The 57,671-nt window shown below is 73.6% G+C and carries 52 protein-coding genes and 4 tRNA genes (1 of these 56 running past the window's edge); 41 read left to right on the top strand and 15 right to left on the bottom strand.

Features of this window, described 5'->3' with window-relative positions; genetic code table 11:
- The 4 genes from ACWFNE_RS11530 to ACWFNE_RS11515 all read right to left on the bottom strand — a co-directional run.
- Positions 1-242: the 5' portion of a cation diffusion facilitator family transporter gene (locus ACWFNE_RS11530; RefSeq protein WP_452122552.1), read on the bottom strand. 643 nt of this gene lie to the left of the window's left edge; only the first 242 of its 885 coding nucleotides appear in the window; the start codon lies at positions 240-242; the stop codon falls past the left edge of the window.
- A 29-nt stretch (positions 243-271) separates the two neighbouring features.
- Entirely contained in the window at positions 272-694 is a 423-nt protein-coding gene (locus ACWFNE_RS11525; protein ID WP_452122551.1) for an ArsR/SmtB family transcription factor, read from the bottom strand.
- Between the two features lie 93 nt (positions 695-787).
- Complete coding sequence (locus ACWFNE_RS11520) at positions 788-1,270, bottom strand: DUF1269 domain-containing protein (protein ID WP_452122550.1); 483 nt, start codon at positions 1,268-1,270, stop codon at positions 788-790.
- 36 nt (positions 1,271-1,306) lie between these two features.
- Positions 1,307-1,720: a DUF7144 family membrane protein gene (locus ACWFNE_RS11515; RefSeq protein WP_452122549.1), complete on the bottom strand. Its 414-nt coding sequence runs from the start codon at positions 1,718-1,720 to the stop codon at positions 1,307-1,309.
- A gap of 249 nt (positions 1,721-1,969) precedes the next feature.
- On the opposite strand from ACWFNE_RS11515, the gene ACWFNE_RS11510 reads away from it, so the two are divergent.
- The 6 genes from ACWFNE_RS11510 to ACWFNE_RS11485 all read left to right on the top strand — a co-directional run bounded on the left by ACWFNE_RS11510 (position 1,970) and on the right by ACWFNE_RS11485 (position 8,462).
- Positions 1,970-2,245 carry a hypothetical protein gene (locus tag ACWFNE_RS11510; RefSeq protein WP_452122548.1) on the top strand — a complete coding sequence of 92 codons (276 nt, stop codon included), beginning with the start codon at positions 1,970-1,972 and terminating at the stop codon, positions 2,243-2,245.
- Between the two features lie 464 nt (positions 2,246-2,709).
- Positions 2,710-3,615, top strand: a complete 906-nt coding sequence (locus ACWFNE_RS11505; protein ID WP_452122749.1) for a formylglycine-generating enzyme family protein — start codon at positions 2,710-2,712, stop codon at positions 3,613-3,615.
- Between the two features lie 25 nt (positions 3,616-3,640).
- Entirely contained in the window at positions 3,641-4,567 is a 927-nt protein-coding gene (locus ACWFNE_RS11500; RefSeq protein ID WP_452122547.1) for an HAD family hydrolase, read from the top strand.
- Positions 4,568-4,682: 115 nt separating this feature from the next.
- The gene (locus ACWFNE_RS11495) at positions 4,683-5,372 is read left to right on the top strand and encodes a hypothetical protein (protein ID WP_452122546.1); all 690 of its coding nucleotides are present in this window, start codon (positions 4,683-4,685) and stop codon (positions 5,370-5,372) included.
- 68 nt (positions 5,373-5,440) lie between these two features.
- Positions 5,441-6,826: a glutamate decarboxylase gene (locus tag ACWFNE_RS11490; RefSeq protein WP_452122545.1), complete on the top strand. Its 1,386-nt coding sequence runs from the start codon at positions 5,441-5,443 to the stop codon at positions 6,824-6,826.
- 133 nt (positions 6,827-6,959) lie between these two features.
- On the top strand, positions 6,960-8,462 hold the full coding sequence (locus ACWFNE_RS11485; protein WP_452122544.1) for an arylsulfatase: 1,503 nt from the start codon (positions 6,960-6,962) through the stop codon (positions 8,460-8,462).
- A gap of 34 nt (positions 8,463-8,496) precedes the next feature.
- Here ACWFNE_RS11485 and ACWFNE_RS11480 read toward each other — a convergent pair whose 3' ends face one another.
- From ACWFNE_RS11480 to ACWFNE_RS11455, 6 genes are all read right to left on the bottom strand, one after another.
- Positions 8,497-9,795 (bottom strand): cation:proton antiporter domain-containing protein, encoded by a 1,299-nt coding sequence (locus tag ACWFNE_RS11480; protein WP_452122543.1) that lies wholly within the window; start codon positions 9,793-9,795, stop codon positions 8,497-8,499.
- Between the two features lie 105 nt (positions 9,796-9,900).
- Complete coding sequence (locus ACWFNE_RS11475; protein WP_452122542.1) at positions 9,901-11,085, bottom strand: hypothetical protein; 1,185 nt, start codon at positions 11,083-11,085, stop codon at positions 9,901-9,903.
- Between the two features lie 280 nt (positions 11,086-11,365).
- Positions 11,366-12,076, bottom strand: a complete 711-nt coding sequence (locus tag ACWFNE_RS11470) for a hypothetical protein (protein WP_452122541.1) — start codon at positions 12,074-12,076, stop codon at positions 11,366-11,368.
- A gap of 329 nt (positions 12,077-12,405) precedes the next feature.
- Positions 12,406-12,480: transfer RNA gene (locus ACWFNE_RS11465), tRNA-Val, on the bottom strand.
- Positions 12,481-12,494: 14 nt separating this feature from the next.
- A tRNA-Cys gene (locus ACWFNE_RS11460) sits at positions 12,495-12,565 on the bottom strand.
- A 55-nt stretch (positions 12,566-12,620) separates the two neighbouring features.
- Positions 12,621-12,692, bottom strand: a tRNA-Gly gene (locus ACWFNE_RS11455).
- A 124-nt stretch (positions 12,693-12,816) separates the two neighbouring features.
- Here ACWFNE_RS11455 and ACWFNE_RS11450 point away from each other — a divergent pair.
- Both ACWFNE_RS11450 and ACWFNE_RS11445 read left to right on the top strand, forming a co-directional pair.
- On the top strand, positions 12,817-14,034 hold the full coding sequence (locus ACWFNE_RS11450; protein ID WP_452122540.1) for a chorismate-binding protein: 1,218 nt from the start codon (positions 12,817-12,819) through the stop codon (positions 14,032-14,034).
- Positions 14,031-14,894, top strand: a complete 864-nt coding sequence (locus ACWFNE_RS11445) for an aminotransferase class IV (RefSeq protein ID WP_452122539.1) — start codon at positions 14,031-14,033, stop codon at positions 14,892-14,894. The genes ACWFNE_RS11450 and ACWFNE_RS11445 overlap by 4 nt, the downstream gene beginning before the upstream one ends.
- A gap of 86 nt (positions 14,895-14,980) precedes the next feature.
- On the opposite strand, the gene ACWFNE_RS11440 is transcribed toward ACWFNE_RS11445, so the two are convergent.
- Positions 14,981-15,409 carry an SsgA family sporulation/cell division regulator gene (locus ACWFNE_RS11440; protein ID WP_141372596.1) on the bottom strand — a complete coding sequence of 143 codons (429 nt, stop codon included), beginning with the start codon at positions 15,407-15,409 and terminating at the stop codon, positions 14,981-14,983.
- Positions 15,410-15,762: 353 nt separating this feature from the next.
- Between ACWFNE_RS11440 and ACWFNE_RS11435 the strand changes: the two genes are divergently transcribed.
- From ACWFNE_RS11435 to ACWFNE_RS11345, 19 genes are all read left to right on the top strand, one after another.
- Positions 15,763-15,837, top strand: a tRNA-Val gene (locus ACWFNE_RS11435).
- A 136-nt stretch (positions 15,838-15,973) separates the two neighbouring features.
- On the top strand, positions 15,974-17,977 hold the full coding sequence (thrS, locus tag ACWFNE_RS11430) for a threonine--tRNA ligase (RefSeq protein WP_452122748.1): 2,004 nt from the start codon (positions 15,974-15,976) through the stop codon (positions 17,975-17,977).
- A 5-nt stretch (positions 17,978-17,982) separates the two neighbouring features.
- On the top strand, positions 17,983-18,573 hold the full coding sequence (locus tag ACWFNE_RS11425) for an HIT family protein (protein ID WP_452122538.1): 591 nt from the start codon (positions 17,983-17,985) through the stop codon (positions 18,571-18,573).
- A 7-nt stretch (positions 18,574-18,580) separates the two neighbouring features.
- Positions 18,581-19,192 (top strand): phosphatidylinositol phosphate synthase, encoded by a 612-nt coding sequence (pgsA, locus tag ACWFNE_RS11420; RefSeq protein ID WP_452122537.1) that lies wholly within the window; start codon positions 18,581-18,583, stop codon positions 19,190-19,192.
- Positions 19,189-20,166, top strand: coding sequence for a phosphatidylinositol mannoside acyltransferase (locus tag ACWFNE_RS11415; RefSeq protein WP_452122536.1), 978 nt, complete (start codon positions 19,189-19,191; stop codon positions 20,164-20,166). The genes pgsA and ACWFNE_RS11415 overlap by 4 nt, the downstream gene beginning before the upstream one ends.
- Before the next feature lie 29 nt (positions 20,167-20,195).
- On the top strand, positions 20,196-21,392 hold the full coding sequence (locus tag ACWFNE_RS11410) for a glycosyltransferase family 4 protein (protein WP_452122747.1): 1,197 nt from the start codon (positions 20,196-20,198) through the stop codon (positions 21,390-21,392).
- Entirely contained in the window at positions 21,389-22,063 is a 675-nt protein-coding gene (locus ACWFNE_RS11405; RefSeq protein ID WP_452122535.1) for a hypothetical protein, read from the top strand. Before ACWFNE_RS11410 ends, ACWFNE_RS11405 begins: the two co-directional genes overlap by 4 nt.
- Before the next feature lie 86 nt (positions 22,064-22,149).
- Complete coding sequence (gene pdxS / locus ACWFNE_RS11400) at positions 22,150-23,079, top strand: pyridoxal 5'-phosphate synthase lyase subunit PdxS (protein WP_452122534.1); 930 nt, start codon at positions 22,150-22,152, stop codon at positions 23,077-23,079.
- On the top strand, positions 23,076-23,660 hold the full coding sequence (locus tag ACWFNE_RS11395) for an NUDIX hydrolase (protein ID WP_452122533.1): 585 nt from the start codon (positions 23,076-23,078) through the stop codon (positions 23,658-23,660). Before pdxS ends, ACWFNE_RS11395 begins: the two co-directional genes overlap by 4 nt.
- 78 nt (positions 23,661-23,738) lie before the next feature.
- Positions 23,739-24,350, top strand: a complete 612-nt coding sequence (gene pdxT, locus ACWFNE_RS11390) for a pyridoxal 5'-phosphate synthase glutaminase subunit PdxT (RefSeq protein WP_412867731.1) — start codon at positions 23,739-23,741, stop codon at positions 24,348-24,350.
- Positions 24,351-24,425: 75 nt separating this feature from the next.
- Positions 24,426-25,187: a YebC/PmpR family DNA-binding transcriptional regulator gene (locus ACWFNE_RS11385; protein ID WP_452122532.1), complete on the top strand. Its 762-nt coding sequence runs from the start codon at positions 24,426-24,428 to the stop codon at positions 25,185-25,187.
- A gap of 169 nt (positions 25,188-25,356) precedes the next feature.
- Positions 25,357-25,926, top strand: a complete 570-nt coding sequence (ruvC, locus tag ACWFNE_RS11380; protein ID WP_452122531.1) for a crossover junction endodeoxyribonuclease RuvC — start codon at positions 25,357-25,359, stop codon at positions 25,924-25,926.
- A 118-nt stretch (positions 25,927-26,044) separates the two neighbouring features.
- Positions 26,045-26,659, top strand: coding sequence for a Holliday junction branch migration protein RuvA (gene ruvA, locus ACWFNE_RS11375; RefSeq protein WP_452122530.1), 615 nt, complete (start codon positions 26,045-26,047; stop codon positions 26,657-26,659).
- Positions 26,660-26,702: 43 nt separating this feature from the next.
- Positions 26,703-27,740: a Holliday junction branch migration DNA helicase RuvB gene (gene ruvB / locus ACWFNE_RS11370; RefSeq protein ID WP_452122746.1), complete on the top strand. Its 1,038-nt coding sequence runs from the start codon at positions 26,703-26,705 to the stop codon at positions 27,738-27,740.
- Between the two features lie 130 nt (positions 27,741-27,870).
- Positions 27,871-28,305 (top strand): preprotein translocase subunit YajC, encoded by a 435-nt coding sequence (gene yajC, locus ACWFNE_RS11365; RefSeq protein ID WP_452122529.1) that lies wholly within the window; start codon positions 27,871-27,873, stop codon positions 28,303-28,305.
- A 90-nt stretch (positions 28,306-28,395) separates the two neighbouring features.
- Positions 28,396-30,324: a protein translocase subunit SecD gene (secD, locus tag ACWFNE_RS11360; RefSeq protein ID WP_452122528.1), complete on the top strand. Its 1,929-nt coding sequence runs from the start codon at positions 28,396-28,398 to the stop codon at positions 30,322-30,324.
- The gene (gene secF, locus ACWFNE_RS11355; protein WP_452122527.1) at positions 30,324-31,418 is read left to right on the top strand and encodes a protein translocase subunit SecF; all 1,095 of its coding nucleotides are present in this window, start codon (positions 30,324-30,326) and stop codon (positions 31,416-31,418) included. Before secD ends, secF begins: the two co-directional genes overlap by 1 nt.
- 8 nt (positions 31,419-31,426) lie before the next feature.
- Positions 31,427-31,975 carry an adenine phosphoribosyltransferase gene (locus tag ACWFNE_RS11350; RefSeq protein ID WP_452122526.1) on the top strand — a complete coding sequence of 183 codons (549 nt, stop codon included), beginning with the start codon at positions 31,427-31,429 and terminating at the stop codon, positions 31,973-31,975.
- A 114-nt stretch (positions 31,976-32,089) separates the two neighbouring features.
- The gene (locus ACWFNE_RS11345) at positions 32,090-34,405 is read left to right on the top strand and encodes a RelA/SpoT family protein (RefSeq protein ID WP_452122525.1); all 2,316 of its coding nucleotides are present in this window, start codon (positions 32,090-32,092) and stop codon (positions 34,403-34,405) included.
- Here the strand turns inward: ACWFNE_RS11345 and ACWFNE_RS11340 are convergent.
- From ACWFNE_RS11340 to ACWFNE_RS11330, 3 genes are all read right to left on the bottom strand, one after another.
- The gene (locus ACWFNE_RS11340; RefSeq protein ID WP_452122524.1) at positions 34,354-35,043 is read right to left on the bottom strand and encodes a hypothetical protein; all 690 of its coding nucleotides are present in this window, start codon (positions 35,041-35,043) and stop codon (positions 34,354-34,356) included. The two genes, ACWFNE_RS11345 and ACWFNE_RS11340, sit on opposite strands and share 52 nt — an antisense overlap.
- A 246-nt stretch (positions 35,044-35,289) precedes the next feature.
- Positions 35,290-37,335: a DUF349 domain-containing protein gene (locus ACWFNE_RS11335; RefSeq protein WP_452122523.1), complete on the bottom strand. Its 2,046-nt coding sequence runs from the start codon at positions 37,333-37,335 to the stop codon at positions 35,290-35,292.
- A complete protein-coding gene (locus tag ACWFNE_RS11330) occupies positions 37,332-38,114 on the bottom strand; it encodes a peptidylprolyl isomerase (protein ID WP_452122522.1) in 783 nt (260 codons plus the stop codon). The genes ACWFNE_RS11335 and ACWFNE_RS11330 overlap by 4 nt, the downstream gene beginning before the upstream one ends.
- A 168-nt stretch (positions 38,115-38,282) precedes the next feature.
- Here ACWFNE_RS11330 and ACWFNE_RS11325 point away from each other — a divergent pair, with 168 nt between their 5' ends.
- Both ACWFNE_RS11325 and aspS read left to right on the top strand, forming a co-directional pair.
- Positions 38,283-39,086, top strand: coding sequence for an MBL fold metallo-hydrolase (locus ACWFNE_RS11325; protein WP_452122521.1), 804 nt, complete (start codon positions 38,283-38,285; stop codon positions 39,084-39,086).
- A 326-nt stretch (positions 39,087-39,412) separates the two neighbouring features.
- Positions 39,413-41,185 carry an aspartate--tRNA ligase gene (aspS, locus tag ACWFNE_RS11320; protein WP_452122520.1) on the top strand — a complete coding sequence of 591 codons (1,773 nt, stop codon included), beginning with the start codon at positions 39,413-39,415 and terminating at the stop codon, positions 41,183-41,185.
- Positions 41,186-41,284: 99 nt separating this feature from the next.
- Here aspS and ACWFNE_RS11315 read toward each other — a convergent pair whose 3' ends face one another.
- Complete coding sequence (locus ACWFNE_RS11315) at positions 41,285-43,519, bottom strand: MMPL family transporter (protein WP_452122519.1); 2,235 nt, start codon at positions 43,517-43,519, stop codon at positions 41,285-41,287.
- A 124-nt stretch (positions 43,520-43,643) separates the two neighbouring features.
- Here ACWFNE_RS11315 and ACWFNE_RS11310 point away from each other — a divergent pair, with 124 nt between their 5' ends.
- The 12 genes from ACWFNE_RS11310 (at position 43,644) to ACWFNE_RS11255 (ending at position 57,542) form a co-directional block, all read left to right on the top strand.
- A complete protein-coding gene (locus ACWFNE_RS11310; protein ID WP_452122518.1) occupies positions 43,644-45,122 on the top strand; it encodes a replication-associated recombination protein A in 1,479 nt (492 codons plus the stop codon).
- Positions 45,123-45,348: 226 nt separating this feature from the next.
- Positions 45,349-45,975 carry a 30S ribosomal protein S4 gene (gene rpsD / locus ACWFNE_RS11305; RefSeq protein WP_452122517.1) on the top strand — a complete coding sequence of 209 codons (627 nt, stop codon included), beginning with the start codon at positions 45,349-45,351 and terminating at the stop codon, positions 45,973-45,975.
- Between the two features lie 131 nt (positions 45,976-46,106).
- Complete coding sequence (locus tag ACWFNE_RS11300) at positions 46,107-46,481, top strand: DUF948 domain-containing protein (protein ID WP_452122516.1); 375 nt, start codon at positions 46,107-46,109, stop codon at positions 46,479-46,481.
- A complete protein-coding gene (locus ACWFNE_RS11295) occupies positions 46,481-46,849 on the top strand; it encodes a hypothetical protein (protein WP_452122515.1) in 369 nt (122 codons plus the stop codon). The genes ACWFNE_RS11300 and ACWFNE_RS11295 overlap by 1 nt, the downstream gene beginning before the upstream one ends.
- A 110-nt stretch (positions 46,850-46,959) precedes the next feature.
- Positions 46,960-49,668, top strand: a complete 2,709-nt coding sequence (gene alaS, locus ACWFNE_RS11290) for an alanine--tRNA ligase (RefSeq protein ID WP_452122514.1) — start codon at positions 46,960-46,962, stop codon at positions 49,666-49,668.
- 1 nt (position 49,669) lies between these two features.
- Entirely contained in the window at positions 49,670-50,296 is a 627-nt protein-coding gene (ruvX, locus tag ACWFNE_RS11285; RefSeq protein ID WP_452122513.1) for a Holliday junction resolvase RuvX, read from the top strand.
- Positions 50,289-51,440: an endolytic transglycosylase MltG gene (gene mltG, locus ACWFNE_RS11280; RefSeq protein WP_452122512.1), complete on the top strand. Its 1,152-nt coding sequence runs from the start codon at positions 50,289-50,291 to the stop codon at positions 51,438-51,440. The genes ruvX and mltG overlap by 8 nt, the downstream gene beginning before the upstream one ends.
- Positions 51,437-52,339 carry a shikimate dehydrogenase gene (locus ACWFNE_RS11275; protein ID WP_452122511.1) on the top strand — a complete coding sequence of 301 codons (903 nt, stop codon included), beginning with the start codon at positions 51,437-51,439 and terminating at the stop codon, positions 52,337-52,339. Before mltG ends, ACWFNE_RS11275 begins: the two co-directional genes overlap by 4 nt.
- Before the next feature lie 120 nt (positions 52,340-52,459).
- Positions 52,460-54,133: a GspE/PulE family protein gene (locus tag ACWFNE_RS11270; protein WP_452122510.1), complete on the top strand. Its 1,674-nt coding sequence runs from the start codon at positions 52,460-52,462 to the stop codon at positions 54,131-54,133.
- A gap of 464 nt (positions 54,134-54,597) precedes the next feature.
- Positions 54,598-55,764 carry a type IV pilus twitching motility protein PilT gene (locus ACWFNE_RS11265; RefSeq protein ID WP_452122509.1) on the top strand — a complete coding sequence of 389 codons (1,167 nt, stop codon included), beginning with the start codon at positions 54,598-54,600 and terminating at the stop codon, positions 55,762-55,764.
- A complete protein-coding gene (locus ACWFNE_RS11260; RefSeq protein WP_452122508.1) occupies positions 55,764-56,987 on the top strand; it encodes a type II secretion system F family protein in 1,224 nt (407 codons plus the stop codon). Before ACWFNE_RS11265 ends, ACWFNE_RS11260 begins: the two co-directional genes overlap by 1 nt.
- Positions 56,988-57,137: 150 nt before the next feature.
- On the top strand, positions 57,138-57,542 hold the full coding sequence (locus tag ACWFNE_RS11255) for a prepilin-type N-terminal cleavage/methylation domain-containing protein (RefSeq protein WP_452122507.1): 405 nt from the start codon (positions 57,138-57,140) through the stop codon (positions 57,540-57,542).
- Positions 57,543-57,671 lie beyond the last annotated feature (129 nt).

Below are 57,671 nucleotides of genomic sequence, written 5' to 3'. Positions count from 1 at the left end.
GCCAGCGCCGCCAGGATCTCGGCGCGGAGCAGGCCGAAGGTGCGGGCGTTCGTGGCCGGGCGGGCCGCCAGGGTGCTCGCGATGAGTGCGACGGCGACCCCGGTCGCGTCGGTGAGCATGTGCCCGGCGTCCGCGAGCAGCGCCAGCGACCCCGACAGCAGCCCGCCCACGACCTGGACCCCGACCACGGCCAGCGTGAGGACCAGCACGACGGTCAGGCGCGTGCGGTGCTGCCCGGTCACGGTCCCGTGGTGGTGACCGTGCCCGGCGCTCACGTGAGCCCGTCCGCGGGGCGGCCCGGCGCGCGGCCGGTCCCTGCCGGCGCGGTGGGTGCCGCGCCGGCCGTCGGGCAGAGCGTGACGGCGTCCCCGGTCAGCGCGAGCAGCCGCTCCGCCGACGCGAGCAGGTCCGTCAGCGCCGCGGGGTGCGTCAGCCGGAACACCGACGCCCGCCCGTGCGGTCGCGACGTCACAAGCCCGCAGTCCCGCAGGCACGCGAGGTGCTTCGAGACGGTCGACTGCGCCAGCCCGAGGTGCTCCGTGAGGTCGACGACCCGGTGCTCCCCGAGCGCGAGGTGGCGCAGGATCGTCAGGCGCGAGGGGTCGCTGAAGCCGTGGAACAGGCAGGCCGCCGCGGCGAGCGCGTGAGCCTCGTCGACCTCGCCCGGATCGCTGAGCACCTCTGGCATCGCCATGTGACGATGCTAGCGGCCCCGTCGCCGTCGCGCTCCGTCCTGGAGCGCGGGATCGGACGCGTCGGCGGGCCAGCGCGCCCGGACCGGCCCGGCTCAGCCGAACGTCTCGTGCAGGGTCGAGCGCTCCGCCTCGGTGAGGTTGGTCGCGATCAGCGTCTGGTGCAGGCCGTGGAAGCGTTCGCCGAGCCGGTCGAGGTCGGCGGCGTCGGTCACGGCGAACAGCGCGGACGTCCCGGGGACGACGCTCGCGCGGATCCGTTCGATCTGCTCGTCGTCGATGCCGACGTTCGCGAAGTGCTTGGCCATGGCTCCCGTCGCCGCTCCCGCCGCGGCCCCGAGCAGCGGGACGAAGAAGAGGGCGCCGAGCAGCAGGCCCCACAGGGCGCCCCACCCCGTCCCGCGCTTCTCGTCCTCGTGCTCGTGGTGCACCGTGGGCTTGTCGGCGCCGTCCGGCCAGCTGACGACGGCGTGGTCGACGATGCGCACCAGGCTGTCGCGCTCCGCGTTCCTGAGGATGTCGGCCGCCTGCTGCGCCGCACCGGGGGTGTCGAACTGCCACACCGTGAACGTGGTCATCGGGACTCCTTGGAGAGTGGTGATCGGGAACAGGGGTCAGGCCGCGTCGTGGAGCTCGTCGCCGTTCACGACGAGCGCCCACAGCACGACGCTGCAGAGCGCGATGGCGGCGAGGGGCCAGCCCGGGGTGATCGGCAGCGCAGTGAAGCGCAGCAGCAGCACCAGGGCGATCACGACGCTCGCGACGGCTCGCGCCCAGCCGGCCCCGTCCGACGTCCGGGAGACGCCGACCACGAGCACCGGCGCGGAGGCCGCCAGGAGCCCCCAGCCCCACGTCGAGACGTCCACCGCGGGGAGGCTGGTGTCCGTCCACGCCAGGACCGTCCGTGGTGAGAACGCCGCGACGAGGCCCGCGGTCGTGCCCCAGAGGCCGGTCATCACCACCAGCGGGGCCGCGAACCAGGTCCAGCCCGCCCGCCGGCCGGCCCCGCCAGCCCCTCGTCGCGCCATCGGTCCTCCTCGTGCGCCGTCGGCTGCCTCCACCCTCGCGACGCGGGTGCGGCCGGGCATCCCCTGATGTGGGTGACCGGGGCGGCGAGGGAGCGTGGCTCTCCGTCGCGTCGACGCGGCACGCCGCGGGAGCGGCGTCGACGCGGCACGCCGCGGGTGCGGCGTCGCCCGGCTGAGGTTTCGCCCGGTCGACCGGACGCCACGGCCGTCCCGCCCGCCTAGACTCGAACACGTGTTCGAGGAGGTGTCATGCGCGGAGGTGCAGACCGCGAGGTGGTGAACGCGGACCGGCCGGGGCGCGTGCCCGTCAAGCCGATGGGCAGCATCGAGGTGATCGTGCACGTGGTGTGGTCCGACGGCACCGAGGAGTGGCGCCCGGCACGGGCCATCCGCTGGACGTCGACGCACGTGATGGTCGGGTGGCGGCACGACCGGAGGGGCCGGGTGGACGAGGAGTGGGTGTGGCTGCGGGCGCAGGACGTCATGCGCTCGGTCACCTGGCTGGTTCCCCCCAGGCGCGCATAGCCCACCGCTCGGGCGCCGCGGCGTCGGCCCCGGTCGACGACGACATGGCGAGCGGGGGAGCCGGCGGCACCGGCACTACCGATCGCCCGGCGACGCTCACGACGCCCGGCCGGAGGTCCGCCCCCGTCGGGGGGACGATCGTCGGCCGAGCCCGCGCGCACGCCGGGTCGGCGCGGCTCACCCGATGCGGACGATGCCGTGCGTCCGCGCGGTCGCGACGATCGTGTGCGGCCCCCGGAGCACGGGGGGTCGCGAGCGCGCGACGCTTTGTCGCCGCGGTGCGACGGCGCGTCGGGCGCCCGCAGAGGGGTGGGGCGCATGGACACCGACGAGCCGACCGCCGGGGCCGCCGCTCCGGCGCGCGCCCTCAGGCCGAGGTCCTAGCCGTGGCACAGCGCACGACGGGCGCCACGCGCGTCGACCTCACCCCGTCCCCGCCCTCGACCCGGGCTCCCCGTGCGGGCATGGTCGAGATCCCCGCGGGCACGTTCACCATGGGGTCGGACGACCACTACCCGGAGGAGGCGCCGGCGCACCGGGTCGCGGTCCACGGCTTCTGGATGGACCGGCACGCCGTGACGAACGCGGAGTTCGCCCGGTTCGTGGCGCGCACCGGGTACGTGACGTCCGCCGAGCGGGCGCCCGACCCGGCCGACTACCCGGGAGCGGCCCCGGAGCTGCTCGTCGCGGCGTCGGTCGTGTTCCGTCAGCCGGCCCACCGCGTGTCCCTGGACGACCCCCTGAACTGGTGGGCGTACGTCCCCGGGGCCAGCTGGCGGCGACCGCAGGGTCCGGGAAGCACCGCGAAGAGGATGCCGGACCACCCCGTGGTCCACGTCGCGTGGGAGGACGTGGCCGCCTACGCCGAGTGGGCCGGCAAGAAGCTGCCCACCGAGGCGGAGTGGGAGTACGCCGCGCGCGGCGGTCTCGACGGCGCGCCGTACGCCTGGGGCGACGAGCTCACGCCGGGCGGCCGGTGGATGGCGAACACGTGGCAGGGGGAGTTCCCGCTGCACGACACCGGTGCGGACGGCCACACGGGCACCGCACCCGTCGGCTCCTACCCGCCGAACGGCTACGGCCTCCTGGACATGATCGGCAACGTCTGGGAGTGGACGTCCGACTGGTACGGCGCCCACGCTGCGGCGGCGCACGCGTGCTGCAGCATCCCGGACCCCCGCGGCGGCGACCGGGACGCGAGCCGCGACCCGGCGCTGCCCGGCGTCCGGATCCCGCGCAAGGTCATGAAGGGCGGGTCCCACCTGTGCTCTCCGAACTACTGCCGGCGGTACCGGCCCGCGGCCCGCATGCCGCAACCCGTCGACACCTCGACGTCCCACCTCGGCTTCCGGTGCGTCAGCCGGGCCTGAGAACCACCGGCGAAGGAGTCGTCGCATGACCGATCCGCTGTCCATCTGGAACGACGGCGCGGCCAAGGACGCGGTGCTCGACTTCCTCTCCCGGACCGGTGCGGCCGGCGCCCCCGGAAGCGTGCCGGTCGAGGAGCGCGTCGCCGTCTTCGACAACGACGGCACGCTGTGGTGCGAGAAGCCGATGCCGATCCAGCTCGACTTCATCCTGCGGCGCCTGGCTGCGATGGCCGAGGCGGATCCCGCGCTCCGCGACCGGCAACCGTGGCGAGCCGCCCACGAACGGGACCACGCCTGGCTGGCGCACGCGCTCGCGGCGCACTACGCGGGTGACAGCACGGACGTGCGGACGCTCGCCACCGGCATCGTCGCGGCGTTCGGGAACATCACGGTCGACGAGTTCGAGGCGGACGCCGACGCGTTCCTGCGCGGCACCGCGCACCCGTCGCTGGCCCGCGGCTACCTCGAGTGCGGGTACGCGCCGATGGTGCAGCTCCTGGCCCACCTGCGGGAGCAGGGGTTCACGAGCTACATCGCGTCCGGCGGCGGCCGGGACTTCATGCGGCCCGTGAGCGCCGAGATGTACGGCATCCCGCGGGAGGGCGTGATCGGCAGCGCTGTCGCCCACGCGTACGTGCCCGGCGACGGGGGCGGCTCGATCACCCGCACCCTGGCCGCGGACTACCTGGACGACGGCCCGGAGAAGCCCGTGCGCATCTGGACGCGGACCGGGCGGCGCCCGGTGCTCGCCGCAGGCAACTCGAACGGCGACATCGAGATGCTCGACTACTCCCAGCACTCCGACCGGCCGTTCCTGCGGCTCCTGGTCCTCCACGACGATCCGGACCGCGAGTTCGCCTACGTCGCGGGCGCCGAGCGTGCGCTCGAGCGCGCGGCGCACAGCGGCTGGACCGTGGTGAGCATGAAGGACGACTGGGCGACGGTGTTCTGAGCGGACGCCCCGGTCGGCGCGCGCTCGCGGTCGGCGGACGCTCCGGCCGGCGCGGTCCCGCGTCATCCGCAGCGCATGACGTCCCGCGACCGCCGGGCCGCCTAGCGTGCGCTTCGTGACGTCGCAGGAGCTGTCGAGCCGCACGTCGCGCGAGCGCCTCATGGCAGGGGCGTTCGCGCTCGGCTCCGCGTGCTTCCTGCTCGGCCCGGTGCCGGGGTACGTCGAGCTCGTGGGGCTGACCGCCGACGCCGTCACGTTCTTCGTCGGCTCCCTGCTGTTCACGCTCGGCGGCGCTCTGCAGGTGTGGCTCGCCGCGGCCGGGCGCCGCACCGCGCCGCACGGCCGGGCCGACTGGTGGGCGGCCGTCGTCCAGTCGGGGGGGACGGTGCTCTTCAACATCTCGACGTTCCGCGCGATGCAGGTCGCGCTCGCGGACCCGGACTACGACCGGCTCGTGTGGCGTCCCGACGCGTTCGGCTCGGTCTGCTTCCTGGTCTCCGGGCTCGTCGCCTACCGGGCGTCGGCGCGCCGCGGCTGGCTGCCGGCGACGGGGTCCGCGGGTTGGTGGCAGCCGGCGACGAACCTCCTGGGCTGCGTCTTCTTCGGGGTGTCGGCGGTCGCGGGGTACCTCGTGCCCGCCAGCGCGTCGCTCGTCGACCAGGCCGCCGCGAGCTGGACCACGTGCGCCGGAGCCGCGTGCTTCCTGGCCTGCGCGCTCGGCTCCCTGAACCCGTCGCACCGGGGGGACGCCCGCGGGCGGGGCGCCGTCGCGGGCGGGACGCACCGCGCAGCCCGTCCGCACTGAACCGGCTCCTCGCCCGAGGAGCCGGGACCGCACGCACCGACAGCCGCACCGACCGGAGGAGCCGCATCATGCTCAAGCACCCAGCCACGTCCCCGTCGCCGACCGGTGTGCTGTCGGTCGCGCCGACCTTCGGCCTCGACGGCCTCGTCATCCCCAAGCACGAGCTCCCGCAGGCGGAGCTCGCCCCGGACGTGGCGTACCAGATCATCCACGACGAGCTCATGCTCGACGGGAACGCGCGGCTGAACGCCGCGACGTTCGTCACGACGTGGATGGAGCCGCAGGCCGACCGCCTCATGACGGAGTGCTTCGACAAGAACATGATCGACAAGGACGAGTACCCCCAGACGGCCGAGATCGAGACCCGCTGCGTGACGATGCTCAGCCGCCTCTGGAACGTCCCGGACGCGCACCAGGCGACCGGGTGCTCGACCACCGGCTCGAGCGAGGCGGCGATGCTCGGCGGGCTGGCGCTCAAGCGTCGCTGGCAGCGGCGGCGTGAGGCCGAGGGCAAGCCGATCGACCGCCCGAACCTCGTGATGGGCATCAACGTCCAGGTCTGCTGGGAGAAGTTCGCCAACTACTGGGACGTCGAGATGCGCCTGGTCCCGATGGAGGGCGACCGGTTCCACCTCGCGGCGGACGAGGCCGTCGCGTTGTGCGACGAGAACACGATCGGCGTCGTCGCCGTCCTCGGGTCGACGTTCGACGGCTCCTACGAGCCCGTCGAGCAGATCTGCGCGGCGCTCGACGCGTTCCAGGCGGAGACCGGCCTCGACGTCCCCGTCCACGTCGACGGCGCCTCGGGGGGCTTCGTCGCACCGTTCGTCGACCCCGAGCTGGTGTGGGACTTCCGGCTGGAGCGCGTCGCCTCGATCAACGCCTCGGGGCACAAGTACGGGCTCGTGTACCCGGGGGTCGGCTGGATCGTGTGGCGTGACGCCGCCGCGCTCCCGGAGGAGCTCATCTTCCGCGTGAACTACCTCGGCGACGACATGCCGACGTTCGCGCTGAACTTCTCGCGGCCCGGTGCGCAGGTCGTCGCGCAGTACTACAACTTCCTGCGGCTCGGCTTCAGCGGCTACCGGCGCGTGCACGGCTACGCCCGCGACGTCGCGACCCGCCTGTCCGGGCAGATCGCCGAGCTCGGGCCGTTCGAGCTGCTCACCCAGGGCGACGAGCTGCCGGTGTTCGCCTTCCGGCTGCACGACACGATCTCGAACTTCACCGCCTTCGACGTGTCGAACGCGCTCCGCGAGCGCGGCTGGCAGGTGCCCGCGTACACCTTCCCGGCGAACCGGCAGGACGTCGCCGCGCTGCGCGTCGTCGTCCGTCGCGGCTTCACCCACGACCTCGCCGACATGCTGCTCGCCGACCTCGCACGCCAGCTCCCGCGGTTGCAGCAGCAGGCGGCACCGGTCCACGGGTCCGACGCCGCGGGGTTCCGCCACTAGCACCCCGTGCGGGCGGCGCCGCCGGGCTCCAGCACCGCACGGTCGTCCGTCCGGGATGAGCCGGGCGCCGGCCCGCAGGCGCTTGACTTCGATCCGAGGCGCGGCGTGTGGTCGTGCCCCGAGGGAGGTCGTCATGGCGTCGGAGCAACCGAACATCCTCGTCATCTGGGGGGACGACATCGGCATGTCGAACCTCAGCTGCTACAGCGACGGCCTCATGGGGTACCGCACCCCCCACATCGACCGGATCGCCGAGGAGGGTGGGCGGTTCACCGACTACTACGGCGAGCAGAGCTGCACCGCCGGCCGAGCCGCGTTCATCTGCGGCCAGAACCCCCTGCGGACCGGCCTGACGAAGGTCGGGATGCCCGGCGCGACCGTCGGGCTGCAGCCGGAGGACCCGACGATCGCGACCGCGCTCAAGGCACACGGGTACGCCACGGGGCAGTTCGGCAAGAACCACCTCGGCGACCGGGACGAGCACCTGCCCACCGTGCACGGCTTCGACGAGTTCTTCGGGAACCTCTACCACCTGAACGCCGAGGAGGAGCCGGAGCTCGCCGACTACCCGAAGCCTGCGGACATGCCGAACTTCCGCGAGCGCTTCGGGCCCCGCGGCGTCATCCACTCGTGGGCGAACCCCGACGGGACGCAGCGCATCGAGGACACCGGCCCGCTCACGAGGAAGCGGATGGAGACGGTCGACGACGAGTTCGTCGCGGCGGCGTCCGGCTTCATGACCGATCGGGTCCGGGAGGGCACGCCGTTCTTCGTGTGGTTCAACTCGACCCACATGCACTTCCGCACGCACGTCAAGCCGGCGAGCCGAGGGCAGTCGGGGCGGTGGCAGTCCGAGTACCACGACACGATGATCGACCACGACGCGCAGGTCGGTGAGCTGCTCGGGCTCCTCGACGAGCTCGGCGTCGCGGAGAACACGATCGTCGTGTACTCCACCGACAACGGCCCGCACATGAACTCCTGGCCGGACGCCGGCATGACGCCCTTCCGCGGCGAGAAGAACTCGAACTGGGAGGGCGCGTACCGCGTTCCCGCCGTCGTGCGGTGGCCCGGCCGGATCGCGGCCGGGACCGTGTTCAACGGGATCATGAGTCACAGCGACTGGTTCCCGACGCTCCTGGCGGCCGCGGGCGTCCCGGACGTCACCGAGCAGCTGCTGCGCGGCGTGGAGCTCGGCGGGACGACCTACAAGGTGCACCTGGACGGCCACGACCAGCTGCCGTACCTCACCGGGGAGACCGAGCAGAGCCTGCGTGCGCACTTCTTCTACGTCTCGGACGACGGCGACCTGACGGCGATCCGCTACGACAACTGGAAGCTGGTGTTCCTCGAGCAGCGGGCGCCGGGCACGCTGCGCGTGTGGGCCGAGCCCTTCACCCACCTGCGGGTCCCCAAGATCTTCAACCTGCGCACGGACCCGTACGAGCGCGCCGACATCACCTCGAACACGTACTACGACTGGGTCATGGACCACGCGTGGATCGTCGTGCCGATGCAGGCGTTCGTGCTCGGCATGATCCAGACGATGATCGAGTTCCCACCGCGCCAGAAGCCCGCCAGCTTCAGCCTCGACCAGGTCCTCGAGCAGCTCCGGACGGGCATCCCGAGCTCATGACCGGCACGCCCCGGTGGACGAGCGGACGAGACGCTCACCCACCGGGGCCGTGGCTCGGGCGCCGGGGAGCGACACCCCCGTGGCGGTGCGGCAGGCCACGGACGGGCACCTCCGGGACGGGTGCTCCGCCCGGGGGTGGCGAGGGCGGGGCGGGCACCGCGGCGGCGTACCGGTCGGCGAGCGGCCGCGCGCTCAACCCGTGCGCGAGCACGCTGAGCAGGACCGTCGTGCCGATGACGGCGACCGGACGTCGGACGTCGACGTCCAGCTCCTCCATCGCGATCAGCGCGAAGATGATCGAGGCCAGCCCGCGCGGGCCGAACCACCCGAGGAACGCCGTCGTCACCGGTGCGAGCCCGGCGCCGAGCAGGGCGAGCCGCACGGGCACCATCCGCACGACCGTCAGGCTCAGCACGGCGTAGGCGAGCATGCGCCCGTCGGCCTCCTGCAGGACCGTCGGGACGGCCACCGCCCCGAACACGAGCCAGGTCAGGAGGGACACGAAGCCGGCGGTCTGCTCGACGTAGAACACCTCGCGCTCGCCGCCCCGGCCGGCGGTGCTGCCGAACGCGAGCCCCGTGACGAACGCGGCGACGAAGCCGTTGCCGTCGAGCGCGAGCGACGCGGCGTACGCGGCCAGCGCCAGCGCGAGGACCCCGGGACCGGCGAAGTCCTCCGAGGCCCACCCGCGCCGACGGGCGAGCCGCATCGCGCGTCCGCTGAGCCCGCCGACGACGGCGCCCACCGCCACGCCGACGGCGAGGTCGAGGAGCGCACCACCCGGACCCCGGCCCGGGAGGCCCTCGGCCGTCGCGGCCCCCGCGATCGCGAGCATGACGACGGGGGTCACGATGCCGTCGTTGAGGCCGCTCTCGACGTTGAGGACGCGGCGTACCCGTGCCGGCACGGCCGGGTCGCTCATGACCGCAGCCCCCAGGGCCGCGTCGGTGGGAGCGAGCGCGGCGCCGACGAGGAGCGCCAGCCAGACACCCGCCCCGTCGACGAGCCACGCCGCGAGGAGCGTCCCCGCCGCGACGGTGAGCGGGAGGCCCACCGCGAGGAGGCGCGTGTACAACCCGAGGTCGGCGCGGAGCTCCCGCAACCTGACCCGTGAGGCGTCGGCGAACAGGACCCAGACGAGGGTCACCTCGGCGAGCAGGCGGGCGGACTCCTGCGCCGCGTGCGGGTCGACGACCCGCACCCCTTCCGACAGCAGGAACCCGACCGCGACGAACAGGACCGGGGCGCTCAGGTCGGCGCGACCGAGCCGCGCGGAGAGCAGACCCCACGCGAAGACGACGAACATCACCAGGGCCGCGGTGCCGGCGTCCACGGCTCCACCTCCTGTCGCGGACGGGCCCGTGCGACGCGGGGCCGAGCGGACGCCGGACGGCTCGTCGTCGTGCCGCGCCCGCCGTCGGCGCGGGCGACCTTCACATCAGGAGCGCGGGCGCACCGTCCACAGGAGCGCCCGACCGCTGAGGCCCGGCTCGCCGACCGACAGGAGGACGTGGCCGCGCGAGCTCACGGCGACCACGCCCGCACGGTCGGTCGACGCGAGGTCCAGCTCGGTCCACCGCCCGTCCTGGTAGGCGCCGATCGTCGCCGGCTCACCTGCGCGCGTCAGCACGCCGGCGACCAGACCGCGCGTGCTCATCGTCGGACCGCGCAGCACGGCGTCCCGCGGCGGCACGAGGTCGAGCACGCCCCCGTCGTCCCACAGGGCGTACGTGGCCGGGCCGACCCCGGCCACGGGGCACGTCGTCTCCACGAGCACGCGACCGTGGTCGTCGATCCGCAGGCCGATGCGGAAGCAGCCCGGCTCCGGTTCCTGGAGCAGGACGAGCTCGCCGTCCTCCCAGAGGAACGCCTCGCTGGAGCCCGGGAGACCCGGCGGGTACGAGGTGCCGACCACCCGGCCGCGCTCGTCGAGGTCGCTCGGGACGGCCACCCGCACGTCGGGGTCCGCGAGCAGCGTGACGGCACCGCGGGTCCACACGTAGCCCTGGTGGTGACCGGGCTCCTCGAACTCGCCGTCCGGTCCGGTCACCTGCGCCAGCAGCGTGCCGTGGTCGTCGAGGTCCACGACGCGGCTGACCGAGACCGGACGGCCCGGGACCGCACCGGGGTCGAGATCCGTGCGGACCCCGCGCTGCCACAGGAACGGCCGGCCGGAGCCGAAGGCCTGCTCCCCGATGCCCGCGACGACGCCCCGCTCGTTGACGAGGAGCGCCCGACCCTCGCCGAGCTCCGTGACGCGTGCCCCCTGGATGAGCACGGCGTGGTCCAGACCGTCGTCCTCGGAGTAGTAGTAGCCGGCGATCTGCCCACGGTCGTTGATGTCGGTCGGCGTCAGGAACGGGCGGCCGGTGCGGGCCTCGAGGTCCGTCATCAGCCCGTCGGACCACACGAAGGCCCGGAAGTCCGAGATGCCGACGACCTGCCCCTTCGCGTTCACCGCGTGGGGGACGGTCGGGCCCGTGCCGAGACTCCCGAGGTCGACCGCCGCAGCGGTCCCGCGCAGAGCGGTGGCGTGGCCGGCGGTCCGGTCGTCCGCGACGGCCGGGGGTGCCAGGGCCAGCAAGGTGCCGACGGCGAGGATCGTGAGGACGGAGCGTCGCATCGGCGTGCCTCTCTGCGGTGGTGGTCTCCCTCGGCTTACTCCGGCGCCGCGCGCGCGACAAGCCACCGGTCGCACGGGTGTCCGTTCGCGCGGTGTCCACGCGGCGGTGCGGAGGGTGCCGCCCTCGGGGCACGGACCGTTGCGGGGGCAGCGTCAGCGTCGCGTCGAAGCGGCGAACGCCCAGCGGGCCTTCGTCGCTCGACCTGCTGGACCGCGTCCGGGGCGTGCAGGAGGCGCCGCCGACGTCGACGACGACCTCCTGTACGCGTCGGGCTCCAGGTCAGGTCCGGGGTCCCCTGCGGGGGACGGTGAGGACGTACGTGACGTCCACGGCGAAGCTGCCGGGCGGACCGACCGACTCGACCGCACCCTCGATGTGGATCGTGTGCGCGCCGGGCGGGAACGGGCGCAGGGTCACGTAGTAGCCGGCGTCGACGGTGGGGGAGACGACCGTGCCCGCGGGGGCTCCGAAGATGTTGTCCGCGGGCAGCGTGACGGAGAACACCACGGACTCCTCGTACCGGATCCGGTAGGAGCGCACCGGTGTCCCGTCGACGGTGACGCGTAGGCCCGTCGCCCCCGCCTCCAGCCCGGCGACCTGGCTCCGCGCGTACGCCTCCGTGCTCTGCTCGGGCGCGTCGCCCGGGGTGGCGCCGTAGAAGGCGTTGACCACGGGGAAGGTCAGCCATGTGCCGCGCGGGATGGTGCACGTGCGGGTGATCGCGCCGCCCGTGTAGCCCGCGAGGAACCACGTATGGCCGGTCTGCCCCACGTCGCAGAACTCTCCGGTCGGGTCCAGCAGTGGGTTGCTGGACGCTGGCTGGGTCAGGCCCCACTGCCAGAACTCGGCGCCGGTCGTCCCGCGCGCCGCGCCGTGGCCGTGATGGTCGCCCGCAACCGACGTCCCCGCGGGGGCGACCAGGGCCAGCACCGCCGCCGCGAGGACCGCAGCCAGGCGCCACCGTCGGGCCGGGTGCGAGGTTCGGGGCACGGAGCGCATCACGAGGTCCTCCCGGGGGTCGCGCCGTCGCGACGGGCGCCTCCGTCCACGGTCCACCCGTGCGGCGGAGCCGTCAAGGACGCCGGCGCACCCCGGCCGGGCACCGGCGAGCGCGGAGCGAGAGCGAGGTCGGGCTGGTGACCGCCGCCCTGCTCGGCGTCGGGCTCGAGTGGCGTCCTGACCCCTCGACCGACGTCGTGGCTGCGTGTCGACCGACGGCGAACGCCCCGTCTCCGCGTGGCCGCGCCCACGGGTGTCCGCAGACACCACGAAGGCCGTCCCGGATCTCTCCGGAACGGCCTGTGACCTACGGTGATGCGTGGTGGGCGATACTGGGATCGAACCAGTGACCTCTTCCGTGTCAGGGAAGCGCGCTACCGCTGCGCCAATCGCCCAAGGCTGTGCTGCGAGGTGGAGATGGGATTCGAACCCACGTATACGGCTTTGCAGGCCGCTGCCTCGCCTCTCGGCCACTCCACCCTGAGACCGCAGTCCTCAGCGACCCTCGCGGGTCGATCAGGAGTGTCTGCCTCCGAGCGGACGACGGGATTCGAACCCGCGACCCTCACCTTGGCAAGGTGATGCTCTACCACTGAGCCACGTCCGCGCGACACTTCCTCCGGCTCTCACCGGCGTTCCGTGTGCGTGCTGAACATTAGCCGACGTTTTCGGGAAGAGTCCAACTGGCTCCCCGTCCGCGCGTCGGCGGAGGGCTCGGTAGCGTGTCGACCGTGCAGGTCAGGGCCCCGATCGGACCACCCGACGTCACCCCCCGCGGGGCCGGCGAGGCGTGGTTCTCGGGCGTGCGCGCACGAGGGGCGGTCGAGTGCGTCGACGTCGTCGCCGACCCCGGGCGGTTGGCGGAGCCGGGGTTCTGGGTCGTCGTGGGGGAGTTCGAGGGACGCGTCCGGGCCTGGCGGTTCGCTGAGGTCGAGCGCGGCGCCGGCGGAGGTGCCGCTCCGGGTCCGCGCGGCTCGACGACCCCGACCCCGACTGCGGCGGCGTGGCGCGGCCCGGCGGCGTCCGACTGGACCACCTCGCTCGACCAGCACGACTACGAGGCAGCGGTGCGCGCGGTGCAGGACGAGATCCGTGCCGGGGAGGTGTACCAGGCGAACCTCTGCCGGGTCCTGCGCGCACCCCTCGGCGCCGCGGGCGAGCCCGAGCCGGACGCGCGGGCGCTCGCGGCGGTGCTCGCGCAGGGAAACCCGGCACCCTTCGCCGGCGGGATCCACGTCCCGGTCGGAGGCGGGGTCGACCCCGTGTGGGTCGTGTCGGCGTCGCCCGAGCTGTTCCTGCGGGTCGAGGACGGCGTCGTGACGTCGAGCCCGATCAAGGGGACCGCGACGACGGCGCCGGGGCTGTCCGCCAAGGACGAGGCCGAGAACGTCATGATCACCGACCTCGTCCGCAACGACCTGCAGCGCGTGAGCGTCCCGGGCACGGTCGAGGTCACGGCGCTCCTCGCGCTCGAGCGCCACCCCGGCCTGGTGCATCTCGTCTCGACCGTCCAGGGGCGCCTCGCGCCGGACGTGCGTGACTCGCCCCGGCTCTGGGCGGAGCTGCTCGGCGCGACGTTCCCTCCGGGGTCGGTGTCGGGGGCGCCGAAGAGCTCGGCGCTGCGGATCATCGGCCGCCTCGAACCCGTCCCGCGCGGACCGTACTGCGGCGCGGTGGGCTGGGTGGACGTCGGGCACGACGGGTCCGTGCGCGCCGAGCTGGCGGTCGGCATCCGGAGCTTCTGGTGGGAGCCGCCGTCGGGGCCGGCCCTGCCACCGGGCGCGCCGGGTGCTGCGCGGGAGCACGGCGCGCTGCGGTTCGGCACGGGCGCGGGGATCACGTGGGGCAGCGACGCGCGTGCGGAGTGGCAGGAGACCGAGCTCAAGGCGGCACGGCTCGTCGCGCTCGCCTCCCGCGGTGCGCCTCCGGTGGGAGACTGGGTGCCATGAGCACCCTCCTGTGGTCACGAGGCCGTCTGCACGCCCCCGACGAGCCGCTCGCGACGGGCGTCGACCACGGCCTGACCGTGGGCGACGGCGCCTTCGAGACGTGTGCGGTGTACGACGGGCAGGCGTTCGCGCTGACCCGGCACCTGCGCCGGCTCGCGCGGTCGGCCCACGGGCTCGGCCTCGAGACCCCGGACGAGGACGAGATCCGTGCGGGGGTCAAGGCGGTGCTCGAGGCCGCGACCCCCGACGTCGCGCGGCTGCGCATCACGCTCACGGCGGGCCCGGGTCCGCTCGGGTCCCACCGCAACGAGCCGGGGGAGTCGCGGCAGACCGTGATCGTGCTCGCCGGCCCGGCGCCGAAGACGACCGTCTCGCGCGCCGTGCGCGTCCCCTGGGTGCGCAACGAGCGCTCGGCCGTCGCGGGCCTGAAGACGATCTCGTACGCCGAGAACGTCGTCGCCCTCGCCCGCGCGCACCACCACGGCGCGGACGAGGCGATCCTCGCGAACACCGTGGGCGAGCTGTGCGAGGGCACGGGGTCCAACGTGCTGGTCGAGCGCGGCGGCGAGCTCGTGACCCCGCCGCTGTCGAGCGGCTGCCTCGCGGGCATCACGCGCGAGCTCCTGCTCGAGTGGTCGGCGGAGGCGGGTCTGCCGGTGCGCGAGGGCCTCCCGGGCGAGCTGCCCTTCGAGGTCCTCGACGAGGTCCTGGCGGGCGACGCGCACCTGGCGCTGAGCGGGTCCATCCGCAACGTCGTCCCCGTCGTCTCGCTCGACGAGGTCGACGTCGCCGCCGGCGAGCTCACCCGCGCGGCGCAGGAGCTCTTCCAGGCCCGGCTCGCGGACGACCTCGACCCCTGAGCCGGGGACGCGCCCAGAGGCACGACGACGCAGGAGGCCGGCCCCCGAGGGGACCGGCCTCCTGCGTCGTGCGCGTGCGGTGCGGCTCAGGCGGTGAGCAGGGCCGCGATGAGAGCCGAGATCTCGGTCTCCATGCGGTCGCTCTCGGACCCGATCGGGACGAGGTCCTCGGTCGTCGCCAGGAACCGCTCGAGCGGCTCGGCGGGCGCCGCGAGGAGCGCGCTGCCCTCGACGCCGCTGAGCGAGATGAGAAGGAAGTCCGGGTCCTCGTCACGCCAGACCTGGACGTCGCCGTTGCCGGCCGGGGCGTCCGAGGCGGCCAGCAGGCCGTGGACGAGGAGCTCGCGACCGAGCAGCCAGGTCGACATCGTGTGCTGGCCCGTGAAGACGGTACGCACGGTGTACGGGTCCGAGACGCGGAAGGAGAACTCGGCGTTGACCGGGATGACGCTGGCGTCAGAGCTGATCAGCTGCATGGTGACAGCCTCGACGACGTCGTACGACGGTTGCGTCATCGGCGTCCTCCTGATTCGCGCGGTGGTGGGGTGTCCATCATGGCAGCCGGAGGGCCTTCCTGGCGGGAAATCGGCGCGGAGTTCACCCGGTAGGCCCCGTCATACGCGTGACGTTCACCGTCACAGGGCCTCCCGTCCCCCCCGGCGCGTGGCGACCGGCGAGCGATCGCGGCTGCGACCCCACCCGCCGTGCACGCCCGCCGGCTCGCTGCACCGGCCCCCGCGACGCCGTCCGAGCCCCGACGGAAGCCCGGTTCGGAATATCGCCGCACGTTGGGTAGCATCCTACTTCGACGTCACCGACGGTGCGCGGTCCGGGCCTTCAGGCCGGTCCGGCCGTTCCGCAGGACGACGGGCGATTGGCTCAGTGGTAGAGCGCCTCGTTCACACCGAGGAGGTCACTGGTTCGAACCCAGTATCGCCCACCAGCACGGCCCCGGTCCGCCTCGCGCGCACCGGGGCTGTCGTGCGTCCGGGGCGCACGCGGCGTCGGTAGCATCGACGTGCGCCCGCACCGCCTGAGTGCGGGCCCGACGCAAGGAGATCCCTCTCGTGCCCGAGCTCATGACCCTCACCGTCGACGGCGTCGCGACCACGGTGGAGCCAGGGACGACGGGCACGGACCTGTACGGCTCGCGCCGCGACGTCGTCGTCGTCCGCGTCGACGGCGAGCTGCGCGACCTGCACCTGCCGCTGGACGACGGCGCGGTCGTCGAGGCCGTCACGATCGACTCGCCCGACGGGCTCGCCGTGCTGCGCCACTCGGCCGCGCACGTCCTCGCGCAGGCGGTCCAGGAGGTCAACCCCAAGGCGAAGCTCGGGATCGGCCCGCCGATCACCGACGGCTTCTACTACGACTTCGACGTCGAGACCCCCTTTACGCCCGAGGACCTCAAGGCCCTCGAGAAGGTCATGGGCCGCATCATCAAGGAGGGCCAGACCTTCCGGCGCTGGGACGTCACCGAGGACGAGGCGCGCGCTGAGCTGGCCGACGAGCCGTACAAGCTCGAGCTCATCGGCCTCAAGGGCACCCCCGGCGGCGAGGACGACGGCGCGTCGGTCGAGGTCGGCCTCGGCGGCCTGTCGATCTACCAGAACGTGCGCGGCGCCGGCCGCGAGTCCGAGCAGGTCGTCTGGCAGGACCTGTGCCGGGGACCGCACCTGCCCAGCACCCGCCTGATCGCCAACGGCTTCCAGCTGACCCGCTCGGCGGCGGCGTACTGGCGCGGCTCGGAGAAGAACCCGCAGCTGCAGCGCGTGTACGGGACCGCGTGGCCGACCAAGGACGAGCTCAGGGCGTACCTCGAGCGCCTCGCGGAGGCCGAGCGGCGCGACCACCGCCGGCTCGGTGCGGAGCTCGACCTGTTCTCCTTCCCCGACGAGCTCGGCTCGGGCCTGCCGGTGTTCCACCCCAAGGGCGGCATCATCCGCATGGAGATGGAGGACTACTCGCGCCGGCGGCACGTCGCGGCGGGGTACTCGTTCGTCAACACCCCGCACATCACCAAGGGGCACCTGTACGAGATCTCGGGCCACCTCGACTGGTACCGCGACGGGATGTTCCCCCCGATGCACGTCGACGCCGAGCTGAACGAGGACGGCACGGTCCGCAAGCCCGGCCAGGACTACTACCTCAAGCCGATGAACTGCCCCATGCACAACCTCGTCTTCGCCTCGCGCGGGCGCTCGTACCGTGAGCTGCCCTTGCGGCTGTTCGAGTTCGGCTCGGTGTACCGCTACGAGAAGTCGGGCGTGATCCACGGCCTCACCCGGGTGCGCGGCATGACGCAGGACGACGCGCACATCTACTGCACCCGCGACCAGATGCGCGACGAGCTCACGAGCACGCTGCAGTTCGTGCTCGACCTGCTGAAGGACTACGGGCTCGACGACTTCTACCTCGAGCTGTCGACCCGCAACCCCGAGAAGTCGGTGGGCTCCGACGAGATCTGGGACGAGGCGACCCGCACGCTCGAGGAGGTCGCGACCGCGTCGGGCCTCGAGCTCGTCCCCGACCCGGGCGGTGCCGCGTTCTACGGTCCCAAGATCTCGGTGCAGGCCCGCGACGCGATCGGGCGCACCTGGCAGATGTCGACGATCCAGCTCGACTTCAACCTGCCGGAGCGCTTCGAGCTCGAGTACACCGCGAGCGACGGGTCCCGCCAGCGGCCCGTGATGATCCACCGCGCGCTGTTCGGCTCGATCGAGCGGTTCTTCGGCGTCCTGACCGAGCACTACGCGGGCTCGTTCCCGGCGTGGCTCGCGCCCGTCCAGGTCGTCGCCGTGCCCGTCGCCGAGCCGTTCAACGACTACCTCGCGGACGTCGTCGCGCAGCTGCGGGCCCAGGGGATCCGGGCCGAGCTCGACACGAGCGACGACCGCTTCGGCAAGAAGATCCGCTCGGCGAGCACGCAGAAGATCCCGTTCGTGCTCATCGCGGGCGGCGACGACGTCGACGCGGGCGCGGTGTCGTTCCGGTACCGCGACGGCCGCCAGGACAACGCCGTGCCCGTCGCCGAGGCGGTCGAGCGCATCGTGTCGGCGGTGCGGGACCGGGTGCAGGTCTGACGCACGTGGTCACGGAGCGGAGTGACGGGCGGGGCGACGAGGTCGGGCTCGAGCGGGCGGGCGACCACGCGGGCGTGCCCGACCGTCTCGAGCGCCTCTGGACGCCGCACCGCATGGCGTACATCGGCGGCCAGGACAAGCCGGCGGACTCCGAGGCCGGTCCCGGCTGCCCGTTCTGCCGCATCCCGGGGCTCGGCGACGAGGAGGGCCTCGTCGTCGCGCGCGGCGAGGTCGCCTTCGTCGTGCTCAACCTCTACCCGTACAACTCCGGCCACCTGCTCGTGTGCCCGTACAGGCACGTCGCGGACTACACGGACCTGACGACCGGGGAGGTCGCCGAGGTCGCCGCGCTGACCCGGACCGCGATGCGCGTGCTGCGCGACGTGTCCGCGCCGCACGGGTTCAACCTCGGCATGAACCAGGGCGAGGTCGCGGGCGCGGGCATCGCCGCGCACCTGCACCAGCACGTCGTCCCGCGGTGGGGCGGGGACTCGAACTTCCTGCCGATCGTCGGGCGCACGCGCGCCCTGCCCGAGCTCCTCGGCGACACCCGCGACCGGCTCGCCGCGGCGTGGCCGGCCGCCCAGAAGGGATGACGGACCCGTGCTGAACCGGTTGCGCAGCGTGATGGCGCGCGCCCTGACCCCGCTGGCAGCGGCGCTGCTGCGCCTCGGGGTCTCGCCCGACGCGGTGACCGTCGCCGGCACGCTCGCCGTCGTCGTCGCGGCGCTCTGGCTGTTCCCCACGGGTCACCTCCTGGCCGGCGCGCTCGTCGTGGCGTTCTTCGCGCTGACGGACTCCCTCGACGGGGTCATGGCACGCCAGGCCGGGCGCTCGAGCAGCTGGGGGGCGTTCCTCGACTCGACGCTCGACCGCTTCGGGGACGCGGCGATCTTCGGCGGGCTCGTGCTGTGGTTCTACGGCGGTGGCGACCACGAGGCCACCGCGGTGCTCGCGCTCGCGTGCCTCGTGCTCGGCTCGGTCGTCCCGTACGCCCGCGCGCGCGCCGAGGGGCTCGGCATGACCGCGGCCGTCGGCATCGCCGAGCGCGCCGACCGGCTCTTCGCGGTGCTCGCCGCGGCGGCGCTCGTCGGGGCGGGCGCACCGCGGGTCGTGCTCACCGTCGTCCTCGCGCTGCTCGCGGTCGCGTCCGCCGTGACCGTCGTGCAGCGCATGGCCACGGTCCGCCGCCAGTCGCTCGGGGCGGCGTCGTGAGGCCCCCCGACCCCGCGCGGCTCGTCGTGCTGGGCTGGCGCGTGGCAGGCAAGGTGCCCGGTCCCGTGCTGCGCGGTGCGTGCACGGTGGCCGCGGACCTCACGTGGCTCCGGCGCACGGGGGGCGTGCGCCGGCTCGAGGCGAACCTGGCGCGCATCCGCCCCGGCGCGACACCCCGCGAGCTGCGCCGGCTCGGCCGCGCCGGCATGCGCTCCTACATGCGGTACTACGGCGAGGCCTTCGCGCTCGACAGCCTCGCGCCGGCGCAGCTCGCGGCACGGGTGCGGGCGACCGGGCTGGAGTGGCTGCAGCCGAGGCTCGACGCCGGCGAGGCGGTCGTCCTCGCGCTGACCCACATGGGGAACTGGGACCTCGCCGGTGCGTGGGCGACCGTGCACCTCGCACCCGTGACGACCGTCGCCGAGCGGCTGCGCCCCGAGGAGCTGTTCCAGCAGTTCCTGGCGTTCCGCGAGGGGCTCGGGATGACGATCATCCCGCTGTCCGGGGGCGAGGGCGGGGACGTCTTCCGTCAGCTCGTCACGGCCGTGCGCACCGGACCGCGCCTCGTCCCGCTGCTCGCCGACCGCGACCTCACGGCGCGCGGGGTCGAGGTCGACCTGTTCGGTCACCGAGCCCGTGTCGCGGCCGGGCCCGCGGCGCTCGCCGTGTCCGCGGGGGCCACGCTCGCGCCGACGACCATCCACTACGAGCGGCTGACCGGCGAACGACGCCGCGCCGCGGGCTCGCCGTGGGGCATCGTCATCCAGTTCCTGCCGCCCGTGACCCTGCCCGAGGGAGTCGCCCGGCCCGACCGCGTCCGGGTCCTCACGCAGGCGTGGGTCGACGCGGTCGCGGCCGTCATCGCCACGCACCCGGAGGACTGGCACATGCTGCAGAAGGTCTTCGTCGACGACCTCGACGCGGCCCGCTACGCCGCGACGGTCGCGGACCCCGCCCCGGCAGAGACGCCGTGACCGCCGACATGACCGGCACCCACCGGCCGCTGCGCGTCGGGATCGTCTGCCCGTACTCCTTCGACGTGCCCGGCGGCGTGCAGTTCCACGTCCGCGACCTCGCCGAGGCGCTCATCGAACGCGGCCACACCGTCTCCGTCCTCGCGCCCGCCGACGACGACACCCCGATCCCGCCGTACATGACCTCGGCGGGACGCGCGGTGCCCGTCCGCTACAACGGCGCCGTCGCGCGCATGACGTTCGGGCCCGTGACCGCGGCGCGCGTGCGGCGCTGGCTCGCCGCCGGGGAGTTCGACGTCCTGCACCTGCACGAGCCCGTGACCCCGAGCCTCGGGATGCTCGCCCTGTGGATCGCCGACGGCCCGATCGTCGCCACGTTCCACACCGCGCTGCTGCGCTCGCGCCCGCTCCAGATGGCCTACCCGCTCGTGCGGCAGTCCCTCGAGAAGATCTCCGCGCGCGTCGCCGTCTCCGAGGACGCCCGCCGTACGCTCGTCGAGCACATGGGCGGCGACGCCGTCGTCATCCCCAACGGCGTCTACGTCGACGCGTTCACCGGCGCCGCCCCCGACCCCCGGTGGACCGGGACGCCCGACGCACCGACCATCGCCTTCCTCGGCCGGCTCGACGAACCCCGCAAGGGCCTGCAGGTCCTGCTCGCCGCCGTCCCCGAGGTCCTGCGCACGCACCCGGGCGCCCGGTTCCTCGTCGCCGGCCGCGGGGACACCGGGCCCGACGAGGTCCGCGAGCTCCTCGGCGACGACGCGCGGGCCGTCGAGTTCCTCGGCGGCATCACCGACGACGAGAAGGCGAGCCTGCTCGCGTCCGTCGACGTGTACTGCGCACCCCAGATCGGCGGCGAGAGCTTCGGGATCGTGCTCGTCGAGGCCATGAGCGCCGGAACTCCCGTCGTCGCGAGCGACCTCGGTGCGTTCCGCCGGGTGCTCGAGGAGGGCGACGCGGGCGTGCTGTTCCGCACCGGTGACTCCGCCGACCTCGCGCGCACCCTCGTCCGGGTCCTCGGCGACGAGCACCTGCGCGCCGCGCTGGTCGAGCGCGCGTCGGCCGCGGTGCGGCGCTACGACTGGTCCTCCGTGACGCACGAGGTCCTCACGGTCTACGAGATGGTCGTCGAGGCCGCCGACGCGCCCGTCCGGGAGGACCCGTCCTCGTGGCGCGGGGCCCGGCTGCGCGACCTGCGCCGCGTGCGAGGGGAGGCCCGATGACCTGGTCCGAGACCGCCGTCCTGGTCGCCGCCGTGCTGCTGCTCGTCGGGTGGCGCGTGTGGGTCGCGGCGACCCGCCTCGACCGCCTGCACCGCAAGGTCGCCGCCTCCCGCGCCGTCGTGGAGGCCCAGCTCGTCCGGCGCGCGTCCGCCGCCGTCGGCCTGTCGTCGTCCGGCCTGATGGACCCCGTGAGCTCGCTGCTCGTCGGCGAGGCCGCGTGGGCCGCGCTCGCCGTCGGCGGGCCGGAGGTCGACGGCCTGCGTGCGCTGCCCGCGGACGTGCGTGCGCTCGCGGACGTCCCGGACGTGCTCACGCGCGCGCCCGGGCAGGACCGTGGGCTCGCCGAGAGCGAGCTCTCGCAGACCCTGCGCGCGGCGCTCGACGACCCCGAGGAGGTCGCCGCGATGCGCGAGGAGCCCGACGGCGCCGAGCTCGTCGAGGCGCTCGCCGCGTCCTGGTACCGCGCGCAGCTCGCTCGGCGGTTCCACAACGAGGCCGTCGCGCAGGCCCAGCGCGTGCGACGGTCGTGGGTCGCGCGCACGCTGCGCCTCGCGGGACGGGCCCCCATGCCCCGGACGCTCGAGCTCGACGACGCATGGCCCGCTGCGCTCGGACGCCCCGGCGAGCCGGCGCCGGCGACCGCCCTGCGGGACCGCCCGTCGGACGCGTGAGGGTGACGGTCTAGACTGGGACCACGGAGCGCGCGAGCGTCTGCGCCCTCTGCACACCCCCTCCACCGCGACCTGTGAGGCACAGCGTGACCAGCGAGAGCACCCCCACCACCCCGTCGCACACCCCGGCCGCGGGCGCGGTCGGCACGGCCCGCGTCAAGCGCGGCATGGCCGAGATGCTCAAGGGCGGCGTGATCATGGACGTCGTCACGGCCGAGCAGGCGAAGATCGCCGAGGACGCCGGTGCGGTCGCCGTCATGGCCCTCGAGCGGGTCCCCGCCGACATCCGCGCACAGGGCGGCGTCGCCCGCATGAGCGACCCGGACCTGATCGACGCGATCATCAGCACCGTCTCGATCCCCGTGATGGCGAAGGCGCGCATCGGCCACTTCGTCGAGGCGCAGGTGCTGCAGAGCCTCGGCGTCGACTACGTCGACGAGTCCGAGGTCCTGACCCCGGCCGACTACGCGCACCACATCGACAAGTGGGCGTTCACGGTCCCGTTCGTGTGCGGTGCGACGAACCTCGGCGAGGCCCTGCGCCGCATCACCGAGGGCGCGGCGATGATCCGTTCCAAGGGTGAGGCCGGCACGGGCGACGTCTCCAACGCGACGACGCACATGCGCACGCTGCGCGACGAGATCCGCCGCCTCACGTCGCTTCCCGAGGACGAGCTGTACGTGGCCGCCAAGGAGCTCCAGGCGCCGTACGAGCTCGTCAAGGAGGTCGCGACCGCCGGCAAGCTCCCCGTCGTGCTCTTCACCGCGGGCGGCATCGCCACCCCGTCCGACGCCGCGATGATGATGCAGCTCGGCGCGGAGGGCGTGTTCGTCGGGTCCGGGATCTTCAAGTCGGGCAACCCGGCCGAGCGCGCGAACGCGATCGTCAAGGCGACGACGTTCTACGACGACCCGGACGTCATCGCGAAGGTGTCGCGCGGCCTCGGCGAGGCCATGGTCGGCATCAACGTCGACGACGTGCCCGTCGGTCACCGCCTGGCCGAGCGCGGCTGGTGACCGGACCCGTCCCGGGCACCCCACCTCCCCGGCCCCGCGGCCTGGGCGAGGAGTGGGTGCTCGGGGCGGACGGTCTGCGGTTCCGGCGCGCCGCGCGCGTGATCCTGCTCGACGAGGCGGACCGCGTGCTGCTGCTGCGCGGGCACGACCTCGACCAGCCCGAGCGCAGCTGGTGGTTCACCGTCGGCGGCGGCATCGACCCGGGTGAGGACGCCCGGGCGGCGGCGGTCCGCGAGGTGCTCGAGGAGACGGGCCTCGTGCTCGACGCGGCGAGCCTCGTCGGACCGGTCTTCACGCGGTCGGCGATCTTCGACTTCTACGCCGAGCACTGCCGCCAGGACGAGGAGATCTTCCTCGCCCGCGTCGCCGCGCGCGACGTCACGGACCCTGCCTCGGTGACGCGCGACGGCTGGACCGAGGTCGAGCTCGACGTGCTCGACGAGCTGCGCTGGTGGGACCTCGACGAGCTCGCGCGCGTCGAGCTCGAGGTGTTCCCCGACGGGCTCGTCGAGCTCGTGCGCCCGCTGCTGGGCGGATGGGACGGGACCACGCGGCACCTCGGCCTCGCGCGCGAGGAGTGACCGACGAGTGACGCACCGGCGGCCCGTGCCCCGGTCTGTGGCGCGGGGCGTCTGCGGCGTTCCGTAGGATCGGCCCACGTGAGCCCCACCATCGGTGTCCTGGCCCTGCAGGGTGACGTGCGCGAGCACGCGCGCGCGCTCGAGGAGTGCGGCGCGGACGCCGTCCCCGTGCGCCGGGTGAGCGAGCTCGCTGCGGTCGACGGCCTCGTGATCCCCGGCGGGGAGTCCACGACGATCGACAAGCTGCTGCGCGCGTTCGACCTGTTCGACCCCGTCCAGGAGCGGCTGCGCGCCGGGATGCCCGCCTACGGCTCGTGCGCGGGGATGATCCTGCTGGCCGACCGCGTGCTGGGCGGGATCGAGGGCCAGCGCACGCTCGGCGGGCTCGACATCACCGTGCGCCGCAACGCGTTCGGCCGCCAGGTCGACTCGTTCGAGACCGACCTCGTGATCGACGGGGTCGAGGACAGCGCCGCGGACCCGCTGCACGCGGTGTTCATCCGAGCGCCGTGGGTCGAGGAGGTCGGCGACGCGGCGAGCGTCGTCGGGCGCGTCGAGTCGGGTCCGGCCGCCGGTAGGATCGTGGCGGTGCGTCAGGGCCCGCTCCTGGCGACCTCCTTCCATCCGGAGGTCACCGGCGACACGCGGGTGCACCGTCTGTTCGTGCAGATCGTCCGCGACAGCCTCTGACCCCGAACGGCGCCCTCGACGGCGCGGCACGTCCGGGGTCCGCGCCGCGGGCGGAGACGAAGGGGTAGCGAGACCATGTCGGGTCACTCCAAGTGGGCCACCACGAAGCACAAGAAGGCCGTCGTCGACGCCAAGCGGAGCAAGCTCTTCGCGAAGCTCATCAAGAACATCGAGGTCGCGGCCCGGACGGGCGGCGGTGACCTCGCGGGCAACCCGACGCTCTTCGACGCCGTGCAGAAGGCCAAGAAGAGCTCGGTCCCGATCGACAACATCAACCGCGCGGTCAAGCGCGGGTCCGGCCAGGAGGCCGGCGGCGCGGACTACCAGGGCATCATGTACGAGGGCTACGGCCCCGGCGGCATCGCGGTCCTGGTCGAGTGCCTCACCGACAACCGGAACCGTGCCGCGTCCGACGTGCGCGTCGCGTTCACGCGCAACGGCGGCCAGATGGCCGACCCCGGCTCGGTCTCGTACCTGTTCTCGCGCAAGGGCGTCGTCATGGTGCCCAAGAACGACGGCGTCGACGAGGACGGCGTGATGGAGGCCGTGCTCGACGCGGGTGCGCTCGAGGTCAACGACTTCGGCGACGCGTTCGAGGTGCTCTCCGAGGCGACGGACCTCGTGCCCGTGCGCACCGCGCTGCAGGACGCGGGCATCGAGTACGACTCCGCGGACGTCGTGTTCTACCCGGCGACGCAGATCGAGGTCGACGCCGAGGGCGCCCGCAAGATCCTGCGCCTCATCGACGCGCTCGAGGACAGCGACGACGTGCAGAACGTCTACGCGAACTTCGACGCGTCCGACGACGTGATGGCGGAGCTCGACGCGGACGACTGACCCGCGGCCCTCCGCCGGCCGCGATCGACCGTGCGGCGCGCGTCCGCCCGGCTCGGCTCCCGGCTCCCGGCTCCCGGCTCCCGGCTCCGGGAGCGCGGCGCGGACGGTCGACGGCGGCGCGCCGCACGAGGTGCGCCGTCGGGCACGGCCGGGCTGGGAGACTGCGGGCGTGCGCGTGCTCGGAGTCGACCCAGGCCTGACCCGGTGCGGTCTCGGCGTGGTCGACGGCCTGTCGGGACGGCGTGCCCGGCTCGTGGCCGTCGGCGTCGCGCGCTCCGACCCGGGCCTCGACGTCGACCAGCGGCTGCTCGCGATCGCGACCAGCATCGACGCGTGGCTCGAGGAGCACGCGCCCGACGCCGTCGCGGTCGAGCGGGTCTTCGCCCAGCACAACGTCCGCACGGTGATGGGGACGGCCCAGGTCGCCGGGATCGCGATGCTCGCGGCCGCCCGGCGGCGGATCCCTGTCGCGCTGCACACGCCGAGCGAGGTCAAGGCCGCGGTCACCGGCAGCGGACGCGCGGACAAGCCACAGGTCCAGGCCATGGTCACGCGCCTGCTCGCCCTCTCCGAGGTCCCCAAGCCCGCCGACGCGGCCGACGCGCTCGCGATCGCGATCTGCCACCTGTGGCGGCCGGCCGGGACGCTCGGTGCGCCGCAGCGCGCACCCGGCTCGCTCACGCCCGCGCAGCTCGCGTGGGCCCGCGCCGAGCAGTCGGCGCGCCGCGGCTCCCGCTGAGCGTGTCCTTTCGTACAGGTGTTCGCCCGCGTGGCATAGTGCGTGCCGACCCGGAGCCGGTGCCCGCGCCCGTGCGGTGCGCCGCCCCGGTGGCCACGAGCAGCAGGAGGAGGAGCGCGTGATCGCGTCGGTACGAGGGACCGTGCAGGCGGTCCGGCTGGACGCGGCGGTCCTCGAGGTCGGGGGAGTGGGCCTGCTCGTGCAGGCGACGCCCGCGACGCTCGCTGGCCTGCGTGTGGGGTCCGAGGCCGTGCTCGCCACGTCCATGGTCGTGCGCGAGGACTCCCTGACGCTCTACGGCTTCGCCGACGCGGACGAGCGCGAGGTCTTCGAGGTCGTGCAGACGGTCAGCGGTGTCGGTCCCCGCCTCGCGCTCGCGATGCTCGCGGTGCACGCCCCGGACGGGCTGCGCCGGGCCGTCGCCGCCGAGGACCTCGCCGCGCTCAAGCGCGTGCCGGGCATCGGCCACAAGGGCGCTCAGCGGATCGTGCTCGAGCTCGCCGACCGGCTCGGCGCCGCGACGCCCGCCGGTGCCCCGGACGGTCCGACCGTCCCCGCCGGCGACCAGCGCGCCCAGGTCGTCGACGCGCTCGTGGGTCTGGGCTGGAACGTCCGTGCCGCGGAGGACGCGGTCGCCGGCGTCCTGCCCGACCCCGCGGCGTCGATCGGCCCGGACGACGTCGCGGGCGTGCTGCGCGCCGCGCTCCGGGCACTCGGCGGCGGCCGTGGCTGACGGGTACGGGGACGACGACCACGACGAGCTCACCACCGAGCGGATCCCCGCGCCCGGGGGCGACGACCCGTCGCTCGTGCGCTCGGCGGCGGACGACCTCGAGCGCGCCGCGGAGGCCGCGCTGCGCCCGCGCCGGCTCGAGGAGTTCGTCGGGCAGCGCGTCGTGCGCGAGCAGCTCTCGCTCGTCCTGCAGGCCGCGCTCGGCCGCGGTCGCGCCCCGGACCACGTCCTGCTCTCCGGACCGCCGGGCCTCGGGAAGACGACGCTCGCGATGATCATCGCCGCCGAGCTGGGCGCGCCGCTGCGCGTCACGAGCGGTCCCGCGATCCAGCACGCCGGCGACCTCGCCGCGGTGCTGTCCTCGCTCGACGAGGGCGAGGTGCTGTTCCTCGACGAGATCCACCGCCTGGCCCGCCCGGCGGAGGAGCTGCTCTACGTCGCGATGGAGGACTTCCGGGTCGACGTCGTCGTCGGCAAGGGCGCCGGCGCGAGCGCGATCCCGCTCAGCCTGCCGCCGTTCACGGTCGTCGGGGCCACGACCCGGGCGGGCCTGCTGCCCGCACCGCTGCGTGACCGGTTCGGCTTCACCGGCCACCTCGACTTCTACTCCGCCGAGGAGCTCGAGCGCGTGCTCGTGCGCTCGGCCGGGCTGCTCGGGGTGCCGCTCGCCGCCGACGCCGCCGCCGAGATCGCGAGCCGCTCGCGCGGGACCCCGCGCATCGCGAACCGCCTGCTGCGGCGCGTGCGCGACTGGGCGCAGGTCCGCGGCGACGGCACCCTGTCGCTCGCGGCCGCCCGTGCCGCGCTCGAGGTGTACGAGGTCGACGCGCTCGGTCTCGACCGTCTCGACCGTGCCGTGCTCACCGCGCTGTGCACGCGCTTCGGTGGCGGCCCGGTCGGGCTGACGACGCTCGCGGTCGCGGTCGGTGAGGAGCCCGAGACGGTCGAGACGGTCGCCGAGCCGTTCCTGGTGCGCGAGGGTCTCGTCGGGCGCACGCCCCGCGGACGCATCGCGATGCCCGGTGCGTGGGCCCACCTGGGACTCACCCCGCCGGCCGCTGCCGGGACGCTCTTCGGCTGACCGAGGACGGGCTGCGCGGGCCCGCGCGGACCCGGCCGGGGAACCGTGACGGGCTCCCGGACGTTAGGTCCGAGGAGCCGCTGCGCCTAGACTGCGGCGGACATCTCGACCAGATCCGGAGAACCACCCCGTGGACCCCACGTTCCTGCTCTTCATCGCCATCGCCTTCGGCGCGATGTGGCTCATGACCAGCCGCACGCGCAAGCAGCAGAAGCAGGCGGTCGACTTCCGGGCGAACCTCGCCGTCGGGCAGGACGTCATGACCGGGTCCGGGATGCTGGGCACGGTCGTCGCGATCGAGGGCGACGAGGTCACGCTCGAGTCGACGCCCGGCAACCGGAGCCGGTGGCTGCGCGCGGCGATCGCGAAGCTCGTGGAGGCTCCCGTCGAGACGCCGGAGGACGACGTCACCGAGGCCCCCGTGGCCGAGGCCGACGAGGACCCCGCGCCCACGACCTCCGGACCGTCGCTCGTCAAGGGCACCGGGACGCCGTCGTACGACGTGCCCGACGACCTGTCGTCCCTGCCGCCCGCCCGGGGGGACGACACACCCGAGAAGAAGTAGCCCGCAGGCCCGCACCGGCACCGACGCCGGGACGGGCCACGATCCCACCGCCGCGCCCGTGGCGGTGCGCGCACGAGAGAAGACACTCCGTTGGCTCAACCCACACGCCGTCACCGGCCGCTGCGCTCGCTGATCATCCTGGGCGGGCTCGTGCTCGCGCTCTTCGGGTCCCTGCTCGCCGGCGCGAGGTGGTCCGACGCGTCGCTCACCCCGAAGCTCGCGCTCGACCTCGAGGGCGGGACGCAGATCATCCTCCAGCCCGTGACGGAGAACGACGAGGAGGTCACCCCCGAGACGATCTCGGAGGCGATCGCCGTCATCCGCCAGCGCGTCGACTCCTCGGGCGTCGCGGAGGCGGAGATCACCAGCCAGGGCGGCCGGAACATCGTGGTCGCGCTCCCGGGCCGCCCCGACGCGGAGACGCTCGCCCTCGTGCGCACGTCCGCCCAGATGGAGCTGCGCCCGGTGCTCACGGTCGCGGGCCCCGCCCCGGTCGAGGACCCGGCCGAGGCGACCGACCCCGCCGCCGACCCGGCGGCGACCGCCGCGCCGACCGACGGTGCGACGGCCGCGGCCGACGCCGCGGCGACGCCGGCCCCCGAGGCCGCCGCCACGCCCGCGCCGACCGAGACGGCCGCGCCGTCGGACGAGCCCGCCAAGGAGGCTCCCGACAGCCCGAGCGACCTCGACTACTACGCGACCCCGAAGGTCCAGGCCGACTTCGCGGCGCTCGACTGCACCGACCCCGCGAACCTCACGGGCGGGGTGCAGGGGCCCGCGGACCGCGCGTTCGTGACGTGCGACCCGGAGGGCACCGCGAAGTACCTGCTCGGCCCCGTCGAGATCGAGGGCACGAACATCGCGAACGCGACGTCGGGCCTCGAGGTCACGCAGACCGGCGCGACGACGAACAACTGGGTCGTCAACATGGAGCTCGACGGCGCGGGCACGCGGATCTTCCGTGAGACCACGACGCGTCTCCAGGCGCTCAGCCAGCCGCAGAACCAGTTCGCGATGGTGCTCGACGGCCTCGTGATCTCGGCACCCAGCCTCGCGACCGGCGTGATCATCTCCGACGGCAAGGCGCAGATCTCCGGCGACTTCACGCGTGAGACGGCCGCGACGCTCGCGAGCCAGCTCAACTTCGGCGCGCTCCCGCTGACCTTCGAGGTGCAGAGCGAGGAGCAGATCTCCGCGACGCTCGGTGCCGAGCAGCTCGAGAAGGGCCTCATCGCGGGTCTCATCGGGCTCGGGCTCGTCGTCGTGTACTCGCTGTTCCAGTACCGCGCCCTCGGGCTCGTGACCGTGGCCTCGCTCGTCGTGGCGGGCGTCCTGACGTTCGGCGTGATCGCGGTGCTCTCCTGGACGCAGGGCTACCGGCTCTCCCTCCCGGGCGTCGCCGGCCTCATCGTCGCGATCGGCATCACCGCCGACTCGTTCATCGTGTACTTCGAACGCATCCGTGACGAGCTGCGCGACGGGCGCACGCTCCAGGCCGCGGTCGACAAGGGCTGGGAGCGCGCGCGCCAGACGATCCTCGCCTCGGACGCCGTCAACTTCCTCGCCGCGATCGTGCTGTACCTGCTCGCGGTGGGCGGGGTCCGCGGCTTCGCGTTCACGCTCGGCCTCACGACGATCATCGACCTCGTCGTGGTCTTCCTCTTCACCCACCCGCTCATGCTGCTGCTCGCCCGGACCAGGTTCTTCGGCGAGGGTCACCCGCTCTCGGGTCTCGACCGTCGCCGGCTCGGCGGGACCGAGCCGCGGTACGTCGGCCGCGGGCGAGTCGTGCACGCGGGGAACGCCGGGACGTCGTCGCTCGAGAGCCCCTCGCAGCCCAAGGTTCCGGTCGCGGCCGGGGTCGGGGGCACGGGTCAGACGATCGCGCAGCGCCGCGCCGCAGCGGCGGCCGCGGCGCGGACCACCGAGCAGGGACCGGACACGACACCGCCGGACCCGTCCCCAGGGGACGGCACCGCCGAGCCGACGTCCGGACGCACCGAGGGGAACGAGCACTGATGGCCTCCGGATTCGCCCAGTGGGGCAACGACCTGTACACGGGACGGCGCTCGTACGACATCGTCGGCAAGCGGCGCGTGTGGTTCCTCATCGGCGCGGTGCTCGTGCTGATCTCCGCGGTCCTGCTCGTGCGTCCGGGCCTCAACCCCGGCATCGAGTTCCGCGGCGGCTCCGAGTTCCGGATCAACGAGATCGTCGACCCGGCCGAGCAGCCCGCGATCGACGCCGTCACCGCGGTGTCGGAGGAGGAGGAGGCGCGCGTCAGCCGCATCGGCTCCAACGCGCTGCGCGTCCAGACCGCGACGCTGACCTCCGAGGAGGTCGAGCAGGTCCGCACGTCCCTCGCCGAGGCGTACGACGTCTCGACGGACCAGGTCACGAGCTCGTTCATCGGCCCGACGTGGGGCGCGGACGTCTCCGACAAGGCGATCCGCGGCCTGCTCGTGTTCCTCGGGCTCGTCACGGTCGTCATGACGCTGTACTTCCGCAACTGGCGCATGGCGGCGGCGGCGCTCATCGCCCTGTTCCACGACCTCGTCGTCACGGTCGGCGTGTACGCCGCCGTCGGGTGGGAGGTCACGCCCGCGACGGTCATCGGCTTCCTGACGATCCTCGGGTACTCGCTCTACGACACCGTCGTGGTGTTCGACAAGGTGCGCGAGAACACCGCCGGCGTCCTGGACCAGTCGAAGGCGACCTACGCCGAGCGGGCGAACCTCGCGGTCAACCAGACGCTCGTGCGCTCGATCAACACCTCGGTCGTCGCACTGCTCCCGGTCTCGGCGATCCTGTTCGTCGGTGCGTTCATCCTCGGCGCCGGGACGCTGCGCGACATCGCGCTGGCGCTCTTCGTCGGCATGGGCATCGGCACGTTCTCGTCGATCTTCCTCGCGACGCCGTTCGAGGTCGCGCTGCGCGAGCGCGAGCCGAAGCTCAAGGAGCACACGGAGCGCGTGCTCCGTGCGCGCAGCGCCGCCGCGTCCGAGGGCGGTGAGCCGGCGCTCGCCGCGGCGGCGCGGGCGTCCGGGCAGATCCGCCCCGGCGCGCACCAGGGCACGGCTGCCCAGCCGCGCCGCAAGCCGAGCAAGCGGTAGGCGCCACGATGACGGCGCTCGGCCTCACGGGCCCCACCCTGCTCGCCCGCGTCACGGAGCTCATCCGCGACGTGCCGGACTTCCCGACGCCCGGTGTCGGCTTCAAGGACATCACGCCGGTGCTCGCCGACGCGGAGGCCTTCTCGGCGGTCGTCGCCGAGATGGCCGCCCGCGTCGACGGGCCGGTCGACCTCGTGGTCGGCATGGAGGCACGCGGGTTCATGTTCGCGGCGCCCGTCGCCGTGGCGCTCGGGGCCGGCTTCGTCCCGGTGCGCAAGGCCGGCAAGCTCCCCGGCCCGACGGTGTCGCGCGAGTACAGCCTCGAGTACGGCTCGGCGACCGTCGAGCTGCACCCCGCGGACATCCCGGCGGGCGCGCGGGTGCTCGTGGTCGACGACGTCCTCGCCACGGGCGGCACGGCCGCCGCGACGGTCGAGCTGCTCGAGGCCTGCGGCGCCGAGGTCGTCGGTCTGACGTTCCTCGTCGACCTCGAGTTCCTCGGCGGGCGTGCGCGCCTGCAGGGTCGTCGTGTCGAGGCGCTGCTCGGCGTGAGCTGACCCCGTCCCGCCGTACACTTCACGGATCGGGTCGGTGGGGACCCGGCGGGCCGCCCCTTGCACCGGGTGCGGTCCGACGGGCGCCCGTCGGATGGGCGCGGGAGGGGGTGTGCGATGAGCGACGAAGCACGCCAGGAGCCGCAGACGGCGCCCGCGGAGGCGATCGCCGGCGGACGGGTCCGCTCGCGGCTCGCGCGCTTCAGCACGCGCGCCCCGGGGACGTCCCCGGCGCTCGAGCCGCTCCTCCAGGCGATCCGCACCAACCACCCCAAGGCCGACCTCGGGGTCATCGAGCAGGCGTACGTCGTCGCCGAGCGCGCGCACCGCGGTCAGATGCGCAAGAGCGGCGACCCGTACATCACGCACCCGGTCGCGGTCGCGACGATCCTCGCGGACCTCGGCATGACGCCACCGACGCTCGCCGCGGCGCTGCTGCACGACACCGTCGAGGACACCGAGTACTCCCTCGACCAGCTCCGCACGGAGTTCGGCCCCGAGATCGCCATGCTCGTCGACGGCGTCACCAAGCTGGACAAGGTGACCTACGGCGACGCCGCGCAGGCCGAGACGGTCCGCAAGATGGTCGTCGCGATGTCGCGCGACATCCGGGTGCTCGTCATCAAGCTCGCCGACCGCCTGCACAACGCGCGGACCTGGAAGTTCGTCGCGTCGGCGTCCGCGGAGCGCAAGGCCCGCGAGACGCTCGAGATCTACGCCCCGCTCGCGCACCGGCTCGGGATGAACACGATCAAGTGGGAGCTCGAGGACCTGTCGTTCGCGACGCTGTACCCGAAGGTCTACGACGAGATCGTGCACCTCGTCGCGGAGCGCGCTCCCGCGCGTGAGGAGTACCTCGCCGTCGTGCGCGACCAGGTCGGCGCGGACCTGCGCAGCGCGCGGATCAAGGCGACCGTGTCCGGCCGGCCCAAGCACTACTACTCGATCTACCAGAAGATGATCGTGCGCGGCCGCGACTTCGCCGACATCTACGACCTCGTCGGCGTCCGCGTCCTGGTCGACTCGGTCCGGGACTGCTACGCCGCGCTCGGTGCGCTGCACGCGCGGTGGAACCCGGTCCCGGGCCGGTTCAAGGACTACATCGCGATGCCCAAGTTCAACCTGTACCAGTCGCTGCACACGACCGTGATCGGCCCCGGCGGCAAGCCCGTCGAGATCCAGATCCGGACGCACGACATGCACCGCCGCGCGGAGTACGGCGTCGCCGCGCACTGGAAGTACAAGGAGAACGCGAAGAACCAGCCGGCAGCCACCGACGCCGCGGGCAACGACATGACGTGGTTGCGTCAGCTCGTCGACTGGCAGAAGGAGACCGCCGACCCGAGCGAGTTCCTCGACTCGCTCCGCTTCGAGATCGCCGGCGCCGAGGTGTACGTCTTCACCCCGAAGGGCGACGTCATCTCGTTGCCCGCCGGGTCCACCCCGGTCGACTTCGCGTACGCCGTGCACACCGAGGTCGGCCACCGGACCATGGGTGCCCGGGTCAACGGCCGTCTGGTGCCGCTCGACTCGGCACTGGAGAACGGCGACGTGGTCGACGTCTTCACGTCCAAGTCCGAGACCGCCGGGCCGAGCCGCGACTGGATGGGCTTCGTCAAGAGCCCCCGCGCGCGCAACAAGATCCGGCAGTGGTTCTCGAAGGAGCGCCGCGAGGAGGCCATCGAGCAGGGCAAGGACGCGATCGCGAAGGCGATGCGCAAGCAGAACCTGCCGATCCAGCGCCTGCTTTCGCACGAGTCCCTCGTGGCTCTGGCGAACGAGATGCGGTATGCCGACGTGTCCGCGCTGTACGCGGCCATCGGCGAGGGCCAGGCGTCCGCTGCGAGCGTCGTCCAGCGGCTCGTGCAGTCGATGGGTGGGGAGCCGGGCGCCGAGGAGGACCTGGCCGAGACCGCGCGGCCCGGGCACACCGCGCGTCGCATCCGCACCGGGGACCCCGGCGTCGTGGTCAAGGGCGTCGACGACATCTGGGTCAAGCTCGCGAAGTGCTGCACGCCGGTCCCGGGCGACGAGATCATCGGCTTCGTGACGCGCGGCGCCGGCGTGAGCGTGCACCGCACCGACTGCATCAACGTCGACGGCCTGCGCCAGCAGCCGGAGCGCATCGTGGACGTCAGCTGGACGCAGGGGAGCAGCGCGCTGTTCCTCGTGCAGATCCAGGTCGAGGCGCTCGACCGGAGCCGCCTGCTCTCGGACGTCACGCGGGTGCTGTCGGACCACCACGTCAACATCCTGTCCGCGTCGGTGTCGACGTCGCGCGACCGCGTGGCGATGTCACGCTTCGTGTTCGAGATGGCCGAGCCGTCCCACCTCGCGTCGGTGCTCGGGGCGGTCCGGAAGGTCGAGGGCGTGTTCGACGTCTACCGGATCACGGGCGCCAAGGCGTCCGAGGAGCCCGCGATCCGCGCCTGACCCGACTGCTCCACGGTGCGCGGCTGCCGCGCGTCGCCGCGCGGGTGGCGGCCGTCGGCCTCCGGGTCGGACGGCGGGGGACCCAGCGCGTCCAGGACCGACGCTGCGGCGAGCGTCCCCGCGTACCCGTGCAGCACCGCGAGCTCGGCCAGCGCGCGCTCGGCGTCGAAACCGGCCCGGACCAGGGGACCCAGCAGCGCGAGGGCGTCCTCGGGCGCGCACCACCGGGCGACGTCGAGGCCGGTGCGCTGGACCGTCGTGACGCGCACGCCGCCGAGGTCGAGCACGTCCTGCACGGGCAGCGCGCACTCGTACGTCGTGCGGGACGGGTGCGGGTCCGGCCGTCGGCTCCGCGGCGGCACGAGCACGTCGACACGGCGTGGGGCGTGCTCGCCGGTGTGCACCCACACCGCCGAGCGTCGCCCGACGACCGCGCGCGCCGGCACGAGCCCTCGGAAGGCCGCCGCGCGCAGGTGCGGACCCACGGGGACGTCCGACGGCACGGTGAGGTCACCCCAGACGGGTCGCGTCACCCCGTCACGCACCAGGGCGCGGTGCGTCAGCCCGCCGACGTCGGCCGGCAGGATCTCGAGCGGCAGCGGAAGGCCGGGCGGGGGCATCCAGGGTGTGGGGCGCACGGCCCCAGCATGGCGGCCGTCGCGCGGGCGCGTGCGGCCCGTGCACAGCCGGTGGCGGCACGGGACCGGCTGGCGCCGGCGGACGCGTGCGGCCTGTGCACAGCCGGTGGGCGGCGCGGCGACGGCCGGCGCGCAGCACCGTGGCCGTCGCTGGCCGCCGCCTGCCGTCGCGCGGCGTGCTCCGCTGCCGGACGCGCCGACGGGGCGGTGCGGGCCAGACGCCCGCACCGCCCCGTCGAGGACCGATCAGCCGCGTGCGTCCTGCGCGGCGCGCTGCACCTGCTCGAGCCACGCGCGACGCGCGTCGAGCGCCGCCTGGGCCTCGCGGATCCGGCGCTGGTCACCCTTCGTCTGCGCCTTGGCCAGGTCGTCCTCGAGACCGGCGATCGCCGCTTCGAGCTGCGCTGCGGCGCCCTCGGCGCGGGCGCGCGTCTCGGGGTTGCTCCGGCGCCAGTCGCTCTGCTCGGCGTCGCGCACGGCCGTCTCGACCGCACGCATGCGGGCCTCGACGCGCTGCACGTCGGCGCGCGGCACCTTGCCGGCGGACTCCCACCGGTCCTGGATGCCGCGCAGGGCCGCCTTCGCGGCACGCAGATCCGTGACCGGGACCAGGCGCTCGGCCTCGGCGAGCAGCGCCTCCTTGACCTCGAGGTTCGCGCGGAACTCGGTGTCGGTCGCGGCGGACGCGGCGTCGCGCGCGGCGAAGAACGCGTCCTGCGCGCTGCGGAACCGGGCCCACAGCGCGTCGTCGTCGGAGCGGCTCGCACGCCCGGCGGCCTTCCAGCGCGTCATGAGGTCGCGGTAGGCACCCGCCGTCGCGCCCCAGTCCGTGCTCGTCGCCAGGGCCTCGGCCTCGCGGACGAGCGCCTCCTTCGCGGCCTTGGCGCCCGCGTTGCGCGACTCGAGCTCGGCGAAGAAGTGCCGGCGCTCACGGTCGAACGAGGTGCGCGCGTGGCTGAACCGCTTCCACAGCGACTCCTCGGTCGGCCGGTCGAGGCGCGGGCCGTTGCGCTGGGCGTCCTTCCACTGGTCGAGCAGCAGGCGCAGCTGCTCACCGGCGGGACGCCACTGGATCCGGCTCGGGTCGGTCGACGCGATCTTCTCGGCCTGCTCGACGATCGCCGTGCGGGAGGCGACCGCCGCCTCGCGCGCGGCTGCCCGCTCGGCCTCCGCAGCGGCGCGGCGCTCCGCAGCGACCCCCCGCAGCGCGTCGAGCCGCGCACGCAGCGCCGCCAGGTCACCGACCGCAGCGGGCTCGGCGAGCTCGTCGGTCAGCTTCGCCAGGGTCTGGTCGATCTCCTTGACCGCGAGGTCCGTGGCACCGAGACGCGCCTCGAACAGCACGACCTTGGCCTGCAGGTCCAGGAACCGGCGCACGTACAGCGCGAGCGCCTCGTCGTGCCCGGCACCGGGGAACTGGCCGACCGCACGCTCGCCGGCCTCCTCCCGGACGTACACGGTGCCGTCCTCGTCGACGCGGCCGAAGGTCGCGGCGTGCGCGGCCTCGGCGGCGTCCTGGGGCGGGACGACGGCCGCGGAGACCACGGGTGCGCCGGCGGGTGCTCCCGCCTGCGGGGTCGCGACCGGCCGGGCCGACGGGCGGGGGACCGGGCGCGGGACCGGTCGCGGCGCCGGACGAGGGGCCGCTGTGGTGGCCGCCGCCGGCTCGGGGGCCGCGCCCGAGGTCGCGTCCGCCCCGGCGGGAGCGGAGCTCGCGGGCGCCGCTCCGTCCGCGGCGGCCGGGGTGTCGTCGGCGACGGTGTGCGCGGCTGCCGTGCTCTCGGCGACCGCGTCGGCCGCGACCGCGTCGGCCGCGACCGGGTCGACCGCGGGCGCGTCGTCGGCCGCGTCGGCGGGTGCCGCGTCCTCGGCAACCGCCGGCTCGACGGCCACCGCGTCCTCGGTCACCGTGTCCTCGGCCACCGTGTCTGCGGCCGCCGCGTCGTCAGCGCCCGCGTCGGCATCGCCCTGCTCCGGGTTCGCCGACTCGTCGGTGACGGCGTCGTCCGCGGCCGGGGTGGCGTCCGTGACGTCGTCGTCGGCGGTCGCCTCCACGGGCGCCACCTCGGCCGGCGTCTCCCCGGCGACGGGCTCCTCGTCGGGCACCGCGTCCTCAAGCGCCGGGGCCGCCTGGAACTCGCCGGCGTCGGCGACGTCCGCCGCGATCTGCGCGTCGAGGTCCTCGCCGCCGCCGGACGCGATGTCCTCGGCGGCGGGCTCGGGGCCCTCCGGTGGTGTGGACACCGCGACGTCGTCGGTCTCGGGCTGCCGGGCAGCCGGGTTCTCGGTCACTGGGTCTCCACTCCCTCGATGATGACGTCGGAGGCCGGTGCCGTTCCGTCGGCACCGATCCCGCCGTCAGCGATTGCCTGCACCACGTCCAGTCCGGAGGTGATGCGGCCGAACACCGTGTACCCGCCCGCTGCGTCGGACGGGATGGTCGAGTCCTCGTAGACGAGGAAGAACTGGCTGCCCATGGACTCGCCGCTGCCGCCGACACGGGCCATGGCGAGCGTGCCCGCGGGGTAGACGTCGTCCGCCGGGGCGTTCTCGATGGGGCCCCAGGTGTAGCCGGGGCCGCCCGTGCCGGTCGCGGTCGGGTCGCCGCACTGCAGGACGTGGATGCCCTCGGTCACGAGCCGGTGACACCTGGTCCCGTCGAAGTAGCCCTCGCGTGCGAGCGTCACGAAGTTGGCGACGGCCTGCGGGGCCGCGGCGCCGTCGAGCTCGAGGCCGACCGCGCCGGTGCTGAGCGTGAGCGCGCCGGTCCAGGTGCGGCCCTCGGCGGCGGCGGGGTCGGGGACGACGCCACCGTTGCCCGTGCGGGCGGGCAGCGCGCTCGCCGACGCCTCGGGCGCGGGGGAGCCGGTCGCGGTCGGTGCAGCGTCCGCGGCGGTGTCGTCGCGGGTGAGGATCATCGCGGACACCACGCCGAGCCCGAGCACGAGGACACCGACGAGCGACCCCGCGATGACCTGCTTGCGGCGACGTTCGCGGTGCGCGGCCTGACGCTGCTGCCACTTCTCGTAACGGCGACGCTCGTACTCACGCTCGCGCTTGCTGGACGACACGCAGACTCCTCGACGACGGGCGACCGGCTGACGCTGTGGCCTGCCGCGTCGCACTCTGGACCTCCGACAGTCTAGGCAGGGGACACCCCGCGGTCGCCACGCGGCGCGTCGTCCGGCGGCGCCGAAGGTCACGGTCTGGTCTCGGAGCCCCGCCGCTACCGTGGTGACGTGCAGATCCTCACCGTCGTCGCCCCTGTGTTCGGCACCAACTGCTACGTCGTGGTCGCCGACGACGGCACGTGCGTGGTGGTCGACGCGGGCGCCGGTGTCGCCGGTCCGGTGCGTGACGCGGTGGCCGCGCACGGCCTGCGGTGCGTCGCGGTGCTCGCGACCCACGGGCACGTCGACCACACGTGGGACGCGGCCGAGCTGTCCGAGGCGTTCGCCGTGCCGGTGCACGTGCACGCCGCCGACGCCTACCGGCTCGACGACCCGTTCGGCACGCTCGGGCTCGGGGCCTCGCACGACCCGGGCGGCCCGCTCGCGCAGGCGCTCGCCGCGTCCGGTGCGCGCCCGGAGTCCTACCGGCGCCCGACACGGGTCGAGACGTTCGGCGGCGCCGCGGGGAAGTCCGGCCGGAGCGCGGACGTGGTGCTCCGGCTCGGCGGGTCGCGCATCGTCGCCCGGCACGCGCCCGGGCACACCCAGGGGTCGACGCTGTACCTGCTCGGTGCGGTGCCCGAGGCGGCGGACGGGGGGCCGGCCGCCCCGGGACGAGGGTCGGCGGCGTCGGCCGGTGCTGCCGAGCAGCGGACCGGCAGCGGCCCCGAGCTCGTGGCCCTCACCGGCGACGTGCTCTTCGCGGGCACGATCGGCCGCACCGACCTGCCCGGCGGCGACGCGGCGGTGATGGCGGCGACCCTGCGGGAGGTGGTCGCCCCGCTCCCGCCGCACACCGTGGTGCTCCCCGGGCACGGCCCGTCGAGCCGGGTCGCGGCCGAGCTCGCCGGCAACCCGTACCTGGCCCGCTGACACCCCCCGTCGCACGCGCCGCTCAGCTCAGGTGCGGGTGCGCGGGGTCGCGCACCACGGCACGGTGCTCCGGGGCGTCGGCGGGGCCGAGCCGTGCGTGCGAGCACCAGCGTCCCGGACAGGTCCGGGAGCGGGGACGCGCGCCGAGGTCGCCATCCCCCGAGCCTCGCCCCGCGGCACCGTCGCCGCAACCGGGTGCGTCACGGCGGCCGGGCCTGCACGCCGCGACCCGGGGTATCGGGAGGTCGTCGGCCGGGCCCGCCCCACTAGACTCGTCCGGGCGCCCACGCGGCGCCATCCCCTGGACGTCCCGGAAGGACCCTCTCGTGCTCCGCACCCACTCCGCCGGCTCCCTGCGAGCCGAGCACATCGGTACGACCGTCACCCTGACCGGGTGGGTGGACCGGCGGCGCGACCACGGCGGTGTGGCCTTCATCGACCTGCGCGACGCGAGCGGCATCGCCCAGGTCGTCGTCCGTGACGAGCAGGTCGCGCACGGTCTGCGCAACGAGTACGTGCTCCAGGTCACCGGGGAGGTCGGGCGCCGTCCGGAGGGCAACGAGAACGCGCACCTCGCGACCGGCGAGGTCGAGGTCGTCGCGCAGGAGGTCGTCGTCCTCAACGAGTCCGCGCCGCTGCCGTTCCAGGTGTCGTCGGCGCTCGACGAGACGATCGGCGAGGAGGCGCGCCTCAAGCACCGCTACCTCGACCTGCGTCGTCCCGCTCCGGCGCGTGCGCTGCGCCTGCGCTCGCAGGCGAACCAGGCTGCCCGCCGCGTGCTCGACGCCGCGGACTTCGTCGAGGTCGAGACGCCGACGCTGACGCGCTCGACCCCCGAGGGTGCGCGCGACTTCGTGGTGCCTGCGCGGCTCGCTCCGGGCTCGTGGTACGCGCTCCCGCAGTCGCCGCAGCTGTTCAAGCAGCTGCTCATGGTCGCGGGCCTCGAGCGGTACTACCAGATCGCGCGCTGCTACCGCGACGAGGACTTCCGCGCCGACCGGCAGCCGGAGTTCACGCAGCTCGACGTCGAGATGAGCTTCGTCGAGCAGGACGACGTGATCGCGCTCGGCGAGAAGATCCTCGTCGCGCTCTGGGAGCTCATCGGGTACACGGTCCCGACGCCGATCCCGCGCATGACGTTCGCCGACGCGATGGCACGGTACGGCTCCGACAAGCCGGACCTGCGCTTCGGGCTCGAGCTCGTCGAGCTGACCGAGTACTTCGTCGACACCCCGTTCCGGGTGTTCCAGGCGCCCTACGTCGGCGCGGTCGTCCAGCCGGGCGGCGCCGCGACGCCGCGCCGCGGGTTCGACGCGTGGCAGGAGTGGGCGAAGCAGCGCGGCGCCAAGGGCCTCGCGTACGTCACCGTCGGCGAGGACGGCGAGCTCGGCGGCCCGGTCGCCAAGAACCTGTCCGAGGCCGAGCGTGCGGGCCTGGTGGCCGCCGTGGGCGCGAGCCCGGGCGACGCGGTCTTCTTCGCGGCGGGCACGGTGTCGGACGCGCGGGCGCTCCTCGGCGCGGCGCGGCTCGAGATCGGCCGGCGCGGCGGGCTCGTCGACGAGGACGCGTGGAACTTCGTGTGGGTGGTCGACGCGCCGCTGTTCAAGCCCACGGGCGAGGACGACGACGTCGCGGTCGGCGAGGGGGCCTGGACCGCGGTGCACCACGCCTTCACGTCGCCGACACCGGAGTGGCTCGACCGGTTCGAGGAGGACCCGGGCTCGGCTCTCGCGTACGCGTACGACATCGTGTGCAACGGCAACGAGATCGGCGGTGGGTCGATCCGTATCCACCGGCGCGACGTGCAGGAGCGCGTCTTCCGGATCATGGGGATCGGCGAGGAGGAGGCCCAGGAGAAGTTCGGGTTCCTGCTCGACGCGTTCCAGTTCGGGGCGCCCCCGCACGGCGGGATCGCGTTCGGCTGGGACCGGATCGTCGCGCTGCTGACGCGCTCCGAGTCGATCCGCGACGTCATCGCGTTCCCGAAGTCGGGTGGCGGCTACGACCCGCTGACCGGGGCGCCGGCACCGATCACCGCGGCGCAGCGCCGCGAGGCCGGCGTCGATGCGAAGCCGAAGGTCGCGCCGCCCGCGGAGTGAGCGGTCGCCGCGCCGGTCACCACCGGCGCGGCGGCTCCACCTGCCCCTCGCCGACGCGTCGCCCGTTCGGCTGGGGCGCCGCAGGTCCGACGCGCCGTGTCAGTGGTCGAGGCCGACGCGCGCGTGCAGGCGCCGCAGGAAGCCCGGCGCCCACCAGTTCGCGCGCCCCAGGACCGTCATCGTCGCCGGCACGAGCAGCAGCCGCACGACCGTCGCGTCGATGAGCACCGCGACCGCGAGGGCGAAGCCGACCTCCTTGATGACGAGGAGCTTGCCGGCGACGAAGCCCGCGAACACGACGATGATGATCGCCGCGGCCGACGTGATGATGCGCCCGGAGCGCTGCAGCCCCAGGCGCACGGCCTCGTCGTTGGGCAGCCCGGCGTCGTGCAGCTCCTTGATCCGCGAGAGCAGGAACACCTCGTAGTCCATCGCGAGCCCGAACGCGAACGCCACGACGAGCGCGAGCACGTACGTCTCGATGCCGCCGGTCGACTCGAAGCCCAGGAGCCCGGACAGGTGCCCGTCCTGGAACACCCACACGAGCACGCCCAGCGACGCCGCGATGGACAGCACGTTCGTCAGCAGCGCCTTGATCGGGATCACGACCGAGCCGGTCATGAGGAACAGCAGCACGAGCGTGGCGGCGGCGACGATCCCGGCGGCCCACGGCAGGCGCTCGACGAGCGAGTCCGCGAAGTCCATCTGGCCCGCGGCCTGACCGGTGACGAGCACCGGGAAGTCCGCGTCGAGGTCCCGGATCTGGCGGACGACACCGCGGGCGACCGCGTCGCCGGGGTCGGCCGTGTCCGGCCGCACGCCGATCACGACGTGCGCGCCGCTGGGCGACGGCGGGTCGACGGCCGCGACGTCGTCGAGCTCGGCGATCGACGCGGCCCACGCGGTGGCGGCCTCGAGCGAGGTCTCGGCGACCACGACGACCCCCGGTGACGACGCCGCCGGGTAGTCGTCGGCGAGCGCCTCGACGTACTCGCGCTGCGTGGTGCCCGTCGGGAGCAGCTGCGTCGTGGAGTTGCGCAGCTCGAGCTGCAGGAGCGGGAGCGCGAGCACCCCGAGCAGCACCACCGACCCGAGCATGACGACCCACGGGTGGCGCTGGACCCGGCTCGCGAGCCGGGAGAAGGCGCCCTCCTCGGACTGCACGTCCGCGGTCCGGGCCAGCAGCCCGCGCAGCCCCGGGACGCGCGAGACGAGCCCGGGGCGCACGAGCCGGCGCCCGAACAGCACGAGGATCGCCGGCACGAGGGTGAGCGCGGTCGCGACGGCCACGACGATCACCGCGACGCCCGCCGCCCCGAACGCCCGCAGGATGTCGGGACGGAACGCGAGCAGGCCGGCGATGGAGATCGCGACCGTCACCGCCGAGAACGCGACCGTGCGACCCGCCGTCGACATGGTGCGGGTCAGGGCGGTGACGACCGCGCCGTCACCCCGCCGCCGCCGGGCGCCCGCGCCGCCGTCCTCGTCGACGAGGTGATGCAGCTCCTCGCGGAACCGGGACACGATGAGCAGCCCGTAGTCGATCGAGAGCCCGAGGCCGAGGATCGTCACGACGTTGACCACGGACGAGTCGAGGTCCAGCAGGTAGGAGAACCCGAGCAGCGCCCCGAGCCCGCCCGCGATCGAGGCGATCGCCCCGACCATCGGCATCGAGGCCGCGAGGAACCCGCCGAAGACCAGGACCATGATGACGAGCGCGACGGGCAGCGCGATCGTCTCGCCGGTCGCGAGGTCCTCCTCGACCTGGCTCGTGATCGCCTCGACGATGAGCGTCGTCCCGCCGACCAGCCCGGTGGCCCCGGGGGAGACCGCCTCGAGCGCCGTGGGGACGCCGTCGAGGGTGCGCTCGACGGACGCGAGCGCCTCGTCCTGCGCGGCCTCGCCCAGCCCGGGCTCGAGCTCGACGACGACGAGGAAGCCCGTGCCGTCCTGCGCGATCAGCGGTGCGGCCGCCGGGTTCGCGGCGCCCTCCGGGAGGACGAGCGGGTCGATCACCGACGCGACGCCCTCGATGCCCGCGAGCTCCTCGTGCACCGGCGCGAGCGCCTCCGCGACGCCGGCCGTGGTCGGGTCCACCCCGCGCACCACGAGCGTCAGGCTCGCGCCGCGCGCGTCGGCGTCCCGCAGGATCTCGTTGGCACGCGAGCTGTCCGAGCCCGGCACCGCGGGCTCACCCGTGGAGAGCCGCTCGAACAGGTTCTCGCCGTGCACGCCGACCACGGCGAGGCCGAAGCCCAGCACCGTGAGGACGAGCCAGACGGCGACCGTGAGGCGGGGGTGGTGGGCGACCGTGCGGCCCAGTCTCTCGAACACGGCGTCAGCATCGCAGCAACGCGCGCGCGACCGCACACCGGACCGCGCACGGACGGCTCCCGTCCCCGCGCCGGGGGTCGCCCTGGTCACGGTGCTGTCGGCGACGGTGCGTAGGCTCGGCGCCATGGACCTGTTCGACGCGGTCAGCTCGACCGCGCAGGGGCTGCCCACGGTCTCGGCCGGTGCCCCTCTCGCGGTGCGCATGCGCCCCCGCACCCTCGCCGAGGTCGCCGGCCAGGGGCACCTGCTCGTCGCCGGCTCGCCGCTGCGGCGCCTCGTCGAGCCCGGGGCGGAGGCCTCGCGGCGCGCCGCACCCAGCTCCGTGGTGCTGTGGGGCCCGCCGGGGACGGGCAAGACGACGCTCGCCTACCTCATCGCGGCGACGTCGGGCCGGCGCTTCGTCGAGCTGTCCGCCGTGACCGCCGGCGTCAAGGACGTCCGTGCCGTGATCGACGACGCCCGGCGCCGCCTCGCCGGGGACGGCAGCGAGACGGTCCTGTTCATCGACGAGGTGCACCGCTTCACCAAGGCCCAGCAGGACGCGCTCCTGCCCAGCGTCGAGAACCGCTGGGTCACGCTCGTCGCGGCCACCACCGAGAACCCGAGCTTCTCGGTGAACTCCCCGCTGCTGTCCCGCTCGCTCCTGCTGACCCTGCAACCGCTCGGCGTCGAGGACGTCCGCGCCCTCGTGCGCCGTGCCGTGCTCGACGAGCGGGGGCTCGGCGGCGCGGTCACCCTCGACGAGGACGCCGAGGCGCACCTCCTGCGGCTCGCGGGCGGCGACGCACGCAAGGCCCTGACGATCCTCGAGGCCGCGGCCGGTGCGGCGCTCGCGGACCACGACGACAGGTCCGCCCCGAGCGCGGACGAGGACACCCTGCCCGCCGACCCAGCCGCGTCCGGGGCCGCACCCGAGGACGCCCGGGCAGGCGACCCCGTGCGCCCCGAGGGCGCCCCAGCCCCTGCCGTCGTCGACCTCGCGACCGTCGAGCGCGCGATCGACGTGGCCGCGGTCCGCTACGACCGCGACGGCGACCAGCACTACGACGTCATCAGCGCCTTCATCAAGTCGATGCGCGGCTCCGACGTCGACGCGTCCCTGCACTACCTCGCGCGGATGATCGCCGCCGGCGAGGACCCCCGCTTCATCGCCCGCCGCATCGTCATCGCGGCGGCCGAGGACGTCGGCATGGCCGACCCGAGCGCGCTGCAGACCGCGGTCGCCGCCGCGCAGGCCGTCGCGCTCATCGGCATGCCCGAGGCTCGGATCATCCTGGCCGAGGCCGTCGTGCACCTCGCGACCGCGCCGAAGTCCAACGCGGCGTACACGGGGATCGACGCGGCGCTCGCGGACGTGCGCGCGGGCCGGATCGGCTCGGTCCCGGAGCACCTGCGCGACGCGCACTACGCCGGCGCGAAGGAGCTCGGCCACGGGAAGGGCTACCGGTACGCCCACGACGCGCCGCACGCGGTCGCCGCGCAGCAGTACCTCCCCGACGAGCTGGTCGGGACGCGGTACTACGCGCCGAGCGACCGGGGCTTCGAGCGGTCCGTGACCGAGCGGCTCGAGCGCATCCGGGCGATCCTGGCGAGCGACGGCTGACGCGATTGGGTGCACCGGCCCGCAACCGTTAGTCTGTACAGGTTGCCCGGTGGGCGGCGGCACGGTGCAGCCCGGGAGACCGGGGAGCGCAGGCCGTCCCCACGAGCCGGACGACCACCTGGGGCCTTAGCCGCGCGACCGACACGGGTCGCGCACCGAAGGTCGGCCCCACCCCGCCGGAGTCTCCGCGTCGGGTGTGACGTCTACAACGACAGGAAGTACGTCTGTGAGCAGTGTGACCCGCTCGCGTCGCCAGGTGCGCCTCTCGCGCGCCCTCGGCCTCGCGCTGACGCCCAAGGCCGTCAAGCACTTCGAGAAGCGCCCCTACCCCCCGGGCGAGCACGGCCGCGCGCGCCGTCGGACCGAGTCCGACTACGCCGTCCGTCTCCGGGAGAAGCAGCGTCTGCGTGCGCAGTACGCGCTCCGCGAGAAGCAGCTCGCCCGTGCGTACGAGGACGCCCGCAAGGCCCCGGGCCTGACCGGTGAGGCGCTCGTCGAGAACCTCGAGACGCGTCTCGACGCGCTCGTCCTGCGTGCCGGCTTCGCCCGCACGATCCTCCAGGCCCGCCAGGTCGTCGTGCACCGTCACGTGCTCGTCGACGGCAAGATCGTGGACCGCCCGTCGTTCCGCGTGAAGCCGGGCCAGACGCTCCAGGTCAAGCCGAAGAGCCAGGCCACGGTGCCGTTCCAGGTCGCCGCCGCCGGTGCGCACCGCGACGTCCTGCCGGCCGTCCCGGGCTACATCGACGTCCAGCTCGAGAAGCTGAGCGCCGTCCTGGTCCGTGCGCCCAAGCGCGCCGAGGTCCCCGTGACCTGCGAGGTCCAGCTCGTCGTCGAGTACTACGCGCGCTGACACCCGCACGCATCGCAGCACCTCAGCGCCCCGCGCGTGCCGAACCCGGCGCACGCGGGGCGCTGTGCTGTCCGGGTAGGGTTTCGCAGGTTCGGGCGCTCGCCCGGCCACCACTGTTCGGGAGGGCCTCCATGTCGGTCGGAGACGTCGCAGGACTCGTCGCGGCGATCGCGTTCGTGCTGCTCGTCGGGGTCCTCGCGGTCCCGCTGGTCAAGCTCGGCCGGACCTTCGACCAGGCGAGCGCGTCGCTGCGCGAGATCACCGAGCACACGCTGCCCGTGATCGACGAGACGGCGACGGTGGTCGCGTCGACCAACAGCCAGCTCGAGCGGGTCGACACGATCACGACGTCCGCGGCGCAGGTGTCCGCGAACGTCTCGGCGCTCACGTCGCTGTTCGCCGCGACGGTCGGCGGGCCGATGATCAAGGTCGCCGCGTTCTCCTACGGCGTGCGCCGCGCGCTGTCCGGGCTGGGCGCGAGCGCGAAGGCGTCGAGGACCCGCTGATGCGGCGCCTGTTCTGGGTCGCCGTCGGTGCGACCGTGACGCTCGTGGTGGTGCGCCGTGCGCGGGACGTCGTGACCGGGTACCTGCCGGCCGGGACGGGCGGGGCGCTCGGCGTCGTGGACCAGGTGACGACAGCGGCCCGCACGGTGCGCGCCGAGTTCCTCGCGGGGCTCGCGGAGCGCGAGGCGCAGCTCACGCACGACCTGGTCGGCGACGTCGACGTGGACGCGCTGCGCGAGGAGCGGGCTCGCCGTCGCGACGCCGAGGCCACGACGCAGGGAGCCGCGCCGCGGCGCGCCGCGCACCGACGGCCCGCGACCGAGGACCCGGACGACGCCGACGGGGACCTGCCCTACTCGTTCTACTGACAGCACGCGCGTCAGCCGCGGAACAGCCCGCGGCGCGCGCACGCTGAACCTGACAGCACCACCGCCGGCCGTGAGCCGGCACCGACACACGACGAGCACCCGAGGACACCATGCGTACCGCCGAGATCCGCCAGCGCTGGCTCGACTACTTCGAGGGCCGCGGGCACACCGTCGTCCCGTCGGCCCCGCTCATCTCGCCCGACCCGTCGACGCTGTTCGTCATCGCGGGCATGGTGCCGTTCATCCCGTACATGCTCGGCGAGCAGACCGCGCCGTGGCCGCGCGCCACGAGCGTGCAGAAGTGCGTGCGCACGCTCGACATCGAAGAGGTCGGCAAGACGACCCGGCACGGCACGTTCTTCCAGATGAACGGCAACTTCTCGTTCGGGGACTACTTCAAGGAAGGCGCGATCACCTACGCGTGGGAGCTCGTCACGGGCTCCACCGCGGACGGCGGGTTCGGCTTCGACCCCGAGACGATCTGGGTGACCGTCTACCACGACGACGACGAGGCGGCCGCGCTCTGGAAGCACATCGCCGGCCTGCCCGACGAGCGCATCCAGCGCCGTGGCATGAAGGACAACTACTGGTCGACGGGGGCGCGCGGCCCGGCGGGTCCGTGCTCGGAGATCTACGTCGACCGGGGGCCGGAGTACGGCGCCGAGGGCGGCCCCGTCGTCGACGAGGACCGCTACATCGAGATCTGGAACCTCGTCTTCATGCAGTACGAGCGCGGCGACGGCGGCGGCAAGGAGGACTTCCCGATCCTCGGGGAGCTCCAGCAGAAGAACATCGACACCGGCATGGGGCTCGAGCGGGTCGCGTACCTGCTGCAGGGCGTCGACAACATGTACGAGATCGACGAGGTCTTCCCGGTCATCCAGGCGGCGCAGGAGCTCTCGGGCCGCCGCTACGGCGCCGAGCGCGACGACGACGTCCGCATGCGCGTCGTCGCCGACCACGTCCGCAGCAGCCTCATGCTCATGGGCGACGGCGTCACGCCGTCCAACGAGGGCCGCGGCTACGTGCTCCGGCGCCTGCTGCGCCGTTCGGTGCGCGCGATGCGCCTGCTCGGCGTCGAGGACCTCGCGCTGCCGACGCTCCTGCCGGTGAGCAAGGACGCGATGAGCCCGTCCTACCCCGAGCTCGCGGAGCGGTTCGACCGCATCAGCAGCGTCGCGTACGCGGAGGAGGACGCGTTCCGCCGCACGCTCGCGGCCGGTACGACGATCCTCGACACCGCCGTGCGCACCGTGAAGTCGCAGGCCGGGGGAGACGCGCCGACGGCGGCGCCGCTGCTGTCGGGCGAGCAGGCGTTCCAGCTGCACGACACCTACGGCTTCCCGATCGACCTGACGCTCGAGATGGCCGCGGAGCAGGGCGTCTCGGTCGACGAGACCGCGTTCCGCTCGCTCATGCAGGCCCAGCGCCAGCGCGCCCGCGCGGACGCGCTCGCCAAGCGGGCGGGCCGCGCGGACACCGCGGCCTACCAGGAGCTGCACCAGACGCTGAGCAGCGAGACGTCCGGTCCGGTCGAGTTCCTCGGGTACACCGACACCACGTCGCGCTCGCGCGTCGTCGGCCTCCTCGTCGACGGCGTCCCCGCACCCGCGGCGACGGCGCCGGCCGACGTCGAGGTCGTCCTCGACCGCACGCCGTTCTACGCGGAGTCGGGCGGCCAGCTCGCCGACCAGGGCACGATCCTGCTCGACGGCGGTGCGCGCATCGAGGTGGACGACGTCCAGGCGCCCGTCAAGGGGCTCTCGGTGCACCACGGCCGCCTCGTGGACGGCACGGTCACGTTCGGCGAGGCCGGCACCGCGACGATCGACGTGGTGCGTCGCAAGGCGATCAGCCGCGCGCACACCGCGACGCACATGGTGCACAAGGCGCTGCGCGAGGCGCTCGGCGACACCGCCACGCAGGCCGGTTCCGAGAACGCCCCGAGCCGCATCCGGTTCGACTTCCGGTCGAGCGCCGCGGTGCCCGCCGGAGCGCTGTCCGAGATCGAGGAACGCGTCAACACCCAGCTCGCGGAGGACCTCGACGTGACCGACCAGGTCATGCCGATCGCGGAGGCGCGCGCGCTCGGCGCGATGGCGCTGTTCGGTGAGAAGTACGGCGACCGGGTGCGCGTCGTCTCGATCGGCGGGGACTGGTCGCGCGAGCTCTGCGCCGGGACGCACGTGCGCCGCTCGGGCCAGCTCGGGCTCGTGACGCTGCTCGGCGAGTCGTCGATCGGCTCGGGCGTCCGCCGCGTCGACGCGCTCGTCGGCGACGGCGCGTACGGGTTCCAGGCGAAGGAGCACGCGCTCGTCGGCCAGCTCTCCGGCCTGCTCGGCGCGCGTCCCGACGAGCTCGGGGACCGCGTGTCGTCCCTGCTCACGCGGCTCAAGGAGTCGGAGAAGGAGCTCGCGGCGCTGCGGCAGGCACAGGTCCTCGCCGGGGCGGGTGCCCTGGCGTCGGGTGCGACCGAGGTCGGCGGCGTCCGGGTCGTCGCGCACGACGCCGGCGAGGTGTCCTCCGCCGACGACCTGCGCTCGCTCGTGCTCGACGTCCGGGCCCGGCTCGGCGAGTCCGGGCCGGCGGTCGTCGCCGTCGGAGGGGTCGCCAAGGGCCGCCCCGTCGTGGTCGTCGCGACGAACGCTGCGGCGCGCGAGCGCGGCGTGCGTGCCGGGGCGCTCGTGAAGGCGGCCTCGGGCGTGCTCGGCGGTGGTGGCGGCGGCAAGGACGACCTGGCGCAGGGCGGCGGCACGGACCCGAGCCGGCTCGGTGCCGCCCTCGACGGCCTGCGGGCCGAGATCGGCGCGGCGGCCTAGGGTGCTGCCGGACACCCCCGCACCGGTCACGCGCGGGAGCAGGCTCGGCGTCGACGTCGGCAGCGTCCGCGTCGGGCTGGCCGCCAGCGACCCCGACGGGCTCATCGCGACACCGGTCGACACCGTGCCGCGCGACACCCGCCGGCCGGCCCCCGGCGCGCTCCCGGGGGACGTGCGGCGCATCGCGGCGGAGGCGGAGGAGCGTTCGGCCGCTGTCGTGTATGTCGGACTTCCGCGACACCTCTCGGGCGCCGAAGGTGCCGCATCGGAGGCCGCGCGCGCGTACGCTGTGGTGCTGGCGCAGGCCGTCGCACCCGTCCCGGTGCGGCTGGTCGACGAGCGGATGAGCACGGTGTCCGCCCATCAGGCGCTGCGCGCGTCCGGTCGGGCCGGGCGCAGCCACCGGCAGGTCGTCGACCAGGCGGCCGCGGTGGTGATCCTGCAGACCGCGCTGGACGCGGAGCGGGTCACGCATGCACGGGCGGGGGAACGGGTCGACGCCGACCCGCCGGTGGTCGCGCGTGACGCGGGTGGCTGCGGGGACGGACGGACGAGACTGCAGGACGGTGCAGATGAGCGGCACGACGGACCGACGAGCCAGGGATCGGAGGGAAGAGAACGTGAGTGACCTCTTCCTCGGCGCACCGACGCAGAGCGCGAGCGAGCCCGCCGCGTCGCGACGTGCCCGGCAGCGCGGCAAGGCCCGCAAGGCCAAGGAGCGCCGCAAGCGCCGCCGCCGCAGCATCGTCGTGATCGTCATGGCGCTGGCCCTCGTGCTCGGTGCCGGCTACGTCGTGTGGAGCGTGGTCGGACCCATGCTGTCGAACGGCGGCGGCGAGGAGACGGTCAGCGACTACCCCGGCCCCGGCAGCGGCGAGGTCCAGGTCGCCGTCGCCCAGGGCGACACGGGCGGTGCGATCGGCCAGAAGCTCGTGGACGCGGGCGTCGTCGCGACGACGAGCGCCTTCACGTCGGCGTTCACCGCGAACCCCGACGCCCCGAGCATCCAGCCGGGCACGTACACGCTGCAGCTGCAGATGAAGGCGAGCGACGCGGTGGCGGCGCTCCTCAACACGGCCAACCGCGTGTCGCTCAAGGTCACGGTGGCCGAGGGTCTCTCGCGCGCCGAGATCTTCACGCGGGTCAACGAGGTCACCGGGATCCCGGTCGCCGACCTCGACGCCGCGATCGCCGACCCGGCTGCCGGCCTCCCGGCCGAGGCGGGCGGCAACGCCGAGGGCTGGCTGTACCCCGCGACGTACCAGATCGAGCCGGGCGCGACCGCGGCGAGCGTCGTCAAGCAGATGGTCGACCAGACGATCGGTGTCCTCACCGCGAAGCAGATCCCGCGCGAGCAGTGGGAGGACGTCCTCATCCGCGCCTCGCTCGTCGAGCGGGAGGCGCGCCGGGACGAGGACCGCGGCAAGATCGCGCAGGCGATCCAGAACCGGCTCGACAAGGACATGATCCTGCAGATCGACGCGTCGCTCGCGTACGGCCTGGGCAAGCCGGGGACCGGTCTGACCACCGCCGACAAGAGCGTCGACAGCCCGTACAACCTCGAGGAGAACACGGGGCTGCCGCCGACGCCCATCGCGTCGCCCGGCGAGAAGTCGATCGACGCGGTGCTGTCGCCGACGCCCGGTCCGTGGATCTTCTGGGTCGCGATCAACCTCGACACCGGCGAGACGCTGTTCTCGGAGACCTACACCGAGCACCAGGAGAACGTCGCGCTCCTGCGGCAGTGGCAGAAGGAGAACCCCACCTCGTGACGCACGTGCACGGAGCCGACGGCGCCGGCCGCCGGGCGGCCGTGCTCGGGCACCCGGTCGCGCACTCGCTGTCCCCGGTGCTGCACCGGGCCGCGTACGGGGCGCTGGGGCTCGACGGCTGGCGCTACGACCCGGTCGACGTGACCGAGGACGCCCTCGCCGCGTTCGTCGGCGCGCTCGACGCGTCGTGGGCGGGCCTGAGCCTGACGATGCCCCTCAAGCAGACGGTGCTGCCGCTGCTCGACCACGTCGAGCCGCTCGCCGGCGTCGTCGGCGCGGTGAACACGGTGCTCGTGCAGCCCGCGCGCGGCACCCCGGTGCTCACGGGTGCCAACACCGACGTGTACGGCCTCGTCACGGCGCTGGGCGAGGCCCTCGCCCCCGACGCACCGGCCCCACGGCGGACCGCGGCGGTGCTCGGCGGCGGGGCCACGGCGGCGTCGACGCTCGCGGCGCTCGCCCAGCTCGGCTGCACGACGCCGGTGGTGTACGTCCGCTCGCTCGCGCGCGTGGGCGGGCTCATGCGCGCCGCGCACCGGATGGGCGTCGAGCCGCGGTACGCGCTCCTCGACGTCGCCGCGCGCGAGGTTCCCGGCGCCGACCTCGTCGTCTCGACCCTGCCGAACCGGGCGGCGGACGGTCTCGCGGTCCAGCTCGACGGCTTGGCCGTCGACGGCGTGCTGCTCGACGTCGCGTACGACCCGCGCCCGACGGCGCTGTCCGTCGCGTGGCAGCGGGCCGGTGGTGCCGTCGTCGGGGGAGAGCGGATGCTGCTGCACCAGGCGGTCGAGCAGGTCCGGCTCATGACCGGGCTCGCCGGTCCCGTCGCGGCGATGGACGAGGCGCTGCAAGCGGCGCTCGGCGTCCCCGTACACCCCGCCGCTCCCTCGAAGGGCTGACGGAGCGGGGCTCGTCACACGTTCGGCTGCACGGACTCCTCACGGGTCGCCGTGTACGTGCCGATAAGTCCTCCGGGCACGTACGCGCACCTGGGCGCGCCCGCGACGAGAGGACGACCCGTGAAGCAGCTCGGCGAGATCTTGCTGGACGAAGGCCTCGTCACGGAGTCCCAGCTGATGGCGGCGATCGACGAGCAGATGGCCCGCGGGCAGTCGCTCGGGCGCACGCTCGTGGAGATCGGGATCCTCTCGGAGGGCCAGCTCGTCAAGGCGCTCGCGCGTCAGGTGGGCATGGACTTCATCGACCTCGACGAGTACCCGGTGGACCGCTCGGCGGTCAGCGTGGTCCCCGCGGCGCTGTGCCGGCGTTACACGGTGCTGCCCGTCGGGTTCGCGAACGGGTCGCTCGTGCTGGCGACCGCCGACCCCGGCAACGTCGTCGCGGTGGACGACGTCCGGACGATGTCCGGGCTGCGCGTCACGCCGGTGGTCGCCACGTACGACAACCTCATGCGCGCGATCGACCGGTTCTGCCGCGCCGACGGCGAGATGGAGGACCTCTCCTCGGCGTTCGAGGAGGAGAAGCCGTCGAACGAAACCGACCTGTCGAAGGTCGGGGAGTTCGTCGACGACGACGCGCCGATCGTGCGCTACGTCAACCTCCTCGTCACGCAGGCGATCACCGACCGGGCGTCGGACATCCACATCGAGCCGAGCGAGCACGACCTGCGGGTCCGCTACCGCATCGACGGCGTCCTGCACGAGATGCAGCGGTCGCCCAAGCAGATCACGAGCGGCGTGATCAGCCGCGTGAAGATCCTCAGCGACATCGACATCGCGGAGCGGCGCAAGCCTCAGGACGGTCGCATGTCCGTCACGCACAACGGTCGCAAGATCGACCTCCGCGTGGCGACGCTGCCCACCGTGTGGGGCGAGAAGATCGTCATGCGCATCCTCGACAACTCGACGGCGAGCCTCGACCTCCGGGACCTGTCTTTCCTCGACGAGAACTACGCGACGTACCACGAGGCGTTCACCAAGCCCTACGGGATGATCCTGGTCACCGGCCCGACGGGGTCGGGCAAGTCGACCACGTTGTACGCGACGCTCAACGCGGTGTCGAAGCCGGAGATCAACGTCATCACGGTCGAGGACCCGGTCGAGTACCGGCTGCCTGGCATCAACCAGGTCCAGGTCAACCCGAAGGCCGGGCTCACCTTCGCCGGTGCGCTGCGCTCGATCCTGCGCTCGGACCCGGACGTCGTCCTGCTCGGTGAGATCCGCGACCACGAGACCGCACAGATCGCGATCGAGGCTGCCCTCACGGGTCACCTCGTCCTGTCGACGCTGCACACCAACGACGCTCCGAGCGCGATCACGCGCCTCATCGAGATGGGCATCGAGCCGTTCCTCGTCGGGTCCGCCCTCGACGCCGTCGTCGCCCAGCGGCTCGCGCGCAAGCTGTGCGACAAGTGCAAGGAGCTCTACGAGCCCTCGCCGACCGAGCTCGTCGCCGCCCGGTTCCCGTGGGTCGACGGCGAGCCGATTCCGGAGCTGTTCCGGCCGGTCGGGTGCGTGTCGTGCTCGAAGACGGGGTACCGCGGACGGATCGCGCTCCACGAGGTGATGCGGGTGACCGAGGATGTCGAGCGCCTGGCTGTCTCGCACGCGTCGGCCGCGGACATCGCGGCGACCGCGCGCAAGCAGGGAATGATCCAGCTCCGCGACGACGGCTGGCAGAAGGTCGTGATGGGACGGACGTCGCTCGAGGAGATCCTGCGCGTCGTGGCCTGACCGGGCACCCCTCAAGTGGCCGAGCACGACGGCCGATAGCAGTCGCAGGACACATCACACGCACCGACGTGAAGGCGGACCCCGTGAGCAACACCTTCCCTGCCCCCAGCGGGGGTCAGTGGACGCCCGTGCCGGCGCCCTCCCCGCACCCGGAGCCGGCGCCGACACCGACCGGGTTCCCGGCCGTGCCTCCCGGTGCGCACGCGGACGGCTCGCGTGCGCCGTCGAGCTCGCCCCGCCGTGCTGCGGCGGCCGCGCCCCTGCCGCCGTACGTGCCCTCGCCGCACAACGCGCCCCCGGCGCCGAGCGGACTCCCGACGCACGCCGCTCCGCCGACGTACGCGGCCGGAGGTCACCCGGCGCCGGCCGCCCCGCCGGTCCAGGCTCCGCCGGTCCCGGCACCTGCTCCGGCGAGCGCCCGCCCCGCCGCCGGGCCGCGTTCCGCGCCACCGTCGCGGGTGCGCATGACTCAGGAGGCGCAGGCCGAGGATGTGCGGCTCGACGCCGTGCTGCTGGAGATGGTGGGCACCGGCTCGTCCGACCTCCACCTGACGGCGGGGTCCCCACCGATGATCCGGCTCGACGGCAAGCTCCGGCCCATGGAGGGCTTCGAGGTCGTCACGCCCGATTCGCTGCGCCGCACCTTGTACTCGATCTTGACGCAGAAGCAGCGTGAGGTCTTCGAGGCGGAGCTCGAGCTCGACTTCGCGTACGCGGTGCGGGGTCAGGCGCGGTTCCGCGTCAACCTGTACCAGCAGCGGGAGTCCATCGGCGCCGCGTTCCGTGTCATCCCGTACGAGATCAAGCCGCTCGAGAAGCTCGGCGTCCCGCAGGTCGTCAGCGCGTTCGCCGGGTTGCCGCGCGGACTCGTGCTCGTCACCGGGCCGACGGGTTCCGGGAAGTCGACCACGCTCGCCGCGGTCGTCGACCTCGCGAACCGCACGCGCGAGGACCACATCATGACCGTCGAGGACCCCATCGAGTTCCTCCACCGGCACAAGCGCTCGATCGTCAACCAGCGCGAGGTCGGGGCGGACACGCACTCGTTCGCGCGTGCCCTCAAGCACGTGCTGCGGCAGGACCCGGACATCATCCTCGTCGGTGAGATGCGTGACCTGGAGACGATCTCGGTGGCGCTCACCGCCGCGGAGACCGGTCACCTCGTGTTCGCCACTCTGCACACCCAGGACGCGGCCCAGACGATCGACCGCATCATCGACGTGTTCCCCGAGGGTCAGCAGTCACAGGTGCGCACCCAGCTGTCCGGTGTCATCCAGGGCGTCGTCTGCCAGACGCTGTGCAAGCGCTCGAGCGGCAAGGGCCGAGTGGTGGCGACCGAGATCATGGTCGCGACCCCGGCGATCCGGAACCTCATCCGTGAGGGCAAGACCCACCAGATGTACTCGGCGATGCAGGCCGGCGCGGAGCACGGGATGCACACGCTCGACCAGCACCTCGCCGAGCTCGTGAAGACGGGGAAGATCACCTACGAGGTGGGGCTCGAGAAGGCGCACCACGTCGAGGACTTCAACAAGCTCACCGGTCGCACGACGCGCATGAACCAGGGCGCTGCTGCGCTGCAGATGAACGGCATGCAGGGCGCGCCTGCACCGATGAGTGGAGGCATGTGATGGCCGCTCGTACCTACCAGTACTCCGTCCGCGGGCACGACGGCAAGGTCGCGAAGGGAAAGATCGAGGCCAACGACGAGGTCGCGGTCGCGAACCGGCTCCGGACGATGGGCCTCGCGCCCATCGCGATCGCCGAGGTCAGCACGACCGGCATGCAGCGGGAGATTTCCATCCCGGGCTTCGGCGAGCGCGTGACCATGAAGGACCTCGCGGTGATGTCACGTCAGATGGCGACGATGATCTCCGCGGGCTTGTCGCTGCTCCGCACGCTCACCATCCTCGCGGACCAGACCGAGTCGAAGCCGCTCGCCAAGGTGCTCGGGCAGACACGCAGCGACGTCGAGACGGGTGTGTCGCTCTCCGACTCGCTCGCGCGCAACAAGGACGTCATCCCGCCGCTCATGATCAACATGATCCGCGCCGGCGAGGTGGGCGGCTTCCTCGAGGAGTCGCTGCTGTCGATCGCCGACAACTACGAGGCCGAGGTCAAGCTCCGCGCACAGATCAAGTCGGCGATGACCTATCCCGTCATGGTGTTCATCATGGCGATCCTTGCCGTGATCGGGATGCTGCTGTTCATCGTCCCGATCTTCAAGCAGATGTTCGAGGACCTCGGCGGGCAGCTGCCCTGGGCGACGCAGATCCTGGTCGTGCTCTCCGGGGTCATGAAGTGGCTCGCGCCGCTCCTGCTCGTCGTCACCATCGCTTTCTCTTTCTGGTGGCGGAAGCACAAGAACGACCCCGGGATCCGCGCGAAGGTGGAGCCGGCGACGCTCAAACTGCCGATTTTCGGACCGTTGTTCCAGAAGGTCGCGATCGCCCGTTTCACCCGGAACTTCGGCACGATGCTCGGAGCCGGCGTGCCGATCCTGCAGGCGCTCGACATCGTGGGCGAGACGAGCGGCAACTGGGCGATCGAACGGGCGGTCAAGGACGTCCAGGAGAGCGTCCGCACGGGTCAGTCGCTGTCCGGACCGCTGTCGAAGCACCCTGTCTTCCCCTCGATGGTCGTCCAGATGGTCGCCACGGGTGAGGACTCGGGCGCGCTCGAGGGGATGCTCAAGAAGATCTCGCAGTTCTATGACGAGGAGGTCAGCTCGACCACGGAGCAGCTCACCTCGCTCATCGAGCCCCTCATGATCGCGATCCTCGGCGTCATCGTCGGCGGCATGATCGTCGCCCTCTACATGCCGATCTTCTCGATCTTCACGCTCGTCGAGTAGAGCGCCTCGGCCGGACGGGTGAACCCGAGGATTCCCTCGAACGGCTCATTAAGGTGCGGCACCGCCCGGACGATGAACTGGGTGTAGCACAACCCGCACCGGCCCGCCGGGGCGCTTCACCCGTAAACTCGAACCTGGAAGAGGCACACAATGAACGCTCGCATTCGCGCCACGATGGAGAAGCGGCAGCGCGGGGAGAAGGGCTTCACGCTCATCGAGCTCCTCGTCGTCGTCATCATCATCGGCATCCTCGCCGCGATCGCCATCCCGGCGTTCCTGAAGCAGCGCGAGAAGGCCTGGGCCTCGCAGGTCGTCTCCGACGTCAAGAACGCGTCCACGGCCGCCGAGGCGTACGCGACGGAGCACGACGGGCTGTACACGGGCCTGACGCTGCAGCTCCTCAAGGACAACGGCTACAGCGCCACGACGGGCGTCACGATCGCCCCGACGCCGGCCGCGGACGGCAAGACCTACACGCTCGCGGGTACGAGCTCGAAGGTCTCCGGCACGTGGACCTACAACAGCACGACCGGGGTCACCACCAAGACCACCTGATCCTGATCCACCAGCACGACGAGGTGGGGGGGGGCGGCCCCGGGGGGTACCCCCACCCCTCTTCCCCCCCACCACCTTCCCCGAAGGGTGCACCCCACTCCAGCACCCCGCCAACCACCCCGCCCCAGC

Source organism: Cellulomonas sp. NPDC055163, from assembly GCF_053607065.1.
This window is presented reverse-complemented; position numbering and strand designations above follow the sequence as displayed.

Bases quoted from the DNA above. Each gene is read 5' to 3' on its own strand.
- ACWFNE_RS11525 (WP_452122551.1), bottom strand. From the start codon at position 694: ATGGCGATGCCAGAGGTGCTCAGCGATCCGGGCGAGGTCGACGAGGCT.
- ACWFNE_RS11520 (WP_452122550.1), bottom strand. From the start codon at position 1,270: ATGACCACGTTCACGGTGTGGCAGTTCGACACCCCCGGTGCGGCGCAG.
- ACWFNE_RS11515 (WP_452122549.1), bottom strand. From the start codon at position 1,720: ATGGCGCGACGAGGGGCTGGCGGGGCCGGCCGGCGGGCGGGCTGGACC.
- ACWFNE_RS11510 (WP_452122548.1), top strand. From the start codon at position 1,970: ATGCGCGGAGGTGCAGACCGCGAGGTGGTGAACGCGGACCGGCCGGGG.
- ACWFNE_RS11505 (WP_452122749.1), top strand. From the start codon at position 2,710: ATGGTCGAGATCCCCGCGGGCACGTTCACCATGGGGTCGGACGACCAC.
- ACWFNE_RS11500 (WP_452122547.1), top strand. From the start codon at position 3,641: ATGACCGATCCGCTGTCCATCTGGAACGACGGCGCGGCCAAGGACGCG.
- ACWFNE_RS11490 (WP_452122545.1), top strand. From the start codon at position 5,441: ATGCTCAAGCACCCAGCCACGTCCCCGTCGCCGACCGGTGTGCTGTCG.
- ACWFNE_RS11485 (WP_452122544.1), top strand. From the start codon at position 6,960: ATGGCGTCGGAGCAACCGAACATCCTCGTCATCTGGGGGGACGACATC.
- ACWFNE_RS11475 (WP_452122542.1), bottom strand. From the start codon at position 11,085: ATGCGACGCTCCGTCCTCACGATCCTCGCCGTCGGCACCTTGCTGGCC.
- ACWFNE_RS11445 (WP_452122539.1), top strand. From the start codon at position 14,031: ATGAGCACCCTCCTGTGGTCACGAGGCCGTCTGCACGCCCCCGACGAG.
- ACWFNE_RS11440 (WP_141372596.1), bottom strand. From the start codon at position 15,409: ATGACGCAACCGTCGTACGACGTCGTCGAGGCTGTCACCATGCAGCTG.
- thrS (WP_452122748.1), top strand. From the start codon at position 15,974: ATGACCCTCACCGTCGACGGCGTCGCGACCACGGTGGAGCCAGGGACG.
- ACWFNE_RS11405 (WP_452122535.1), top strand. From the start codon at position 21,389: ATGACCTGGTCCGAGACCGCCGTCCTGGTCGCCGCCGTGCTGCTGCTC.
- ACWFNE_RS11385 (WP_452122532.1), top strand. From the start codon at position 24,426: ATGTCGGGTCACTCCAAGTGGGCCACCACGAAGCACAAGAAGGCCGTC.
- secF (WP_452122527.1), top strand. From the start codon at position 30,324: ATGGCCTCCGGATTCGCCCAGTGGGGCAACGACCTGTACACGGGACGG.
- ACWFNE_RS11350 (WP_452122526.1), top strand. From the start codon at position 31,427: ATGACGGCGCTCGGCCTCACGGGCCCCACCCTGCTCGCCCGCGTCACG.
- ACWFNE_RS11345 (WP_452122525.1), top strand. From the start codon at position 32,090: ATGAGCGACGAAGCACGCCAGGAGCCGCAGACGGCGCCCGCGGAGGCG.
- ACWFNE_RS11310 (WP_452122518.1), top strand. From the start codon at position 43,644: ATGGACCTGTTCGACGCGGTCAGCTCGACCGCGCAGGGGCTGCCCACG.
- ACWFNE_RS11300 (WP_452122516.1), top strand. From the start codon at position 46,107: ATGTCGGTCGGAGACGTCGCAGGACTCGTCGCGGCGATCGCGTTCGTG.
- ACWFNE_RS11295 (WP_452122515.1), top strand. From the start codon at position 46,481: ATGCGGCGCCTGTTCTGGGTCGCCGTCGGTGCGACCGTGACGCTCGTG.
- alaS (WP_452122514.1), top strand. From the start codon at position 46,960: ATGCGTACCGCCGAGATCCGCCAGCGCTGGCTCGACTACTTCGAGGGC.
- ACWFNE_RS11265 (WP_452122509.1), top strand. From the start codon at position 54,598: ATGACTCAGGAGGCGCAGGCCGAGGATGTGCGGCTCGACGCCGTGCTG.
- ACWFNE_RS11260 (WP_452122508.1), top strand. From the start codon at position 55,764: ATGGCCGCTCGTACCTACCAGTACTCCGTCCGCGGGCACGACGGCAAG.
- ACWFNE_RS11255 (WP_452122507.1), top strand. From the start codon at position 57,138: ATGAACGCTCGCATTCGCGCCACGATGGAGAAGCGGCAGCGCGGGGAG.